Here is a 53,812-nt window from a genome sequence, read left to right on the forward strand (position 1 = left end):
GGAGATCCCGACGACGGATGACAGCGGTCGACCCTGTCTGCAAGCGTCGTGGAATGGTGGGCACGTCGTCCGGGGTGGGGTTCAGGCCTGGCATCCGGGTGGGGGCAATCGGATGCCGGTGCCGAATGTATTCTCCAGCATATACATGTCCATCCCCTCAATAAAACAACTATTGCATGGTGATCAAAGTCCTTTTTACATGCCAAGCTGGCGTAGTCGATCGATCACCGATTCGATGGACGTGGTAGTCCCAGCCAGGCTCGGATCGGGAGCTGGACAGCGTCGGTTCGCTTCGACTACCCGAACGGACCACGGTCGCCACCGAAGCCCGTTTCCATGACCTCACACTCGCCGTTCTGATTGATCAGGATGCGGCCCTGGTAGCCACAGTTGCCGTTGTTGTTGTACTGACATCGCGTACATCGACACTCGACGTCCTTCCGTGAGTTACCGGTTGACATATGGATCCATACGGCAGCCAGTTACTTGGAACCCTGCCTCACCTGGCCCTCCTGTCCGTCGACCAGCGACCCCGCTGCTGCGCTCGATTGGCTACTGGAGAGCGCGCTTGAGCACCCCGGAAGCGATCCAAACCTCAGCACTGCACCGATCGCGAGCAACCAACCGAGCGTCATCGGTCGCTTCACTGCCAATAAAACAGAAATTTTATATTCGCTGTCGACAGTTCCTGGCTGTATGGCCGACGCTCCGATCGTCCAGCTGTTGACGCTTTGGTTCGTCGCCGCGATTTTCCTGCAAACGGAGTCCGGTGGGTCCGGGCTGTTCGTCAGGATTATCGGGCTGTTTGCACTCTTGCTCGTGTATCTGCTCCCGTTCGTTATCCTGGCACTCGTCTTCGATAGTATCGACAACGAACGATAGCGTCACACGTACGCTGTCGCCAATTCGACTCGCTTGCAAACGGCGGTCGCATTACTACTCGCTGGCGTTGTCTCCCTCGACCAGCGCCTCCAGCAATTCGATGGCGAGTCCCTTGTCCAGTGGATCGTTCGCGTTCCCGCAGTGGGGTGACTGGACACACGCCGGACACCCGTCCTCACAGTCACAGTCCGCCACGAGTTCCCCCGTCGTCGCCGCCAGGTCACCGATCGATTCGTAGCCGGCTTCCGCGATCCCCACGCCCCCCGGATAGCCGTCGTAGATGAAGATCGTACTCCGATCGGTGTGGGGGTGATGGGGCGTCGACAGCCCGCCGATATCCCGACGATCACACAGAAAGGACAGCGGCATCGTCGCGATCATGGCGTGCTCGGCGGCGTGGATCCCGCCCGGAAAGTCGCCCGCTGCCCGCAGATCCGCCTCTAGCTCCGGTGGAAGCGCGTAGTACAGCGCCCGCGTTCGCAGGCTCGTCTCGGGAACGTCCAGGGATTCCCGGCTGATCGCCTCGCCCGAACGGGCGTCGTGGCGCTCGAAGCCGGTGATCTGCTTGTGCATAGTCACATCCGCAAACCGGACCGGAACGCTCTCTCGACCGGGGAAGGGCTTCTCCCGCAGGTCCGCCTCGACGGTGATCGTCTTCTCGTGGAGGACACGCGTGTATTGATCGGCGTAGGTACGGTCCAGCGTCGCCACGTCGTGATCCAGATCCAGATCCACCACCTCGTATTTCGTCCCCTGGTGGTGGTAGATCGCCCCCGGATGGGCGTCACGTAGGGCGTCGCCGAAGGGCAGCGACGCGATCACGTCGTTCGAGCCACGTTCGCGCAGTTTGATCTCCCGGTCGTCGGCGCTCCGCAGGCTGGTTTCGTGGGCTGGACTGCCGCCGCCGTCGTAGAGCCACCGCGTCCCGGCGTCGGTCGTCCGGCGCTCGAGATCGCCCCGTGATTCCAGATCGGCCACGACATCCGGGAACGTCTCGCCGAAGTGGCGATCGTCGCCCGGCGACAGCCAGTTCTCGCGGGCGGCCGAACGGACGTGATCCGGGAGGATCTGGTCGTTTGCGGGGTTGGTCAGGGCCTGCTCGGGCTCGCGGTCGAACAGCGCCTCGGGATGGCGGGCGACGTACTGGTCGAGTTGGTCCTCGCCGGTCACCAGCGCGACCAGGGCGGGATCCTCGCCCCGGCCCGCCCGCCCCGCCCGCTGGAAGGTTTCCATGCGCGTGCCCGGGTAGCCATCGAGAACGACGGCGTCCAGCCCGCCGACGTCCACCCCGAGTTCGAGTGCGCTTGTCGTCCAGACGCCCCGGATGGAGCCGTCGTGCAGGCCCGCCTCCAGTTCCCGGCGACGGTCGCTTGTCAGCGCGGCCTGATAGGCCCCGATCTTCGTCGCCAGCTCCCCCGCGCCACGCTCGCGGAGCTCCCGCTCGCTCTCGGTCGCGTAGCGCTCGGCCACCTGCCGGGAACCGGTGAAAACGGCCGTCTGGAGGCCGCGCTGAACCAGATCGGCGAACAGCCGCTTGGCCTCGACGTGGTGGGACCGACGCTGTCCGTGGCCCCCGCCACCCCGTTTCTCGGGCGGGTTCCAGACCACCCATTGCCGCGGGCCGGTCGCGCTGTCGTCCTTGGTGAGCAGCCGAAACGACGGTTCGGGTTGGTTGGTCACCGTCGCAGCGTGGCCGACCGGGTTGCCGATGGTGGCCGAACAGCAGACGTACTGCGGCGTCCCGGCGGACTGCGTCCGCCTCTCCGGCGAGCGTGGCTCGCCGCTATCAAATCGCTCGGCGAGCCGATTGAGTCGCCGGAGGACCAGCGAGACGTGACTCCCGAAGACACCGCGGTAGGCGTGGACCTCGTCGATCACGATCGTTTCCAGGCGCTGGAAGAACCACTCCCACAGCCTGTGGGCGTGGGGCATGATCCCGTAGTGGAGCATGTCCGGCGTCGTCAACAGGACCGTCGGCTGGCGCTCGCGGACGGTCTCCTTTTCGCCTTTCGAGAGCCGGCCGGTGTAGCGATCGACCGTCACCCGCGACCCGAAGCCCAGTCCATGAGCGAGATCCGAGAGCGTCTCGGCCTGGTCGTTGATGAGTGCGACCTGCGGCGCGATGTAGAGCGTCGTCCCCACGTGGTCCATCGCCCGCTCGAACGCGGGGACGGTGTAGGCGAGGCTCTTCCCGCTCGCGGTCGGGGTCGCCAGGACGACGTTCTCGCCGTCGCGGACGGCCTCGATCGCGTCGGCCTGGTGGCGGTAGAACCGGTCGACTCCCTGGTCTTCGAGCGCCGAGGCGAGGCGATCGGAAACGTCCAGGTCGCCGTCGGTCGCCTCGCGGTCGGGGAAGCGTCGCTCGTCGGCGATCTGTCCCTCGTAGTACGGGCGCTCGCGGAGCCAGGGGAGGACGTCGTCCACGCGCTCGCTTGTGGTTGCGTCGTCCTAACGGTTGTGCTCCGATGTTCTGCCTTCTCTCATCCCTGATGTGATGAAACGGCCGCTCACTCCAGAGACCAATAGATCAATCGTCGTCACTGCGGTAGGCGTCGCCACCGCGTTTTCGAATCCGCAAGACGTAGAGAGCTCCTTCGGCCTGGTCGGCACGACATCCGAGACGGAACGGACCGATCCGGAGCTTCTGGTTGGGTGCGCCGTGGAGCGGTTCGAGATATTCAGGCGGGTCCCGCCACTGGTCAGTGACGATCTCGTCGAGTTTGCTGACGATTCGGTCCCGTGCGTGCTCGTCGAGTCCGTCGAAATCACGTCGCGCCGTGTCGGTAAGTTCCCAGTCCCACTCACTCATCGTCGCGTGCTGTCCCGTCGAGTCCGTATTCGGCCTTCACCTCGTCGCTACTGTGGGTGCGTCCCTCGCGGATCTCCGCCTCGCTCGTGAGCATCGCCTTCAGATCTGCACGGTTGAATTCCGGATGCTTGAGCGCGTCACGGAGCACCGCCCGGATGAACTCGCTTCGGCTGTTGAACCCTTGATCTTCCCACGTCGTGTCGACATCCGCCAGAAACGATTCCGTCATCCGGATGTTTACCGTCGTCTTCTCGGGTGGGGACTCCGTTTTTGCCATATATTGTGTTGAATTTGTGTATGGATAAGCGTTACGTCAGTTGGGACGTTCCTGTCGCCATCGACGGAGACTGGGCCGACCAGTCACATCAGCATAAGCGGCTCTTTCACTCTTGTCCGAACTGCTATGTCTCGACGCGTACCGTCTCGCCTGTCTCGGCGGACTCGTAGATCGCCTCGATCGCCTGCATGTCGAGCATAGCGTGCTCGCCGTCGGGTTCGGGTTCGCGACCCGACAGCACGCAGTCGGCGAAGTAGGCGAACTCCTCCTCCAGCTGGTGGACGTCCGTCACGTCGATGGCGTGGCGCTCGCCGTCGAGCCTGACCTCCATGTCGCGGGGCTCACGCTCGAAGAATGCCGGGTCGATGATGACCTGGCCCTCCGTCCCGGTCACCCGGAGGAAGCTGTCGTGGTAGGCGTTGTGGTTGGCGGTGAAGACGACGGGCACCCCACCCTCGAACGTCGCCCGGACGGCGACGCGCTCCTCGACGTCGGCGAACGCCTCGTGGGTCGATCCTGTTTCCGCCGAGACCTTCTCCGGATCAGCGTCGAGCAGGAATCGCGTCGTGTTCAGCGGGTAGATCCCGATGTCCATCATCGCGCCGCCGCCCGCGAGGTCGGGGTCGAGTCGCCACTGCTCGCTCGCGTCACCCTCCAACTCGGCGACCATCCGCTGGGACATATTGGAGTGGACTTGCACAACGTCGCCGATCGCGCCCGCCTCGATGAATTCCTTCGAGCGGCGGACGACCGGATCGAGGTGCATCCGGTAGCCGACCATCAGCGAGACACCGGCTTCCCGAGTTGCTTCGACGAGTTCGGCGGCCCGGTCGACACTGGCTTCCATCGGTTTCTCACAGAGCACGTCCTTGCCGAACGCCGCCGCGGTTTCGACGTACTCCAGATGGGTCGCGTTCGGCGTACAGACGTAGACGGCGTCGTATTCGGACTCGGCGACGCCGTCGTGGAACTGCTCGGGCGACAGGTGGGTCAGGTCGTGCTCGTCGGCGAGTGCCCCGGCGCGTTCGGGATCGAGATCGACGACGACCGTCGCCTCGGTGTGGTCGGCTCGCTCGATGCCGGGCAGTGCCCACTCGCGGGTGAACCAGCCGGCCCCGATCAGCGCGAATCGGACCGTCCCAGCGCCGTCGTAGGTCTCCCAGTCGCGGCGCGCGAACTCGGAAACGTGATCCATGAGATCCATGGTCCCCATTCCGGTCGCCTTGAGCAATACTCTGTCGCCGGGTCTGCCTTGAGCCCCGTCTCTGTCTCACGTGTCGGCCAGTACGAAGTAGGAAGGTTGCCGGGTTGGGGGACCCGGCGAGCGCCAATTGATGACAGTAGACGATCGCACTCCTCCGGCTTCACCGCGGCGGACGATCCGCGGTGGGTCTTGAGCATCACACAGACGATCGAGCCGTGATCGTCCGGGCCGGTAACGGGGGGCAACGTCGCCGACCCGGTTCGAAGGTCGCGGGGCGTCTATGTAAAATCCGGATGACAGTCTCAGAGTCAGCAGCCGAGTCCGGCGTTTGATATGGACCGGTCGAATGATGGATGTAGCCACCCGGTTCGGCGACTCGACAGCATCGCTCATTTCCTCACTTCGCCGTCGATACGATCTTGATCACGTCGCCCTCATCGAGTTCGGTGTCGTCGCTGATCCGGCGTTTCTCGCGGGCGTCGACGGCGTGGAGATACCCCTCACCGATGTCCGAGTGGACTGCATAGGCCAGGTCTCGCGGTGTCGATCCATCGGGCAGGAGGTGTGCGTCGGGCAGGACGTTGCCCTGGCCGTCGGTCCAGTGGGTTTCGTCCTGGACCGGATAGGCCGTTAGTTGATCGAGCACTTCGTAGACGGCCGTGTCCAGCGCCTTCTGGACGCCCGTCCCGCCGTGGTCGTCCATCACGTCGCGGATCCGTTCGAGGCCGGCTTCCTGGTCGTCGCTGATATCGCCGGTGATCTCGAAGTCAGGATCACCGGGATCGTATTCGACGATGTCCGCTTCGACGGCCCGCCGGAGGGCGAGTTCGCCGTCGGCGGTGACCGGGATCGTCGCTTCGTTTCGCTCTTTGAGTGCCTGGATATTTTCGGGTGGGGCGACGTCGGCCTTGTTTGCGATGACGATGATGGGCTTGGTTCGCGCTCGGATGTCACTCGCCAGCGATTCGCGATGCTCGTCGGTCCAGGCGAGTGGATCCTCGGGATACTCCAGTTCGCGGAGCGTCCGGGCCACGTCGAGTTCCGTCGCGCCGACCCCCGTCAGAAACTCCGAGAGCGCCTCGTCGATGTCGAAATCGGGCGACCGGGAGCGACGCTCGACGGTCTCCCAGTTGCGCTCGATGATGCTGGCCAGCCACAGATCCATCTCCTCCTCGATGAAATCCAGATCCTCGACCGGGTCGTGCTCGCCGATCTCGACCGGTTCGCCCTCCTCGTCGGTCGCCCCGGAGGCGTCGACGACGTGGAGGATCGCGTCGGCGTCGGTCAGCTCGTCGAGGAACTGGTTGCCCAGCCCGCGTCCCTCGTGAGCACCAGGGACCAGGCCCGCGACGTCGAGCAGTTTGACGGGGACGTATCGCTTGCCGTCGTGACAGCGATCGTTACCACACCGCTCGTCGAGATCGAGACACGGACACTGTGTCCGGGCGTGACTCACGCCGCGGTTGGCGTCGATCGTCGTGAACGGGTAGTTGGCGACGTCCACGTCGGCCATCGTCGCTGCGGTGTAAAACGTCGACTTGCCGGCGTTTGGCTTGCCGGCAAGTGCGAGCGAGAGCATGTCACTGCCTACCCCGCTCGTCACTTTCCCACTTTCGGTCCCGGCTGGTCCGGGGCCGTCGCGATCGCCGCTCAGTGATCCATCCGGACGACGTTGATCAGCGAATACACCGGCACGCCCAGGACCGAGTCCTCGCCGTGTTTGTCGGTCAGGACGACGCCACCGACCGGATTGCCGCCCCGCTCGCGAACTTCCTCGATGGTCTCGGTCATCGTCTTGCCCGTGTCGATGTTGTCGTCGACGATGTAACAGTCCCGACCGCGGATCGTGGCGAAGTTCCGGGAGAACGACCCGCTCGTGTCGGCTTCGGTGTCGTCCCAGCGCTCCTTGCTCGGCGTGTAGACGCTGAGGTCGGTCTCGAGTTCCCGCGAGACGGTCGTCGCCAGTGGCCCGCCGGATTTGCCGATCCCGATCGTCAGGTCGACGTCTTCGCCCTCCTTATCGAGCAGATCGGCCATCGCTCGGCCGACGTAAGTCAGTCGCTGACTGTCGCGGCCGATCGCACTCCAGTCGATGTGGATGTCGTGGGGCTTCTCACGATCCGACTGGTCGCTGCCGGCGTCGGTCTGATCGACGAGCCAGCTTGCGGTCTCTCGGGAGACGTTGAGTTCGTCGGCGATTTCGCCCTTCGAGAGGCCGAGATCGGTCAACTTTGCCGCACTGTCGACGAGGTCGTCCAGTGACTTCATCGGTAGGGGGGTTCGGACCCGAGCACTTAAACGGTCCGGGACCAGCGGTGCTGGAACCGCCCGCGTCGTCAGGACGCCTCGGAATCGGCTCCGTCGCCCTCGTCACTATGTCGGTCTTTGATCGACTGGAGTTCGGCCTCGACGTCCACGTTCACGTCCCGGCTGTCGTCGTTCGCGGAGAGTGCTTCGAGCCGCTGGTCGAGTTGCTGACTCAGCGTCCGGACCTCCGAGAGGTTCTCCCGCGTCCGGTCGTCGAGATCGGAGCTGTCGACGGCCGCCTGGACGTCGTCGAGGGCATCGTCGAGGCGGTCGACGACCGATCGGCCGACAGCCGCAACGTCCTCGCTTGCGCTCGTCGACTGGCTCTCCGTCTCGGAATCGCCGACCATCCGGAGTGTTCGCTGTAAGAGCCGGAGTGCCCTGATGTTGGTTTCGAGCACCAGGATGGCCGCCGGGATCGTCACGTCCGTCGTGAACTGGAGCAGTCGGTCGAGACTACGACCACGCCCACGTTGTTCGGCCTTGAGATCGCGCTGGAGGGCGGATAGCGACGTCGTGAGCTCCCTGAGGAGCTGCGGGAGGTCCGCTCGATCGGGCTGGCTGGACATACCGCTCGGTTGGGCAGTGAGCCACATAAATGTGCGAGCCGCCGACCCCGGCTTCGCGCTGACCGGGGACGGCGAGCATGCGAGTGGGCCCCCGGGGGCGGGGCCGACACCTGGATCACTTCCGCACAACTATCACGACTGTTACCATTGTTCATTATATACGCGTGAATCGCTATTCCGTGGCGTCCGGCCCCCTCTTGGCGATGTCTTCCCACGTCACTCACTCACAGACAGCGATGATACAGGTAAATATTTCCCGTGTGATACCCAACTCTGAGAAGATACGATGGGCCAGTTAGATACGTTATTTGCGCCGGAACGGGTAGCTGTCGTCGGAGCGACCGAGAGTGAGGGCTCCGTCGGGCGCGCAGTCATGGAGAATCTCCTTGACGGCTATGAGGGGGACGTCGTGGCGGTCAATCCGAGCTCGGAGACGGTGTTCGGTCTCGACTGTCATGACAGTATCGCCGACGTCGGGGGCGTCGATCTGGCGATCGTCGTCGTGCCGCCACAGATCGTCAACGGGGTCCTCGAAGAGGCTGGCGAGGCCGGGGTCCGCGACGTTGCCGTGATCACTGCCGGGTTCGGGGAGGCCGGCAGCGAGGGGGCCGCCCGGGAACGGGACATGAAAGCGATCGCCGAGGACCACGATCTCAATCTCGTCGGTCCGAACTGTCTGGGCGTCCTCTCGACGCGCCGGAACATGAACGCGACGTTCAGCCCGAAATCGGCCATCGAGGGCAACATCTCCTTCATGAGCCAGTCGGGGGCGTTCATCACGGCCGTCCTCGACTGGGCGAGCGATCACAACGTCGGCTTCAACGACGTCGTCTCACTGGGTAACAAGGCCGTCCTCGACGAGGGGGACTTCATCGACTACTGGGGCGAGGACCCCGAGACGGACGTCATCCTCGGCTACCTCGAAGACATCGAGAACGGCCGGGATTTCATCGACACGGCACGCGAGGTCACCAAGGACACGCCGATCGTCGCCGTCAAATCCGGACGGACGGAAGCCGGCGCGTCGGCCGCGGCCTCTCACACCGGCGCGATCGCCGGCAGCGAACGGGCCTACGAGGCCGGTCTGGAGCAGGCGGGGGTACTCCGGGCGACCAGCGTCCAGGAACTGTTCGACTACGCGACGATCCTCGAAGATCAGCCGATGCCCGAGAACGACCAGATCGCGATCGTCACGAACGCCGGCGGCCCCGGCGTGATGTCGACTGACGCGATCGGTGACTCCGGGCTCGAGATGGCGACACTGACCGACGAAACCCTCGAGGCACTCGAAGCCGACATGCCGGACGGAGCCAACATCTACAATCCCGTCGACGTCCTCGGGGACGCACCCAGCGAGCGCTACGAGCAAGCGCTCGACGTGGTGTTGCAGGACCCCAACGTCGGCTCGGTGGTCGTCGTGGCCTGCCCCACGGCCGTGCTCTCCTTCGAGAAGCTGGCCGAAACGGTCACCGACAAGTTCGAGGAATACGGCGTTCCCATGGCAGCGAGTCTCATGGGCGGGGACTCGGCCCAGCAAGCCAACGAGATCCTCGGCGAGGCTGGCATCCCGTCGTACTTCGATCCCGCACGCGGCGTCAACGGTCTCGACGCGCTCCGGGAGTACGCCGAGATTCGCGAACACGAGTACGCCGAGCCCCGGGACTTCGACGTCGATCGCGAGCGCGCTCGCGAGATCCTCGAACGGACGAAGGAACGTGACACTAACAAGCTCGGGGTCGAGGCCATGGAACTGCTCGAAGCCTACGGGATCCCGACCCCGCAGGGAGCCATCGTCTCTGACAAGAACGCGGCGGTCGAAGCCGCCAAAGATATCCCGGGCAACGTCGTGATGAAGATCGTCAGTCCGGACATCCTCCACAAATCGGACATCGGTGGCGTCGAGGTCAGCGTCCCCGACGACGAGGTCGCTAGCACCTACGACGATCTGATCGCTCGTGCGCGCAACTACCAGCCCGACGCGACGATCCTCGGCGTTCAGGTCCAGGAGATGGCCGACCTCGACGCGGGGACCGAGACCATCGTCGGGATCAACCGCGACCCGCAGTTCGGACCGCTGGTGATGTTCGGGCTGGGAGGCATCTTCGTGGAAGTGCTCGAAGACGCCACCTTCCGGGTCGCCCCCGTCAGCGAACCCGAGGCCGAGGAGATGATCGACGAGATCGATTCCGCGCCGCTACTCCGTGGGGCGCGTGGTCGCGAGCCGGTGGACGAAGCCGGCGTCGTCGAGACGATCCAGCGCATCTCGAAGCTCGTTACTGACTTCCCAGCGATCCTCGAACTCGACATCAACCCGCTCGTCGCGACGCCGGATGGCGTCGTAGCCGTCGACATCCGGGCGACCGTCGACCAGGAGGAACTTTAAAACCATTACCCACCGGAGGACTACAAACATGAAACCCATACTCGTCACCTCGACCGAAGAAGCGACCGGCAAGACAGCAGTCACCCTCGCGATCGCGAAACTGGCCGATGCAGCCGGCTACAGCGTGGGATACATGAAGCCCAAGGGCACCCGTCTCCAGAGCGCGACGGGCAAGACCCGCGACGAGGATCCCATGCTCGCTCGCGAGCTCCTCGGGCTCGACTCGGAGATGCACGAACTCGAACCGATCGTCTACACCCCCACCTTCGTCCAGGAGGCCATCCAGGGCCGCGAGCAACCCGATGAACTCCGCGATCGCGTCCTCGAGAACTACGAGAAGATGGCCGGCGAACGCGACGCGATGGTCATCGAAGGGACCGACCGGCTCGTGACCGGCGGGATCGTCGATCTGACGGATGCGGACATCGCCGAGATGATCGACGCCAACGTCGTGTTGCTCTCTCGGTACGACGAACCGGAGGACGTCGACGACATCCTCGCGGCCGCCGAGACGCTCGGCGACTCCCTGGCCGGTGTGCTGTTCAACGCCGTCCCCGACGCGGTGTTCGACCAGTTGACGACCGACGTCGTTCCGTACCTCGAAAACCGCGGCATTTCGGTGCTCGGTGTCGTCCCGCGAGTCCAGGAACTCGCCGGACTCACTGTCGACGACCTGGCCGAACGGCTCGGTGCTGAAGTGCTGACAAGCGACGCCGGCACGGACCTCTTCGTCGAGCGCTTCACCGTCGGCGCGATGTCCGCCGAGAGCGCGCTCACGCAGTTCCGCCGCATGCAGAACGCGGTGATGATCACCAGCGGCGACCGCCCGGAGATCGTGACCGCCGCGCTCGACGCCTCGGGGATCAAGGCAATCATTCTCGGCGGTGGCTTCCGGCCCTCCAGCGCCATCATCGGCCGCGCCGAGGAGGAGGGCGTCCCGATCCTGTTGCTCCAGTCGGACACCCGCATGGTGATCGATCGGACCGAGGACCTGCTCCAGACCGGCCCGACCCGCAGTGCGGCGACCGTCGACCGGATGCAGACGCTCCTCGACGATCACGCCGACGTCGACTCGCTCATCGATAACGACGACTGATCGCGTGACGGCCGCCCATTTCACTGGCTGAAAACCGTCTCAAGGTTTATCCAGGTCTGGTTCGTAAACACGTTCGGAGCCATACGGCTCCGTAGTGTCACACGCGGGGATCACCCCCGTTTCCCTTTGGCGACTGGATCTCTGCACAGTCACGTCTCCGTGTCTCTCGGGGCCGCGCCGGCATCCCAGCGTTTAATACCGGACCTCCGGAACCCGCGTACATGCCGAACCACGCTCCATCCTCGGGACCGGCGGACCCACTCGATCTCCACGGCGTCATCCCGCCGACGATCACGGCGTTTCACGACGACGAGACCGTCAACGAGGCGGCGACGGCGGCCCACGCCGAATTCGTCGTCGAGCACGGTGCCCACGCGGTCTTCCCGCTGGGCACCAACGGCGAGTTTCCGCTGCTTTCGGCGACCGAACGAGAGCGAGTCGTCGAGGTCGTCGTCGACGCCGTCGGCGACGAGGTGCCCGTCATCGCCGGCGTCGGTGCGCCGGGCACCCGGGAGACGGTCCGGCACGCCGAACGCGCCGTTGCGGCCGGCGCGGACGGCCTCGTCGTCGTCACGCCCTTCTATTTCCCGCTTGCGGCCGAGGCGGCCGTCGATCACTATCAGCGAGTCGCCGACGCGGTCGATCGCCCGGTGTACGTCTATCACATCCCGCCGCTGACTGGCAATCACCTCTCGACCGATGCGATGGCCGACATCGCCGACATCGACGGCGTGGCTGGATTGAAGGATACCAGCGGCGACGTCCCGTGGCTCGGACAGGTGCTGGCGGACAACCCCGACCTGACAGTACTCGCGGGGCACAATGCACTCCTGTATGCTGGTCTCGAACTCGGGTGTTCCGGGGTCGTGAGCTCGGTCTCGAACGCGTTCCCGGGACTGGTCGTCGATCTCTACGAGGCGTTCGACGACGGTGACGCGGCCCGTGCCCAGGCGCTTCAGGAGACCGTCCGCGACGTCGTGAACGCGTTCGATCGGGGGCCGTACATGGCCGGCGTCAAGACGGCGCTGGCCGAGCGTGACGTCGGTTTCGACCCCGGGCCGCTCCGGGATCCCCTGCGGACGATGGACGATGGGGAAACCGCGGCGTTCCTCGAGGATCTGGCGTCGATCGGGTTGCTGTAGGGCGAGCGGCCCGGCGGTCGGCTGGCGTCCTGGGACCTCAGTCCCCGGACTCTATGGGAACTATTATGGATCCGTCGTGGGACCATACACGTCGAGATCACATGAGTCAGGTAACCGTCGAACGCGTTACGCACGACCGCTGGGACGACGCCATCGCCGTCGACAACGGCACGATCGAGTTGCTTGCGCCGACAACTATCGGCCCGCGGATCACCGAGTTCGGGTTCGTCGACGGCCCCAACGAGTTCCATCTCTTCGAGGAGGTCCGCGACGAGTGGCCGCTACTCGGCGGTCACCGCGTCTGGCACGCCCCCGAGGACCGCGAGCGAACCTACACCCCGGATCTGGAACCGGTCGCGGTCGATCTCCTCGACGATGGGGTCCGACTCGAAAAGTCGCCGGGCGAGGACAACGTCGCCAAGGCCATGACCGTCCGGATGGCCGAGACGGGCGCGTCCGTCGAGGTGACCCACGAACTCACCAACGCCGGCCAGTGGCCGGTCGAGTTCGCCCCCTGGGCACTGACCGTCATGAAGGGCAACGGAACGGCTGTCATTCCCTTCACCCCCCAGGCCGACCCCGAATCGCTGTTGCCCGATCGCTCGATCCAGCTGTGGCCCTACGCGACCCTGGCCGACGACCGTTTGTCCTTCGGCGAGGAGCACCTCTATCTCGAGCAGGACCCCGACGGCGATGGCGAGACCAAGATCGGGACCGCGGCCGGCGACGGCTGGCTCGCCTATCTCAACGACGGCCACGCCTTCCGGAAGGATTTCGCCCACGATCCCGACGCGACCTACCCCGATCTGGGCAGCGACACCGAGGTCTACACCGACGACTACGTGACGGAACTCGAATCCCTCGCGCCGATCCAGACTGTCGAACCCGGCGAGACCGTCACGCACGTCGAGACGTGGACGCTCGAAGACGGCGTCGAGGACCTCGACGCGACGGCGGCGATCGAACCCGATTCGGTCTGATCGCACGCTCCTTCATACTGCTCGGTAGAAAACTGACGGCTCGGTGTCGCGATGCTGGAGCTACGTCCCGGAACCCAGCGCCTCTTCCTCGCCGGTCGCGCCCTGGGCCTCCCAGATCTCGATCATCTTCGCGACGAAGGTCTCGGTCCGGAGCGGGTGGCCCTGGTTGCCCGCAGAATCGAGTGGTGCTTCGACGACCTCCTCGGTGAACTCGTCGTCGAAGTCCATGTCCGTCACGGTCTCGACGACGTCGAAGGAAAGCGTGTTGTCCTCCAGGCTGTTTTCGAGCCACGGGACCTTCGACTGGGCGTCGTCGTACTCGATCTCGTAGGTCTCCCCGCCGAAGAGGTCGAGCAGTGCGTCGAGTGTGCCGATCTCGACCCACTCGTCGTCCCACTCGATCAACAGCGTCTCATCTTCGAGTTTCGTGTCGTGACGTTCCATCGTAGATACTCCCTACAGTGACTGACCTGCCCGGGGAGTATATATGCCACGACTGCCCTCGTTTCCACGCTTCGACTGATCGAATCCATCCATTTTAAGCCCGCGTCACGCCCATCGAGGACCATGACTCCGCCGCGACTCATCGCATTCGGGGAATCACTCCTGCGACTGGCGACGCCCACCGCAGAGCCGATCGAGACCACCGACACGCTCGACGTTCACGTCGGCGGCGCGGAGGGCAACGTCGCCGTCGCTGCCCAGCGGCTGGGCCTCGACGCGACGTGGGTCTCGAAACTCCCCGCGACGCCCGTCGGCGAGAAAGTAACCACTGCCTACCGGACCCACGACGTCGACCCGGCCGTCGTCTGGGACGAGAGTGACGACGCCCGACTCGGGACCTACTACCTCGAAGCGGGCGCGGCCCCCCGCGGCTCGCAGGTCATCTACGACCGGGCCGGCTCGTCGATCACGACGGCGACGTTCGAAGAACTTCCCACGGCCCCCTTCACCGAGGCCGATGCCGTCCACGTCTCCGGAATCACGCCTGCACTCTCGGCGACGCTGGTCGAAACCACCAGCGAAATCCTCTCGACGGCCAAGGATTCCGGGGCGACGACGGTCTTCGACGTCAACTACCGGTCGAACCTCTGGGACCCAGAGTCGGCCCGGGAGACACTCACCGATCTCCTGCCCGACGTCGACGTGCTGTTCGTCGCTCACCGCGACGCCGAGACGGTACTGGATTACGACGGCGACGCCGAGACCGTCGCCGCCGACCTGCACGCCGACTACGACCTCGACCTCGTCGTCGTGACGACGGGTGAGGCGGGTGCACTCGCCTTCGACGGCGAACGGAGCGCGCACCAGCCGGTATTCGAGACCGAGACGGTCGACGCGATCGGGACCGGCGACGCCTTCGTCGGTGGGTTCCTCGCTGCCTGGCTGACCGACGAGTCGATCCCGGTCGCGCTCGAACAGGCGGCGGCGACCGCGGCGCTCAAGCGGACGATCGGCGGCGACGCCGCGACGATCCGGCCCGAGATGGTCGAATCGATCCTCGACGGTGACGTCGAGGAAATCTCGCGGTGAGCGAACCGCCCGTGGCAGTCGTTTTCTCAACGGAGCGGTGACGTCGAGCGGTCCGGGCGGGCATCGAGCGTCACCTCGACGGTTCGCTCGTCACCGTCCCGCAGGATCGCGACCTCGATGGTATCACCGGGCCGGGTTTCCAGCGCCAGATAGCTCGCCAGGTCCTCGAAGGTCTCCATCGGCGTCCCGTCGATGGCGCGGATAACGTCGCCACCCACGGGGACCTGGCGTCCACCGACGTACTCGATGCTACTGGGCTGGAGGACGCTGTCAGCCGGGCCACCACGAACGGTCTGGACGACCAGCAGGCCCTGTGGCTCCGCCAGGTCGTTCGCCTCTGCGAGCCGCGGCGTGACCACGTCGAGTGAGACGCCCATGTAGGCGTGCTCGTAGGTTCCCGACTCGATGAGTTCCGGGACCACGCGCTGCGTCAGCGCAGCCGAGATCCCGAAGGCGATGCTGTCGCCCTGCTTCGAATTCACGACGCCCACCACGGAACCGTCGAGATCCATCAGCGGGCCGCCGCTGTTGCCCGGGTTCACCGCCGCGTCGGTCTGGATCGCGTCCGGAATCTGATAGCCCGCCGGCGACGGGATCAGCCGGTCGGTGCCGCTGACGATCCCCGACGTGACCGACCCGTCGAGGTTGTACGGGTTCCCGATGACGACGACCTCCCGGCCGATCGTCGGCGGCTGGTCGCCGAACGGGAGCGGCGCTGCGGAATCGGGCACTGTCCCGGGTTCGATCACGGCGAGGTCGCTGTGTGGATCCGTCCCGACCACCGGGCCACTCGCCCACGTCCCGTCGTGGAAGCGGACCTGCGCCTCACTCGCCGTCCCGACGACGTGGGCGTTCGTGACGACGTGCCCCTCGTCGTACTGGAAGCCGGTTCCCTGGCCGGTCGTCGTCTGGACGGTCGTGACCGAGGGGATGGTCTCGCGGTACACCCGGGTGTAGGGACTCTCGGCTGTGTCCGTCTCGGGAGACTCTCCGGCTGCGGAGGGCGACGGCGACTCCCCTGGCGACGACTCGGGTGCCGACAGCGACGTCGAACACCCCGCGATCGCGGACGCGAGTGCCGTTCCGCCGAGCGCCAGAAACCGCCGCCGTGTAGATGTCTCTGGAGTCATCTCTGTTCACGTGTACGGTTCACTCGCTTGTGAATGTTCGGTCCACCCGAACGGTGGTATGTCGTTACGTGAGTCGCGTTCGGGAACAGCCAGAAAGCCCCGAGGCGGTCGGCTCGGTGCGCCGGCTGCGCGCTTCGCTCGGTCGCTCGCTCCCTCGCTGTCACCGGAAATCTCCGATTTCCGAGATCACGAGAGAGCTTCGCTCTCTCGAACGACAGTGCTTGCCCGTGCGCGCCGTCGCCGAGCGCGAGGCCGGCGAGCCGGCCTCGAATGGTCGCGGCGGTTGCACCGCCGCGCACGCCTCGCCCCTTTCAGTCCCACCCGAGACCGGTTGGCCAGCCGGCATGGGCGGGACTGAACGGGGGCTTTCTGGCTGTTGCAGGCGATCCCTGATACACGAAACACGATAACCCGAACGGGGGGTTGCTGTCGCTCGGGTTTGCTATCCGCGACCCCCGGGCGAAGCGCCACTCAGTCCGGGCTTGAAAAGGATTAACCGCCCGACTGTCGAAAATCCGCCATGCCGATCGATTACACGCAGCTCAGCGACCCGAACGCCGAGTACACGATGCGGGACCTCTCTTCGGAGACGATGGGCGTCACCGCCGACCGCGGCCCGCGAGATGTCGAGATCACCGACGTCCAGACGACGATGGTCGACGGCAACTACCCCTGGACGCTCGTGCGGGTCTACACCGACGCGGGCGTCGTCGGGACGGGCGAGGCCTACTGGGGCGCGGGCGTCCCCGAACTCGTCGAGCGCCTGAAGCCCTTCCTCGTCGGCGAGAACCCGCTCGATATCGATCGCCTCTACGAACACATGGTCCAGAAGACCTCCGGCGAGGGCTCGATCGCCGGTGTGTGGCTCCACGCCATCTCCGGTGTCGAGATCGCGCTGCACGACCTCGCCGGGAAGATCCTGGACGTCCCCGCCTATCAACTCCTCGGGGGGAAATACCGCGACGACGTCCGGGTCTACTGCGACCTCCACACTGAGGACGAGGCCGACCCGCAGGCCTGCGCCGACGAGGCCGAACGCGTCGTCGAGAATCTGGGCTACGACGCGATCAAGTTCGACCTCGACGTGCCGTCGGGTCACGAGAAGGACTCCGCGAACCGCCACCTCAGCGGCCCCGAGATCGAGCACAAGGCCGAGATCGTCCGCGCGACGACCGAACGCGTCGGCGCGGACGCCGAGGTCGCCTTCGACTGCCACTGGACGTACACCGGCGGCAGCGCCAAGCGACTCGCCGAAGAGATCGAGGACTATGACGTCTGGTGGCTGGAAGACCCTGTCCCGCCGGAGAACCACGACGTCCAGCGGGAGGTCACACAGTCCACGACGACGCCGATCGCCGTCGGCGAGAACGTCTACCGCAAGCATGGCCAACGCCGCCTACTGGAGGAGCAGGCCGTCGACATCATCGCACCTGACGTGCCGCGAGTGGGCGGGATGCGCGAGACCCGGAAGATCGCCGACCTGGCCGACACCTACTACATCCCCGTCGCGATGCACAACGTCGGCTCGCCGATCGCGACGATGGCCTCCGCACAGGTCGGCGCGGCGATTCCGAACGCACTCGCCGTCGAGTACCACTCCTACGAACTCGGCTGGTGGGCAGACCTGGTCGAGGAAGAGGGCCTCATCGAGGACGGCTCGATGGCGATCCCCGAGAAGCCCGGGCTTGGCCTGACGCTCGACCTCGACGCGGTCGAGGCGCACAAGGTCGAGGGCGAGACGGTGTTCGACGAGGCGTAGTCTCGGCGGGCTTGACAGGCGAACGAAGTGAGTCTGTCGGCGGTCGATCCGGCCTGACCGGATCGAACCGGCGAATCTCCGATTCGACTCGTTCGACGAAGAGAACCGCTTTCGAGGAACGGAGTCCATGAGAGTTCAGGAAGAGAATACTTCTGTAAGTGGTCGTATCCGAGAGAGCTAAATGCTTGCTCCTGTAAATATACTTTTACGAACTATGTCGAACGACGAAGCTTCGGCTGTCGTTCAGACACGACTCGAAGAGGGCGAATACGAACGGTTGCGACGGGTGGCAACAGAGAACGATCTATCCCTCCAAGACGCACTTCGGAAAGCCGTGAGGGAGTACGTGAACCGTCATGGAAAACACGATCCGGACGATCCGTTCTTCTCAAAACCCTCGAAAGATCCGACAGCCGACTCCTCGATCACCGCAAAGAAAGCTGACCAGTATCTTTACTGAGTAGATCGACCGCTTCAGTTGGCGACGGAGACGACTTCGATGTCGAACTCCAGGGTCTCGCCCGCGAGTTGCGGATTGAAGTCGACGCGGATGACCTCGTCCGTTACTTCGGTAATTTCGGCTAGATTGCCGTCCTGGGTCTGGAGGAACATTCCCTCCTCGGGCTGCTCGTCACCGAGTTGCTGGCTGAGTTCGGCCGGATCGAACGTCCGGACGCGCTCCTCGGACCACTCGCCGTAGCCTTTCTCCGGCGGGATTTTCACGGTCGGCGTATCGCCCGGCTCCATGCCGATGAGTGCGTCCTCGAGCCCGTCGATGACCTGCCCAGCGCCGACTTCGACCGTCAGCGGCGTGAACTCACGGTCCGGCTGCTCGTCGGCCAGTTCGGTCTCCTCGGCGACTGACTCTCGGGAGGTGTCGAAGACGGTGCCGTCCTCGAGTCGTCCTGTATACTCGATGCTGACTGAATCGCCTGTAGCTATCGTCATGGGTATGAAAGGAGCGACACGGGGATACGTCCTTGCATCGCGGCACGTGACGCTTTTGGGATAATCTGCTGTGTGGTTGGATTCGACGGAGGATTTCTGTGTTAGCGGCCTTGATTTCACTGCGTTCAGGACCACTATCGAGAATCGGTAGAAAGCCCTCACCCGCTCTCGGCCGCTGAGTGACATATTCTCGCTTCGCTCGCGGTTACACCGCTCGCAATCGAGGCTTTAACTTCGCTCAAGCCTCGCATCGCTCGAATAGAGGTCACTCAGCGACGCGCGACACGGGTTCGCCCTTTCGATCCACCAGGCGAATAGTGTGCGTAGATCAGCTATGTGACCGAATTCCTGGTGGATTGAAAGGGCGAGGGCAGCGTGGTGGCTTCGCCGCCACGTTATAAGGCGGTCGGTGTACACCGACCGCCCAGGTCGCGTGCGTCTCAGCGGCCCCTATCCGAGCGAAGCGAGGATATCCTGCTGAGCGTGCGCGAGCGGCCCGAGGGCTTTCTACTACTCCGAAGAGAGAAGCACTCTAACGTCAGAAATATTGCTTCCAAAAAAGACCGTGTTGACTGAAATTGAGGACGCGCTCACTCCACCACCCGATCAGCTATACCGAGTTGCGACCCAGTCGATGATCACGCCGTAGGCAACGCCGGCGGCGAAACTCGGGAGGTCGCGGAACTCGCTGGTGAAGGTGACCGCCGCGCTCACGACGAGTCCCAACAGCAAGCCCCTGACGTAGACGTTGTACTTCGAATCGACGACCTGGAGCCCGCCCGCCAGCCCGATCACGAGTCCCATCACGACGCGATTGTACCACATCGAGAACAGGAACAGTTCGTTGCCCGCGAAGCCGATCCGGAGGCCGACGCCGAAGATGCAGAAGATGCCGAGGAACGCGCCGGTGAGGATCCCGATGGCGAGTCGTCGTTTCATGGTGGATGCTGTGGTGGCTCGGGAATGAACATTGGGGTCACTTCGCAACAGCCGTCTCCAACTGGATTTTGTCTTCTGGCGGGAGAATCGACTGACTCAACGGGGTTGTGTTAACCAGAAAACACATATGATGTCCAATTGACGGGCGACGTATGGATTCGCGTTCGCGGCTGGGCCTGCTGATCGGTCTCGGTCTCCTGCTCAGCGGCGGTCTCGCCTATGGTGTGGGCATGTATCAGGAATCCAGTGCCTGTACGTCGGGCTATTGGATGACGGTGGATCAGATGGCCGCGGACGAACCGGTACATCCCCCTATCGAAGAAGTGTCCTTCGAGAACCTCTCGACTGCCGAGCAGGAGCACTTTCGGGAGGCACTCACAGGCAACAGGCAGAAACTTTGCAGTGGCTCCGACCGAATGGAGAACCTGACTGAGGATGTGATACGATACCAGGGTGGGCGCTACATGGCCGATCTGCTCGCGTTCGACGGTACTTCGTGGGGCTTCCCGCTGGTGTTGGTCGGCATGGTTGGTGTCCTTCTTGGCGGTGCGCTTTCCGTCCTCACTGGTGGCATGGTGATCCTTCGGAAAATATGGGATCGGCTTCTCATCACGTGATGCAGACTGTTATGACGAGATGTCCCGACTATGCTGGCGGTTCTCTACCCTGTGGAAATCGAACTGCCGAGCATTCCACGAGGCTTATTACCCTTCAACAATCAGAATTGTCTGGTACAATGAATAGACGGGAATTTCTCGCGACTGCTGGAGTACTCTCGGCACCGTCTGTTGCCGGCTGTTCCGGTGGCTCGTCGATGAACTCACCGACTGCGACGGGGGCGAATACCGATCCGTTCCCTTCGCACTCCGGGACGCACGCCATCACCTTCGAAGGCCAATACTGGTCGTGGGAATTTTCCGTCCCGAAGGAGTCCACCGTCCACATCACTGTCTCGGTCGAAAGCGGAATAGTCAATGTTCTTACCTTTGGCGCAGCGGACTTTCAGTCGCAGACGTCCACTGACGATCACGACGTCGTTGCCGCGAAGGCCATCGACCGGGCGTCAGCGGAGGAGATTTCCGACATCGAGATAGAGGCAACGCTCGATGCTGGTGCGTACGTGCTTGTCGTAGATGATGCGGGCCGGAGGGCTTACGGTGGGCTTCAGACGCGGCAAGAGATACACGTGGAGGTCACCACCGAGGCGGCCTCCGGCGAGTGAGTTTCCTCGCTGCGACTGGCGTGCTCAAATCTCGCTTCACGCACTACACAACATCAGGAGTCGCGACGCGATGAAACGCGTCGCTTGTGGATTTGAGTTGAAGAAGTGCGACGGCCGAGATTTGAACTCGATGGCGAGACGGTCGCTCACTTCGTTCGCGCTGCGACTCGCGTAGTTCAAATCTCTATTACCGCATTCACCCTCGCGCTGAAGCGAGCGACACGCAAAGCGGTCGCTCGCGGTTTTGCGCTCGGTAGAAGTGCGACGGCCGAGATTTGAACCAGATGGAGACGTTCCGGGCGTGCGCCTTCGCTTCGCTCAGGCGGTCCGGGCCTGCGACTCCCAGGGTTCAAATCTCTCATCCGCACCGCACAGCGTTCTGGATCGCGACGCGATGAAACGCGTCGCTTGAAAGTTAGAACGCTGAGAAGGTGCGACGGCCGAGATTTGAACTCGGGTTAGGACCGTGGCAGGGTCCTGTGATACCACTACACCACCGTCGCACGGTGCATTCCAAACTGGGGCCGGAGAGAAATATAAGGCTTCCGAATCACGTGGACGGGAGCGCCCCGTCGCGTCACCGACTCGCGTGGGGCGCGATCCCTTGCGAGAGCGTCTCACGACCGGTTGGAAGCGGCATCCTTTTACGATGCCGCCCGCGAGTAATCGGCACAGTCTAGTGGCGTGACGTGGAAGCGTCACGGCATGACGCTCAACGCACTCGTGCCGTCGTCGCTCTGCCGTGAGGCGGAGGACAAACGTGAGGCGACCCGGAAGATCGGCTACGTGGCCCGCGCGGCCACCGTCTTCCGGGTCGATCGACTCATCGTCTACCCCGACCCTGACGGGGCGGGAAGATGGGGCGACGGGTTCGTCGAAACCGTGCTGCGGTACGCCGCCACGCCCCCATACCTCCGAAAGGAGGCCTGGGAAAGGCGGGACGAACTGGGGTGTGTCGGCGTCCTGCCGCCGCTCCGCGTTGCGACCCAGACCGGCTCCGGATCGGACGATTCGGGGTCGTTAAGACAGGGAATCGTGACCGAGGTCGGATCTGATGGGCGCGTCCGGGTCAATTGCGGCATGCAACACCCGATCTCCCTCGCCGTTCCGGGCGACCGGACGATAAAGGAGGGGGAACGCGTCACCGTCAGGATCTCTTCGAGACGACCGGTTCGCGCGAAGATCGTCGATCAGCCCCCACCGGGCTATCAGGTCGACCGTGCGAACCTTGACGCTGCGCTCTCGCGGCCCGACGCCGGCGTACGGATCGCCGCGTCCCGACACGGCCAGTCGCTCACGACCGAGCGACTCGGGCGACTCGCCGGGACGATCGCGTCGGCTGGCGACATGACAGTCGCCTTTGGCGCGCCGGAGCGCGGCTTGCCGGCTATCCTCGGCGTCGAACCAGGTGCTGTCGACCCGTCCACTGTGGACGAGTTGGCGGCAGCCGTCGACGCGGCGGAACGGAATGACGAAACGGTCACCGGATCAGGATCGGACGGACCCCGATTCGACCTTTGGCTCAATACGGTTCCCAACCAGGGAAGCGAGGTCGTGCGAACAGAAGAAGCGATGTTCGCCACCCTCGGCCCCCTGACACTCACGGAGTGAGAATCCGATGCCACAACCAAGCAGACCACGCAAAGGCTCGCTGGGCTACGGTCCGCGTACGCGGGCGACCAGTGAGACGCCGCGGTTCAACAGTTGGCCCGACGACGAGGGCCAGCCGGGCGTACAGGGCTTTGCCGGCTACAAGGCCGGCATGAGCCACGTCGTTGTCATCAACGACGAGCCCAACTCACCGCGGGAGGGCATGGAGGAAACCGTGCCCGTCACTGTCGTCGAAACCCCGCCAATGCGGGCAGTGGCGCTGCGAGCCTACGAAGACACGCCGTACGGCCTGCGACCGCTCACGGAGGTCTGGACCGACGAGTTCCACGAGGACCTCGACCGGGCCATCGACCTCCCTGCAGAGCAGGACCGCGACGGCGCAGAGGCACAGATCAGAGACGCTCTCGATGCGGGTCGGCTCGGGGACGTGCGCCTCATTACGCACACCGTTCCCGGCGACCTGCCGAGCGTCCCGAAGAACAAACCCGACGTGATGGAGACACGCGTCGGCGGCGGTTCGCTTGCCGATCGCCTCGAGCACGGCCTCGAGCTCGTGGCCGACGGCGGCGAGTACGCCATGACCGACGTCTTCCGCGCCGGCGAGTACGCCGACGTGGCGGGCGTCACGAAGGGCAAGGGTACCCAGGGCCCCGTCAAGCGCTGGGGTGTCCAGAAGCGAAAGGGCAAACACGCCCGCCAGGGCTGGCGACGCCGGATCGGCAACCTGGGCCCGTGGAACCCATCGCGGGTTCGCTCGACGGTGCCCCAGCAGGGCCAGACTGGCTACCACCAGCGCACCGAACTCAACAAGCGTCTCATCGACTTCGGCGACGAGGACGACGTCACCCCCGACGGTGGCTTCGTCAACTACGGCGAAGTCGAGGGGAATTACGCGCTGATCAAGGGCTCGATTCCCGGGCCCGACAGCCGTCTGGTTCGCCTGCGCCCGGCCGTTCGGCCGAACGACCAGCCGCGCCTCGACCCCGAGGTACGGTACGTCTCCACTGAATCCAACCAGGGGTGAGATGAATGCAGGCAACACTACACGATCTGGACGGTGACGCCGCCGACGAGATCGAGCTGCCGGACGTCTTCGAGACGCCCTATCGGCCCGATCTCATCAAGAACGCGGTGCTTGCCGCCCAGGCCAACCGAAAGCAGGACCACGGCGCAGACGAGTACGCGGGCATGCGGACGCCCGCCGAATCCCAGGGCAGTGGTCGCGGCCAGGCCCACGTCCCTCAACAGGACGGACGCAGCCGACGTGTCCCTCAGACCGTCGGCGGGCGACGGGCACACCCGCCCAAGGCCGAGGCCGATCCCGCACCGGCACTCAACGACAAGGAGCGCAAACTCGCGACCCGGTCGGCGATCGCCGCGACGGCGGACGCCGAACTAGTCGACGCACGCGGGCACGCCTTCGACGACGAGACCGACCTGCCGCTGGTCGTCTCTGACGATTTCGAGGACCTGGTCAAGACCCAGGCGGTCGTCGATGTGCTCGAAGCGCTCGGCGTCGATGCCGACATCGAACGCGCGGACGACCGGACCGTCCGGGCCGGCCAGGGAACGACCCGTGGCCGGAAGTACCGGACGCCGAAGTCGGTCCTCTTTGTCACGAGCGAAGAGCCGTCGAAGGCGGCTCGCAACCTCGCGGGCGCGGACGTAACCACCGCCCGGGAAGTCAACGCCGAGGATCTCGCGCCGGGGACCGACGCCGGCCGACTCACCCTCTGGACAGAGAGTGCGATCGCGGAGGTGGCTGACCGATGACCGATCCGATCGACGTCATCGACCATCCTCACGTCACCGAGAAGGCGATGGACAAGATGGACTTCCAGAACAAGCTCCAGTTCATCGTCAAGATCGACGCGACGAAGGACGACATCCGCGAGGCCGTCGAACAGCAGTTCGACGTCACCGTCGACAACGTCAACGCACAGGTCACGATGAACGGCAACAAAAAGGCAGAGGTAACTCTCTCGGCTGACGACGACGCCGAGGAAGTCGCCTCCCGAATCGGGGTGTTCTGAGCATGGGACGACGGATTCAAGGTCAACGACGCGGTCGCGGGACGCCCACGTTCCGGGCACCATCCCACCGCTACAAGTCCGATCTCTCACACCGGAGCACCGAAGCGCGCGACGGCGACGTCATCTCGGGGACGGTCGTGGACATCGAACACGACCCTGCCCGGAGCGCACCCGTCGCCGCCGTCGAGTTCGAGGACGGCGATCAGCGACTCGTCCTCGCGCCCGAAGGCGTCGGCGTCGGCGACGAGATTCAGGTCGGCGTCACCGCGGCGATCGAGCCCGGGAACACGCTCCCGCTGGCCGAGATCCCCGAGGGCGTCCAGGTCTGTAACGTCGAGGCCAACCCCGGCGACGGCGGGAAGTTCGCCCGGGCGTCAGGCGTCTCGGCGCAGTTGATGGCCCACGACCGCAACGTGACGGTCGTCCAGTTGCCAAGCGGCGACGTCCGCCGACTCGACCCGGACTGCCGGGCGACGGTCGGTGTGGTCGCCGGCGGCGGCCGGACGGAGAAACCCTTCGTGAAGGCCGGCAACAAGTACCACAAGATGAAATCCCGTGGGACGAAGTACCCGCGGGTTCGCGGGGTCGCGATGAACGCGGTCGACCACCCGTTCGGTGGCGGTGGCCGCCAGCACCCCGGTCAGCCCAAGTCCATCTCGCGGAACGCGCCGCCGGGACGGAAGGTTGGCGACATTTCCTCGCGCCGGACTGGCCGAGGTGGTGACGAATGAGCTCACACGATTACCAGATCGGTCACGAGGGCGAGTTTACCTACCGTGGCCACACGCTCGAGGAGTTGCAGGACATGTCCGTCGAGGAAGTCGCGGAACTGCTGCCCGCACGAATGCGGCGAAGTATCAAACGCGGCCTGTCCTACGAGAAACGACAGTTGCTCGAAGAGGCCCGTGACGCCGGCGAGGAGGAGACGGCCAACGACCCGATCAGGACGCACCTGCGGGACATGCCGATCCTCCCCGAGTTCGTCGGGATCACGTTCGCGGTCCACAACGGCCAGAGCTTCGAGCGCGTGAAGGTCGAGCCCGAGATGCTCGGCCACTACCTGGGCGAGTTCCAGCTCACGCGCACGAGCGTCGAGCACGGACAGGCCGGGATCGGGGCGACCCGCTCCTCGAAGTTCGTGCCACTCAAGTAATCCATGGGAATCAGCTACTCAGTCGACGCGGATCCGGAGCGGACGGCGAAAGCCATGCTCCGGGAGCGTCAGATGAGCCACAAGCACAGCAAGGCCATCGCCCGGGAGATCAAGGGCATGATCGCCGAGGAGGCGGTCGCCTATCTCGAGGACGTCATCGAGGGCGACCGATCGGTCCCCTTCAAGTCCCACAACTCGGGCGTCGGCCATCGAAACGACATCGAGGGTTGGGACGCCGGCCGCTATCCGGAGAAGGCCAGCAAGGCCTTCATCGATCTGCTCGAGAACGCGATCGGCAACGCCGAATACGCGGGTATGGACGGCGAGTCCATGCAGATCGCCCACGTCGCCGCCCACAAGGTCGGCGAACAGCAGGGTCGCAAGCCCCGCGCGATGGGGCGAGCGAACCCGTGGAACACGCCGGAAGTCGATGTCGAACTCATTCTCGAAGAACTCCAGGAGGGTGATGCCTGATGGCGGACGAACTGCAGTTCATCCAGGACGGCATCCAGCGCACCCAGATCGACGAGTTCTTCGAGGACGAACTCGGTCGCGCGGGCTACGGCGGCATGGACGTCGCCAAGACGCCGATGGGGACCCAGATCGTCCTCAAGGCCGAAAAGCCCGGCATGGTGATCGGCAAGGGTGGGAAGAACATCCGGAAGATCACCACCACGCTCGAAGAGGAATTCGGGCTCGAAGATCCCCAGGTCGACGTTCAGGAAGTCGAGGAACCCGACCTCAACGCTCGGATCGTCGCCGACCGGTTGGCGAACGCCCTCGAACGCGGCTGGTACTTCCGGAAGGCCGGTCACACCACGATCGACCGGATCATGGAGTCCGGTGCGAAGGGTGCCGAGATCGTCCTCTCCGGCAAGGTCACGGGCGCACGCTCCCGCGTGGAGAAGTTCAACCGTGGCTACATCAAGCACAACGGCGAACCCGCCGAGGACATCGTCGATCACGGCCAGGGCGTCGCCGTCATGAAGCTCGGCACGATCGGGGTGGACGTCAAGATCATCCCGCCGAATGCCGAACTGCCCGACGACTTCGAGATCTACGAGGACGTCGAGGTCGAGGACTACGTCGAGGACGTCGAGGAAGGCTCCGTCGAGGAGCTGCTCGCCGGCGAGCCCGAGGAGGGCGACGCTGCCGAGGCAGCTGATGCGGACGCCGCCGACGCCGCGGACGACGCGGCCGAGGACGCCCCCGACGAGGAAGTCGTCGAGGAGGCCGCCGAGGCCGAGGAGTTCGACGACGTCGACGTCCCGGACGACGCGGGTGTCGAGGACGAACTCGACGAACTTGAGGAGTCCGTCGACGAGGAACTCGACGAGGAGACCGAGGAAGCGGCCGAGGAGCTTCTCGATGAGATGGATGACGAAGAAGCTGACGCGGACGACGGAGACGCGACGGCCGACGCTGACGCGGACGAGGAGGGTGAGGCCGAATGACCATCCTCCATCCCGAAGAGATCCGCGACATGACCGCCGCCGAACGCGAGAGCGAACTCGAGGATCTCCAGACGGAACTGCTGAACGCCCGTGCCGTCCAGGCGACGGGTGGTGCCCCGGAGAACCCCGGGCGGATCAAGGAGATCCGGAAGGCGATCGCGCGGATCAAGACGATCGAAGCCGAGGACGCGGCGAACGAATAACGATGCCACTCACCCCCGACACCCTCGCGCGGCACGAACTCATCGGGCTACCTGCCCGCGTGAGCGCCGCGACCAACGCGGACCTCGTCGGAATCGACGGGACGGTCGTCAACGAGACGGCCAAGACGCTGTCGATCGAGCGAGGGGGTCGGACGTGGCAGGTCCCGAAGGCGACGGCGACCGTCGAGTTCACGCTGTCGAGTGACGATCCGGCCGCCACGGACGGCGAGCTGGTCGTCACCGTCGACGGCAACCGACTCGTGGCCCCGCCGGCCAGACGGACCGAACGCAGAGGTGACTCAACATGGCGCTAGGACTGAACGTACAGCAACCGGACGTGACCTGTGATGACGAGAACTGCCCGTTCCACGGCACCCTTTCGGTGCGTGGGCAGACGCTCGAAGGCACAGTCGCGTCCACCGACATGCAGAAGACCGTCGTCGTCGAGCGAGAGTACGACGTAACCGTCCCGAAATACGACCGCCTCATGAAACGGCGGAGCCGGATTCCGGCCCATGCACCCCCGTGCATGGACGTCGAGGAAGGCGACACGGTCACGATCGCAGAGACCCGACCACTGTCGAAGACGAAATCCCACGCAGTGGTCGCGAAACACGGAGGTGCGGACTGATGGAAGCCCTCAACGCCGACGTCACCCAGGGCCTCGAGAAGGGCTCGCTGGTCACGTGTGCCGACAACTCCGGCGCACGTGAACTCAAGGTGATCAGCGTCGCCGGGTATTCCGGCACGAAGAACCGCCATCCGAAGGCGGGCCTGGGCGACAAGATCACCGTTTCGGTGACCAAGGGCACCCCGGAGATGCGACGGCAGGTGCTGGAGGCGGTCGTCGTCCGCCAGCGCAAGCCGATCCGTCGACCCGACGGCACGCGCGTGAAGTTCGAGGACAACGCGGCCGTCATCGTCGACGAGAACGAGGATCCCCGGGGCACCGAACTCCGCGGGCCGATCGCCCGCGAGGTGGCCGAACGCTTCGGCTCCATCGCCTCGGCAGCAACGATGATCGTCTAGACATGAGTGAACAACCAACCAAACAGCGCAATCAGACCGAACGCGCCCCGTTGCACGAGCGACACGACCAGGTGCACGCGACGCTGACCGAGGACCTCCGCGAGGAGTACGGACAGCGCCGCGTCCGGGTCAACGCGGGCGATACGGTCGAGGTTATGCGCGGGGACTTCGCCGGCGAGGAAGGCGAAGTGCTCGACGTGGATCTCCGGGACGCGACGATCAGCGTCGAGGATGTCACGCTCGAGACTGCCGACGGCGAGGAAGTGCCCCGGCGACTCGAGGCGAGCAACGTCCGCGTGATCGACCTCGACCTCTCTGATGACGTGCGCGAGCAACGACTCGAATCGGAGGATAGCGCATGAGTAACCACCAGAAACGACTCTCGGTACCGAACAGCTGGCCGATCGAGCGCAAGACCGAGACCTTCACCGTAAAGGCCGACGCCGGCCCCCACGGCGAGGCGGGCGTGCCCCTGCTGATCGTCCTTCGGGACGTGCTGGGGTACGTCGACAGCCGCAAGGAGGCCCGCTTCGCGCTCGATCAGGACCAGGTGCTGATCAACGGCGACCCCGAAAGCGACGAGACCCGCCCGGTGGGGATGTTCGACATCCTCGCCTTCACGGAGCGCGAGGAGTTCTACCGCGTGTTCCCCGGAGAGGGCGGTCGACTCGCGCTGACGCCGATCGACGAGGATTCGGCCCAGTCAAAGCTGGGGAAGATCGTCGGCAAACAGTTCGTCCCCGGCGGCGACCTGCAGCTCACGCTGCACGACGGCGAGACGCTGCTGGTCTCCGAGGACGCGCCCTACGAGGGCAACGACTCGGTCGTCGTCGAGAACGACAGCGAGGAGATCGTCGCCCACTTCGAGTACGAGGAGGGCGCACTCGTAACGGCCGTCGACGGTCAGCACGCCGGCGAGATCGGGACGATCGAGGAGATCCAGGTCACGCCCGGCAGCGCCGAGAACAACGTCCGCATCGACCGCGAGGACGGCTCGATCATCGAGACGATCGAGGAGTACGTCGTCGTTATCGACGAGAACTTCGTCGAGGACGATGAGGGCGTGGAAGCGGACGACGAGGCTGAGGCCGACGCCGACGACGCGGCCGACGCTGACGCAGACGACGAAGACGCGGAAGCCGACGAGGCTGATGCAGACGCCGAGGCCGAGGAAGCCGACGGAGACGACGACGAGGCTGACGGAGGTGACGACGAATGAGCTCCGAGAGTCGTGACGCTGACTTCCACGACATGCGCGAGCCGTCCGTCGAGAAGGTCGTCGTCCACATGGGAATCGGACAGGGTGGCCAGGAACTCGCTGACGCCGAGGAGATCCTCGAGGAGATCGTCGGCCAACAGCCGGTGCGGACGACCGCGAAGGCGACGGTCGGCGAGTTCGACATCCGCCAGGGCGACCCGGTCGGGACGAAGGTCACGCTTCGCGACGAAGCCGCCGAGGAGTTCATCGAGACGGCCCTGGCGTTCACCGACCTCGACGCCGCGCAGTTCGACGAGACCGGCAACTTCAGCTTCGGCGTCGAGGAACACACCGACTTCCCCAGCCAGGAGTACGACCCCACGATCGGGATCTACGGGTTGGACGTGACGGTGAACCTGACGCGGCCAGGCTATCGCGTGGCAAAGCGCGATAAGGCGTCCCGGCCGATCCCCTCGAACCATCGGCTCGACCCGCAGGACGCCATCGCGTTCGTCGAGTCGACATTCGACGTGGAGGTGAGCCAATGAGCGAGAGCGAGACAGACAACGACGCAGGTCGGGAGGCAACCGGCGAGCAAGCCGCAAAGCGGACCGGCGCGCTCGAAACCTGCCAGCGGTGCGGTCGCGAGCAGGGCCTGGTCGGCAAGTACGACATCTGGCTCTGCCGGCAGTGTTTCCGGGAGATCTCCCGCGACATGGGATTCAGGAAGTATCGATAACATGACGGGTAACGATCCACTCAGCGCCGCGCTCTCGGGGCTCGATAACGCCGAGAGCGTCGGACAGCTGACACACACAGTCGAGCCCGCCTCGAACGAGACCGGCAGCGTCCTCGAAGTACTGTACGATCGCGGCTACATCGACGGCTTCGAGCGCGTTGAAGACGGCAAGGCCGGACGGTTCGAGGTCGAATTGAGCGGTGCGATCAACGAATGTGGCTCGGTCAAGCCCCGCTATTCAGTGGGAGCCGACGAGTTCGAGCAGTGGGAGAAGCGATTCCTCCCCGCCCGTGACTACGGGACGCTCGTCGTCACGACCAGCCACGGCATCATGAGCCACTACGAGGCCCGCGAGGCGGGTGTCGGTGGCCAGGTGATCGCGTACGTCTACTGACAATGCCACGAACAGAACTACAGCTACCGGAAGACGCGAGCGCCGAGATGGACCATCTCGAGCTCACCGTCGAAGGACCCGAAGGCAGCGTCACGCGCCGGTTGTGGTATCCGGACATCACCGTCGAGGTGACCGACGACGCCGTCGTCATCGAGTCCGACGAGGGCGATGCGAAGACGATGTCGACGATCGGGACCTTCGAGAGCCACGTGCGGAACATGTTCCACGGCGTCACCGAGGGCTGGGAGTACGAGATGGAAGTCTTCTACTCTCACTTCCCGATGCAGGTGCGCGCCGAGGATAGCGAGATCGTCATCGAGAACTTCCTCGGCGAGCGAGCGCCGCGGACGACCCCGATCCACGGGGACACCGAGGTCGAGATCGACGAGGAACGGCTCACGTTGCGTGGCCCCAGTATCGAGGATGTCGGCCAGACGGCGGCCGACATCGAGCAGCTCACCCGTGTCCCGGGCAAGGACGTCCGGGTGTTCCAGGACGGCGTCTACATCACGGAAAAGCCGAATCGAGGTGAGGCCTGATGGCCGACGAGGAACCAACGGAACTGACTGATGTCAGCGGTATCGGCGAGGAGACGGCCGGAGCCCTGCGGGAGAGTGGCTTCGAGACGATCGACGACCTGCGTGAAGCCGACGAGGACGCCCTGACTGAGGTGACGGGCATCGGCAACGCGCTGGCCGCCCGTATCAAGGCTGACGTCGGCGACGTCGAGGTCGACGAGGACGCCGAGGCCGAAATCGAAGAGAGCGAGGAATCGACCGCTGATTCGGATGCTGACGCGTCCGACGACGCGGCCGACGAGGCCGATGCGGAGCCAGAGGAGGACGACGCCGCGGCCTACGACGACCTGACTGACATCAGCGGTGTCGGCGAAGGCACCGCCGAGAACCTTCGCGAGGCCGGCTTCGAGACGGTCGAAGACGTCGCTCGCGCCGAGCAGTCCGATCTGACCGAGGTCGAGGGCATCGGTAACGCACTCGCCGCCCGGATTCAGGCTGACGTCGGCGAACTCGATGTCTCGGAAGCCGAGACGGCCGAGGTCGAGGAAGTCGGTGGGGAAGCCGAAGCCGAAGAAGCAGCCGAGACGGAACTGCAGGCACGCGGTCACGCCGAGAAGACGCCCGAACTCTCCGACGAGGAAGCACGCTTGCTCGTCCAGCGTCGACGCGAGGGCAAACCGCAGTTCAATCGGCAGGACCACCACAAGAAAAAGCGCGTTTCGACGTCCTGGCGACGCCCGCGGGGCGGTCTCTCGAAGCAGCGCCGCGGCATCAAGGGCAAGGGCGACACCGTCGAGGCCGGATTTCGGACCCCGAACGCGATTCGCGGGCTCCACCCCTCCGGTTTCGAGGAAGTTCGCGTCCACAATCTCGATGACCTCGAGGGCGTGGATGGCGACAGTCAGGCAGTGCGGATCGCCTCGAAAGTCGGTGCGCGCAAACGCGAGCGCATCGAGGAACGAGCCGAGAGCGAGGGCATTCGTGTCCTCAACCCCACCTACGTCGAAGTCGAGGTGAACGATGACTGATCTGAGCGCACAGAAGCGACTTGCGGCCGACGTGCTCGATATCGGGAAGAACCGCGTCTGGTTCGATCCCGACGCCCAGGGCGAAATTGCTGACGCGATCACGCGCGAGGACGTTCGCGATTTGATCGATCAGGGTATCGTCCGAGAGCAGGAAACGCAGGGCAACTCCCGTAGCCAGGCCAGAGAGCGCCAGCAGAAACGCGCCTACGGCCACCAGAAGGGACACGGGTCCCGGAAGGGCTCGGCGGGTGCCCGACAGAACGAGAAGGACGACTGGGCCTCGCGCATCCGTGCACAGCGCGAACGCCTGCGTGAACTCCGCGGTGACGAGTTGTCGGCCTCGGAGTATCGCGAACTGTACGATCAGGCCAGCGGCGGCGAATTCGACGACGTCGGTGACCTGAATCGGTATATCGACGACCAATACGGTGATCAGTGAATGGCGACAGGACCACGATACAAGGTGCCGATGCGTCGGCGCCGCGAATCCCGGACGGACTACCATCAGCGGTTGCGCCTGCTGAAATCCGGCAAGCCCCGCCTCGTGGCGCGGCTCTCGAACAGCCAGGCCAGGGCGCAGCTGGTGACGACCGGGCCGAACGGCGACGAGACAGTTGCAGCCGCCGAGTCGAACGACCTCGCCGAGTACGGCTGGGAGGCACCGACGGGCAACCTGCCCGCCGCGTACCTCACCGGACTGCTCGCCGGGCGTCGTGCGATCGAGGACGGCTTCGAAGAGGCCGTGCTGGATATCGGACTCAACACGCCGACGCCAGGAAGTAAAGTATTCGCGATCCAGGAGGGCGCGATCGACGCGGGCCTGGAGATCCCCCACAACGACGACGTGCTCGCCGACTGGGAACGGACCAGTGGCGAACACATCGCCGAGTACGCCGAGGGCCTCGACGAGGACCTCTACAGCGGGGATTTCGACGCGACAGAACTGCCCGCACACTTCACCGAGTTGCGAGAGCAGTTACTCGAAGGTGACATCGAACTATGAGCGACGGATGGGAACCACGAACGCGGCTCGGCCGGCAGGTCGCCGACGGCGAGATCGACTCGATGGGCGACGCGCTGAACGCCGGGCTGCCACTGAAGGAACCGGAGATCGTCGACCAGCTCGTCCCCGGGCTCGAAGACGAAGTACTGGACATCAACATGGTCCAGCGCATGACCGACTCTGGCCGCCGGGTGAAGTTCCGGTGTGTCGTCGTCGTGGGCAACCGCGACGGCCTGGTCGGCTACGCCGAGGGGCGTGACGATCAGGTCGGCGGCGCGATCCAGAAGGCCATCGAGGTCGCCAAGCTCAACATGATCGACATCTCCCGCGGGTGTGGCTCGTGGGAGTGTGGCTGCGGGCGACCCCACACGGTCGCGCTCCGCACCACGGGCAAGGCCGGCAGCGTCGAGGTCGAACTCCAGCCCGCACCGCGCGGGCTCGGACTCGCCGGCGGAGAGACCGTCCGGCACGTCCTCGAACTCGCCGGGATCGAAGACATCTGGACGCGATCGAGCGGAAACACGCGCACGACCGTCAACTTCGCGAAGGCGACGTTCAACGCCCTGCGGAGCACGGCCGAGGCGCGGGTACCCGAGCGGGCATTCGAGGAGCGCGAGGTGATCGAGTGATGGAAGCACTCGTGCAACTTCGCGGCGAGGTCGACGTCAGCGGCGACGTCGTCGACACCCTGATGATGCTCAACCTCGGCCGCGTCAACCACGCGACGCTCGTCCCCGAGACGGACGCCTACCGGGGCATGATCACGAAGGTCCACGACGTGGTCGCCCACGGCGAACCGTCCGTGGAGACGGTCGAATTGCTCCTCGAAAGCCGGGCCGAGCCCGCCGAGGGCGGAGAAGACGTAGACGACGATTGGGTCGGCTGGAACACCAACTACGACGATATCTCGGGTCTTGCCGAGGCGCTCGTAGACGAGGAGACGACGCTGCAGGACGCCGGTCTCTCGCCGACGCTACGTCTGCATCCGCCCCGGAAAGGGCACGACGGCATCAAACACCCCGCCAAAGAGGGGGGCCAGCTCGGCGATCACTCGACTGCGGAGATCGACGCACTGCTGGAGGCGATGCGATAATGACTGACAAGAGCAAACGCCAGCGCGGTTCGCGCACGCACGGCGGTGGCACGCACAAGAACCGACGCGGTGCCGGTCACCGCGGCGGTCGCGGTGACGCCGGCCGTGACAAACACGAGATGCACAACCACCCGCCGATCGGCAAGAGCGGGTTCACGCGACCGGAGAAAGCTCAGGACGACGTCGCGACAGTCGAGGTCAAGACGCTCGACGAGGATGCGGCCTTGCTGGCTGCCGACGGGGTCGCCGAGCAGACCGACGGCGGCTACGAGATCGACGCCCGTGACGTCGTCGAGGACGGCCACGAGGTCGACGTCGTGAAGGTGCTCGGTGGCGGGCAGGTCCGCAACGAGTTGACCATCGTCGCCGACGCCTTCTCCGATGGGGCTCGCGAGAAGATCGAAGCCGCGGGCGGCACCACGGAGCTGAGCGACCGCGGCGAACAGCGACAGGATAAAGACGACGCCGACACCGACACAGCATAAGAATGAGCTGGAAGGATACCGCCGAACCACTACTCACGCGGATGCCGTCGGTCGCCCGCCCCGAGGGCCACGTCCCCTTCAAGCGCAAGCTGGGCTGGACCGCCGGCGTGCTGGTCCTGTTTTTCTTCCTGAGAAACATCAACGTCTATGGACTCGGCACCGGTGGCTCGAACGCGTTCGGTCGGTTCTCGTCGATCCTCGCGTCCCAGCAGGGATCGATCATGCAGCTGGGGATCGGACCGATCGTCACGGCGAGCATCGTCCTGCAGTTGCTCGGTGGGGCCGACCTGCTCGGGCTTGATACCCAGAACAACCCGCGGGATCAGATCCTCTATCAGGGCCTCCAGAAGGTGCTGGTGCTCGTGATGATCGTGCTGACGGGTTTTCCGATGGTGTTCGCCGCGGACTTCCTGCCGGCCGAATCCGTGATGGGCCTGCCCACTGGGGCGGTAAAGTGGCTCATGTTCGCCCAGATCTTCGTCGGCGGTGTCCTCATTCTCTACATGGACGAGGTAATCAGCAAGTGGGGCGTCGGTAGCGGGATCGGCCTGTTCATCGTCGCCGGCGTCAGTCAGAGTCTCGTCGGCGGCCTCATCAGCATCCCACAGATCGCCGGGAACTGGGGCTTCATCCCCTACTGGATCGGTGCTGTCTTCGGGATCGTCGACATTCCGTCACCGCTGACAGCTCGAGGGATGGGTCAACTGCTGTTCCATACGAGTGGACAGAACTACATCGGGCTCATTGCGATTCTCACGACGGTCTCGATCTTCGTGATCGTCGTCTACGCCGAGTCCGTTCGCGTCGAGATCCCACTCAGCCACGCTCGAGTGAAGGGTGCACGGGGTCGCTTCCCGGTGAAGCTCATCTACGCGAGCGTCCTGCCGATGATCCTCGTCCGGGCATTGCAGATGAACATCCAGTTCATGGGCCGACTGCTCAACTCCCAGCTTGGCGGGTTGCCTGCCTGGCTAGGAGCTTACAACGACAACGGGCAGGCGGTGAGCGGATTGTTTTACTACCTCGCACCGATCCAGAGTCCCCAGGAATGGGCGTGGTTCGTCTTCGGGGGGCAGATCACCCAGGACGTCTGGCAGATCATGATCCGGGTCGGTGTCGACTTGACGTTCATGATCATCGGCGGCGCGATCTTCGCCGTCTTCTGGGTCGAAACCACCGACATGGGGCCTGAAGCCACGGCCCAGCAGATCCAGAACTCCGGGATGCAGATCCCCGGGTTCCGCCAGAGTCCCGGCGTCCTCGAGAAGGTGCTCGGCCGCTACATCCCACAGGTGACGGTCATCGGCGGGGCCCTGGTCGGCCTACTCGCCGTCATGGCAAACATGCTGGGTACCGTTGGTGGCGTTACCGGGACGGGCCTGCTGCTGACGGTGAGTATCACCTACAAGCTCTACGAGGAGATCGCCGAGGAGCAACTCATGGAGATGCACCCCATGATGCGCCAGATGTTCGGATAATCTTCTCGGCAAACGATTTCTTTGCGGGACGGTTCCGTCTTCTCTCTCGGTTTGATGTCCTCAGCGTCACAGCTGGTCGGACAATCACTCGATCGATCCGCCGGCAGGCAAACCTCTTTTCCGATCCAGCGCTTAGGACGGATCATGTCGACCGGAATCCTGCTGTTGAACTTCGGCGAACCAGCGACGCCGGAACGCGAGGCTGTCGTCTCGTATCTCGAACGCATCTTCTTCAACAACCGCGAGATCGAGGGCGACACGACCGAGGCCGAGGCGCGCGAACGGTCCCGCGAACTCGCCGAGCGCCGGGCCGGCCCGCTGATCGAGGAGTACGAGGCCATCGGCGGGTCGCCGCTGAACAAACAGGCCCGCAAGCAGGCCCAAGCCCTGGAGGATCGACTCCGCGAGCGTGGTCGGGATGTCGAGACCTACATCGGGATGCAGTTCACCGAGCCGTTCATCGACGAGGCACTCGATGCGGCCATCGCCGACGGCCACGACCGGATCATCGGGCTCCCGATCTATCCGCTGTGTGGCCCCTCGACGACCGTCGACTCTCTCGAGGAACTCCGTGCGGCCGCCGACGAGCGCGACTTCGACGCGCTCCAGGAACTGTCGGGCTGGCATCGCCATCCCGACTATCCACGCCTGCGGGCCGACGCGATCCAGGCGTTCGCCGAGAAGCGGGGCGTCGACCTGAGTGATCCCGACACGGCCCTCGTGTTCTCGGCCCACGGCACGCCACAGCACTATCTCGAAGAGGGCAGCCGGTACGACATCTACGTCACCGAATACGTCGAGACCGTCGCGGGGCTGCTCGGGATCGACGAGTACGAACTCGGCTATCAGAACCACGAGAACCGGGGCATCCCGTGGACCGAACCCGAAATCGAAGAGGTCATCGAGACAGTCGACGCCGAGCGGGTCGTCGTCGAGCCGATCAGCTTCATGCACGAACAGAGCGAGACGCTCTCGGAACTCGACGTCGAACTCCACGAGGAAGCCGAGGAGGCGGGCCTGGAGTTCCACCGCGTGCCGATCCCCCACGACGACGAACGGTTCGTCGGCGTGCTGGAAGACCTCGTCGAGCCATTTATCGCCGATTTCGACCCCGCAGTCTACCAGTTCCGGCAGTGTGAGTGTCGGGACGAACCGGGGACGATGTGTCTGAACGCACCCATTGAGTGAACGCTGACAGGATCACCGCTCGATCGACTTGGCCGTTTCGACGAACGCCTCGACGCTCTCGATCGGTGTGTCCTGGTGGACGCCGTGACCGAGATTGAGAATGTGGCCCTGATCCCCGGCCGCTTCGATCACCTCACGCGTTCGCTCGCGGACGGTTTCCGGACCGGCGAAGAGGACGGACGGATCGAGGTTTCCCTGAACAGGACGATCTCCCAACTGTTCGCGGGCCGTGTCCATCTCGACCGTCCAGTCGAGACTGACCACATCCGCGCCCGTCGCCGCCAGCTGGTCGAGGCGGCCACCCATGTTCCGGACGAAGAGAATCGTCGGGACATCGATGTCTGTCAGTATCTCGCGGTGGAGCGGTTGGATGAACTCGCGATAGGCAGCCGGTGGCAACACGCCCGCATAGGTGTCGAACAGCTGGACGACGTCCGCACCGTGGTCGACCTGATACGACAGGAACTCCCGGACGGCATCGGCAACGATCGAGAGGAGGTCCGCGAAAGCCTCGGGGTGTCGGGCCTTGAACTGCCGGAGCGGATAGTGATTCCGGGTCGGCCGGCCGGCGACAGCGTAGGAGGCCAGGGTGAAGGGGCCGCCGGCAAAGCCGATGATTCCGGTTTCCTCGCCAACCTGGGTGTCGAGTCGATCGAGCAATTCGCCGACGTAATCGAGGGACTCCTGGATCGGGGCGTACGCCTGGGGGACGTCTCCCGGGTCAGCGATCGGGGATTCGACGACGGGGCCGGTTCCGGATTCGATGTGATAGTCGAATCCGAGTGGTTCGAGGATCGTGAGGATGTCCGAGAACATCACGACGCCGTCCGGGCGGTAGCGGTCCCAGGGCTGGAGTGTGATCTCGGCGGCGATCTCCGGCGTGGTGACGGCCTCGAGGAAGTCGTACTCCTCGCGAAGCTCGCGATACTCCGGGAGGTGCCGGCCGGCCTGGCGCATCAACCACACCGGCGGTCGCTCGGTGCGCTCGCCGCGGGCGGCCCGCACGAGTAACTCGCTCATCGACTTCCCTTTGATCGTGTATGTGGTTAAGCGATTCCTTCGTCTGTCGTGGCTCCCCTCCGTTACCTACAGACCCAGAAGTAATTTCGATTTGTGCAATAGAACCCCACAAAACCGGCAGCGCGTCCGAAAGAGCCCGGGGTATTATTTACCTGCATCGCGTACTATCGGGTCAAGACTGGATGAGTTGTCTCCTTACAGATCCAACGACGGTGCTTGCCGTCGGCGGATCCCCTGCGAATCTCGAGGCTGTTCGATCAGCGCTTGCTGATTCTGCTGCCGAGGACGTCATCGAGGTCGACGATATCAACGTCGGGTCGACCCTCGAAGCTCGTGACGATATCGGGTGTGTACTGGTTTTCGATGCCGATGCAACGTTCGTCGACGTATACGAGCATGTCAGAGCCGTCGACGAGAACGTGCCGGTCGTGGTGCAGACGGAACCCGATGAATCGACCGCCGTGGCGGTCAGCCAACGTTCGGCTTGTCGGTTGGTGCCGAGCGATGCCGGTGACGCTGTCCTTCGGAAGACTGTCGAGGACGCACTGTCGACCTACGAGCGGCGGCGAAACGAAGCGGCAGATAGCAGTATTCTCGAAACGTTGCTCGCTGAAGGGAAGATGTCGATGTTTGCCAAGGACGACCGCGGTCGGTACGTCCGCTTTGCTGACGTGCCCTACACGGCCAACCCCGCGGAAGTCAGGGGCAAGACTGATCCGGAGATATTCAACCAGCAGGAGATCTCCGAGGAGGCACTCGCTAACGATCTCCGTGTCGTCGAGACGGGCGAACCGATCCGTGACAATATCGAGCGCTTCAGCGGCGCGGGCGGAGACCACTGGTCGGAGGCGACGAAGATTCCCTGGCGTCGGAATGGGGAGGTCATCGGTGTGGTCGGGTATGCCAAAGACGTCTCCAAACGGATGCAGTACAAAAAGCGATTCGAGGAGGAGCGCCGTCGCTTCGACAAGTTCGCGAGTTACGTTTCACACGACCTTCGGACGCCGTTGCAGGTGATCGTCGGTGCCCTCGAGCGCGCTCGTGACGGGGACACTGACGCCCTCGATCGGATCGAGCGCGCGACTGACCGCGTCGGCGAGATCATCGAGGATCTGAGTTCCCTCTCGAAGGGAGATCAGGACGCCACTTCATTTTCCGAGGAGGTTCTCGACGCGCTCGATATCGGCGTCTCGACGACTGAACTCCCGTCGCTGGTCGAGAACGTCTGGCAACTCGACAGCACAGAGTCGGCGACGCTCGAAATCGATATGCCCGAGGAGACCGAGATCGTCGCCGAAACGGAGACGGTTCGCCCACTGATCGAGAACCTGCTGAAAAACGCCGTCGATCACGCCGGCCCTGACGTGACTGTCCGTGTCGGGACGATGGACCGTGGCTTTTTCGTGGCCGACGACGGTCCCGGAATCCCGCCGGAGGAGCGCGATCAGATCTTCGATGAAGGGTATACAACTGCTGAAGAGGGTAGTGGAACCGGCCTCACGATCGTCAGTGAAACCGTCTCACAGCAAGGGTGGGAAATGGACGTGACTGAAAGTGAAGCCGGCGGTGCTCGCTTCGAGATCACCGAGTGTCCCGTCGTCGAACCGTCGACCACTACGCCGGGCGATCCGATCTCCCTCTCGACAAACGAGGACATCGGTACCGTCTCCGTTCCCGGGGAAGCCAGCTACGACCCGGATACCGACGTCTGGACGGTTGTCGGCGACGGCCGGGACATCTGGCAGGATATCGATGAGTTCCACTTCGTCTACGCGACGACGTCAGAGCCCGTTCGTATCCAGGGACGTCTGAGCGAACTCGAGGGCGTCCACGAGTACAGTAAGGCCGGGCTGATGGTCCGGGACGGACTTGGCGACGACGACGCCCTTGCACTGATCGGTGCGACCCGGGACTACGGCAGTGAAGTGCTCTGGCGAACCCGGACTGGTGGCAATGCGGAGAGTACGCAGTACGAAGAGCCCTACGACGCGTTCCAGTGGTACCAACTCGTCGTCGACGAGCGTGGCGTGACGCTGTCGTTTTCGACGGACGGCGAGGAGTGGCAACCGCTCGAACAGTTACCGATCGAACTTCAGCCGCCATACCACGTTGGGCTTGCCGTCTGTAGCCACACAGACGATCTGACTGCCGAAGCCCGGTTCGAGAACGTGACCGTCAACGAACTCGAGAGCGAATAATTGGCGAGTGAGGAACCGTCGACTCGACGCCGAGAACGTCACTTAGTTAACCACCCGTTGCCAACCCGGCCACATGCGCAATCCGAAGATTTTGCTTCTGGGTCCACCAGGCGCAGGCAAGGGCACGCAGAGTTCGAATCTCGTCTCCGAGTTCGGCATCGAACACGTCACGACAGGCGACGCACTCCGATCGAACAAGGGGATGGATATCTCCGATCTCGGCCTGGAGTACGACACGCCCGGCGAGTACATGGACCGGGGCGAGCTCGTCCCCGACGAGGTCGTCACCGCTATCGTCGAGGAAGCGTTGACCAGCGCCGACGGGTTCGTGCTGGACGGGTATCCCCGCAACCTCGAGCAGGCCGAGGAACTCGAAACGATGACCGATCTGGACGTGATCGCCTCACTGTCGGTTGGCGAGGAGGAACTCGTCGATCGATTGACCGGCCGGCGGGTCTGTTCGGACTGTGGCGAGAACTACCACGTCGAGTTCGACCAGCCAGATGCAGACGGAGTCTGTGACGAGTGTGGTGGCGAATTGATCCAGCGTGAGGACGACCAGGAGGAGGCAGTCCGGAACCGCCTGGACGTCTTCGCCGAGAACACCGAACCCGTCATCGAGTACTACAGCGACCGCGAGGCGTTCGTCGAGATCGACGGCGAACAGTCCCTCGATGCTGTCTGGGCCGATCTCAAAGACGCCGTCGAAGACGAACTACAAAGTTGATTTATCCCCAGTCACAAGAGGCTCTATAATGCCACGGACAGGCGAGAAGATAGATCGGCTCGTGGCCGAGGACGCCAGCATGGAGACGGCGATCCAGACGGTGCTCCAAACGGCCGAAGAGCAGGGAACCGTCGCGTGGGGTGACGTCAGCGACGAGTTGAGTAGTGGCCAGTGGGGTCGCCTCATCGAGACCGGACTGCTCGTCGACGCCGACGGCGACGGGTTCGTCATCGACGATCCCGACGGCGTTCACGACGCGCTCGAGGAGGCTGATCCCGACGCCGAAGATGACGACGACGGCTGGTCGACCTGGGACAAACTCGCCGGTGTCGGTGTCATCGCGCTGTTTCTGGGCTACTCGATGACGTCAGTTCGGAACGTCGTCGGCGAGACGCTTGATCTCATCCTCGGCCCGCTGGAAGCATTGTTGCCGTTTTATGTCGTCATCCTTGTGCTGGCGACGCTCACCGGACTGTGGTCGACGCTCTTGCAGGACAATCTCATGGACATGAGCGGGATGAGCCAGCACCAGGAGAAGATGGAAGAGCTCAAAGAGCGGCGGAAGGCTGCCAAAGAGCGTGACGATCAGGAGGAACTCGATCGCATCCAGCAAGAACAGATGGAGATGATGGGCGACCAGCTTGGGGCGTTCACCAAGCAGTTCCGCCCGATGGTCTGGATCATGCTGCTGACGATCCCGGTCTTCCTGTGGATGTACTGGCGGGTCCCGAACCTGGCGAGCGGCGAGTTCGTCATCATCATGCCGTTCTTCGGCGAGATCTCGCGGTGGGGTGCCGGAACGCTCGGCCCGTGGCCGGCCTGGTTGTTCTGGTATTTCATCTGCTCGCTCAGCTTCACCCAGATCATCCGCAAGGCGCTGAACGTCCAGACGACGCCGACGTGACTGCCGGGCCGTTTTTCGGTGCCGTCCGCGGACCGCGCCGCCCACGAGACGCAACCTCTTTTAGCGTCAGCACCTCACGTCAGGTATGTTGATCACCGTCTCCGGACCGGCCGGGAGCGGCAAGAGCACGCTTGCGGCGAGCCTCGCTGACGCACTGGATTACGATCACGTCAGCGGCGGCGACATCTTTCGCTCGCTCGCCGACGAACGCGGGATGACGCCCCTGGAGCTCAACAAGCAGGCCGAGGAGGACGACGAGATCGACCGTGATCTCGACCGACGACTCCGTGACGTCGCCCGCGACCGGGACGACCTCGTCCTCGAATCCCGACTGGCGGGCTGGATGGCCGGCGATCACGCCGATCTCAAGCTCTGGCTCGACGCCCCGCTTTCCGTCCGGGCCGAACGGATTTCCCAACGGGAGAACAAGCCCGTCGAACAGGCCCGCACCGAGACCAGGGAACGTGCCGAGAGCGAAGCCCATCGCTATCGGGAGTATTACGACATCGACATCGAGGACCTCTCGATCTACGACCTGGCGATCAACACCGCCCGCTGGAGCCCCCAGGGCATGTTGAGCGTCGTCCTCCACGCTGTCGAGTCCTACGACCAGAACGGCGACGAGGGCAAAGCCCCCATCCAGGGCGTCGAGTACGACTTCTAACATGGCACTCCGTGGGCCCCCCGAGGACCGATCGCCGGCCGAACTCCTCTCATTCGGCGTCTTGAATCTCGACAAACCGCCGGGCCCCTCGGCCCACCAGGTCGCCGCCTGGGTGCGTGACCTCGCGACCGTCGAACGGGCGGCCCATGCCGGGACGCTTGACCCAAAAGTCACCGGCTGTCTCCCCATGCTGCTGGGCGACGCCACCCGGATGGCCCAGGTCTTCGACGACAGCGACAAGGAGTACGTCGCCGTCCTCGAGCTCCACGAACGCCTGGCTGACCCCTCCACCCTGGAGGCCGTCGCCGACGAGTTCGAGGGCGAGATCTACCAGAAGCCGCCGAAGAAGAGCGCCGTCGTCCGCCGGCTGCGCTCCCGGGAGATCCACCGCCTGGACGTTCTCGAAGCCGAGGATCGCCGCGCGCTGCTCTCGATCCGGTGTGAGAGTGGGACCTACATCCGCAAGCTCTGTCACGACATGGGGCTGGCGCTCGGTACCGGCGCGCACATGGGCGACCTCCGCCGAGCGGCGACCGATCCCTTCGACGATGCTGATCTGGTCACGATGCACGACTTCGTCGACGCCCTGGCGTGGTGGCGCGAGGACGACGACCCCGACCCGCTACGGGAGGTGGTCCAGCCCGCCGAACGCGCGCTGGTCGACCTCCCGTCGGTCACGATTGCCCCGAGCGCGGCGGAATCCGTGGCGGAGGGCGCACCCATCTACGCGCCGGGCGTCATCGACGCCGACGACGACCTCGATCCCGCCGCCGAACCGCTCGTCGCCTGCTACATTCCCAACGGCGCAGCGGTGTGTCTGGGGACCCTCGCGGGGGACCCGGACGCCGACGAGGGGACCGTTGTCGAACTGGAACGCGTGTTGGTCTAGGCCCACGACGAAACGAAGGCCTTAACTCCGGCTCAGTCATTCTTCGAATCACGGGACCGTAGGGTAGCGGTATCCTCGGCGCATGGGGTGCGTCGGACCCGAGTTCGAATCTCGGCGGCCCCACTACAACCACCTTTTTACTGCGGAGGGGTGCCTGTCGGCACCCTCCTTGCAAAAAGCTGGACCAAAAACATCTGCTCGCGAGCCTTCGGCTCGCTCGCAGTGAAACGCGCTCGCTTCGCTCGCGCGTATGCTCGACGTTGCCCGAAGAAACGTCGTATCGGTGTCTGATCGACTACCTCGGTGCGTATGCCGTCTAGGACATACCGAGTGGGTCGATCGGTTCACAACCGCGCAACCTCGAAGCTATCGAGGACGCTGCTCAGGATGGTGACGAGTTGCCCGTGATCGATCGAGAAGATGACCCGCAGATCATCGATGTGTGGTCCCGAGAGCGAGCGGGCCGACGGCGCGCAACGCCGGAGGCAGTACCTGAAAGCCGTGCGCAGTGATATCCCAGGCAGCCGACGAGCGACGGAAACAGCACGAAAGCCCGGCCGCCCGCGCAGGCTCATGGACAAGGGAGGAACGAAGGGAGACACTGATCCAGTCGGCGCACAGCCCACTACCGACGACCAGCACTCACCCTCGAGCCCCCTCCAAACACCGATCCACTCCCTCGCTCAATCGCCAGTCAGCATCTCCAGGGCGGTGTGGATGTGGTACTCCACGGTTTCGTCCTCGGTCGCGTTGAGTGCGTTCCGGAGGTGATCCTCGACGGTGACGGCCGATTGCTTGCCCGCTGGCGTGATCGACTTTCCACGCTCGCTATCCATACGCGTGGGTAGGGGACGAACCCAATATAGCGTTTCCCTCGAAGTGCTTCGCCGTTTATGAAGGGGTGGCTGCATCGTGGGCGATCTCCTCACCACACCACGACCATCGACCCAGGCGTCGTCCTCGTGACATATCCAGCAACATTTTCCGAAATCGATTTCCACCACGAGAGAGACGGGTCGAAACGATGGGAGCTGACGACGATGCCGAGGAGTCGGCGTACACGTTCCAGTGTGCGAAATGCGGATGGGAAACGACTGGCGATCGCCGCCCGGTCGCCTGTGAGGTCTGTGGCGGTCGCATGCTGGCGAACCCCTCCGAACGAACGCGGTAGCGATTCCCAGTCAACGTCCGCCATGGGACGAACGGTGGCCGATTCCTTCGGCCAGCCCACTATTGAAGCGAACCCGTTCAGCACAACGGCTATTTTGTTCGAGACCGCTCGATGATGTATCACCAATGGGTGTCTTCGACTGGCTCGGGCGGGTAACCGGCGGGATCGTCACGCGGTCCCCACAGCAGCGGATGTCACGGGCACTCGTCAAAACCCTCCTGTATCGGACGCTGATGGTGATGATCACCAGTAGCGTTGCATTTCTGTTCACGGGCAATACGAGCGACGCACTCAGTATCGGCCTCGTCGCGAACGTCATCAAGACCGGGACCTACTACGGGTACGAACGGCTCTGGGATCGGGTCACGTGGGGCCTGACCCCGGACGAGGCGTCATAGTCGGTTGACACGATCGTGAGTGGTCTTTTTGTTGGCTGCGCCGAAACATCTGGAGGTAATGCAGACGAGACAGGTCGCAACCGTCCTCGTGGTCGGCGGTGCGGGTCTGGTCAGCTTCGCGGTGGTTCACTTTCTCATCCACGAGATCAATACCGTCCCGACGGCCCACATCGTGACCAACCTCGTCGTCGCCGGCGGCGCGGGCGTCGGACTGGTGTACGTCGGGTACTGGCTGTCCGAGCAGTCGTTTTCGCCGTCCCGCAATCGGCGCATCCTCGCCTGGACTGCCCTCGGTGCCGTGAGCTTGCTTATGGTGTTCGTCGTCGCCCAACCCCTCGTACAGGACGCGGTCACGTTCGAAGAGTTCCTGCACATCGTTCAGGTCTCGATCGGCATGGGCTCGCTGTTCGGCGCGACGATCGGGGCCTTCGAAGCCCGTGCACTCACCCGTGCCGAGGAGGCGACACGGGCCGAATCGCGACTGGCGTCCATGGAGGACGAACGCGATCGCTGGAACGAACTCACTACTGTCCTGCGGCACTACGTCAACAATTCGGTGACAGTCATCAACTTCGCACTCGACGAGCTACAGCGCAGCGTGAACGAGGGGGCTGTCAGGCGGGACGCTGACGGTGTACGCGATGACATCGACACGATCGAGGACCGCGTCAAGACCATCGAAACCGTTGCCGAACACGTCGATCAACTCGGCCCGGCGAACGGGACTGCAGGGATCTCACCGGTCGCTGACCTGTGTGCCGTGATCGAACGCGCCAGCCAGACGACGGCGTTAGATGTGGGCGTCTCCGTCGCCACGTTCGAGGAAGGGCCGGACGTGCTGGCAGGCGACTCGATCGAGAAGGATGTTGCCCTGCTTCTGGAAGCCCTCGCCAGCGTCACCGAGGGTGACGGCCGGATCGATTGCGAATGTGAGCGAAAGAACGGCCACCTCGTCGTTCGGTTTACGGCCACGCCGGCTACCCTTCCGCCGGACGTCGAGGCGGCGCTGTTCGAACCAGTCACGCGTCACAGTGGACTGAAACTCTATCTCGCCGAGCGATCCATCGACGCCTACGCCGACCTTCGACTGGTCAGCACCGACGACCGGACCGTCACGTTCGCGGTCGATTTCGAGTCCGTACCGGAGTGACTCTGTCGCGGTGGCTCACCCGCCGAGCGAGTCTGGCTACCGAACCGTCGTGACGGGGACGGGCGACCGGCGGAACACTTTCTGGGCGACATTGCCCACGAACAGTTGCTCGGCCAGCGATCCGCCGTGGCTGCCGATGACAACCGCATCGAAGCTCTCGGCTCGTGAGACGATCACTTTCGCCGGACTCCCCCAGCCGACCTGGGTCTCGATCTCGGCGTCGTATTCGGCGGCGATCTCGCGGGCACGATCGAGCAGGGCTTCGGCGAGCTCTTCGGCCGTCTTCTGGATGTCGTCTTCCAGCGCGAGCCGGACTGCCTGACCCATCATCGGCGAGGGCTCGCCGACGACGTGTAAGACTGTCACCTCGGCGTCGGGATACGCTTCGAGTGCGTATCTGAGGGCCTTCTCGCTCATCTCGGAATCGTCCATCGGAACCAGAACGCGGGAAATCATACGCTCAATACGGTCGACAGCGTCATAAAACTATGACGTCGGTCCACTCGCCAATCTCCGCTCGCCGTTCCAGAACATATACACTGCTTACGCGGGAACAGTTCCATATGGTTTCTCTCCTCTTGTTCGTCGGATTGGCGGCGGCCGGGTTCGTCGGGTTCAACATCGGTGGCTCTTCGACCGGCGTGGCCTGGGGCCCCTCGGTCGGCGCGAACGTCGTCAGCAAGACAGGCGCGGCGGCACTGATGACCGGCTTCGTCTTCCTCGGCGGCTGGACGGTGGGTCGGAAAGTCATCAAGACACTGGGCGGCGATATCGTCCCGGAGGCCGCGTTCTCGATCGAAGCCAGCATCGTTGTCCTCACGTTCATCGGCCTCGGGATGCTCGTGGCGAATCTCTACGGCGTGCCCGTTTCGACGTCGATGACGGCGGTCGGCGCGATCGCCGGTCTCGGCCTCGCGACCCAAACGCTCAACTGGGCCGTCCTGGGCGAGATCGCCGTCTGGTGGCTCATCGCCCCCGTCGTCGGCTTCTGGCTCGGCTCGATCGTCGGCCGGTACATCTACCCGTACCTCGACCAGTATTTCGCCCTTGAGCAGTCCGAAGGACCGCTCGTCACCGTCGAGCGATCCGGCCTCGTTCCGATGCCGCGACTCGGGCCGGGAACCACGACACGTGAGTTCGTGAGTACGATCGTCGTCCTTCTCATTGCGTGTTACATGGCATTCAGTGCCGGCGCGTCGAACGTGGCCAACGCCGTCGCGCCGCTGGTCGGCGGTGGCCTGCTCGAGCCGGGTCCGGCCGTCATTCTCGGAACGGCCACGATCGGGCTCGGGTCGTTCACTATCGCCCGGCGGACGATGGAGTCCGTCGGCAACGGGATCACCGACCTCCCCCTGCTGGCGGCGATGGTCGTGATGGTGATCGGCGCGACGATCACGACCATCGCCTCGGCGATGGGGATCCCGATCAGCCTGGCGCTGTCGACGGTCATGACGATCGTCGGCCTCGGGTGGGGGCGGGCGACGCGCCCGGCGACGGCGACTGAACTCGCCCGCGGGGATATCGACACGACGCCATCCGTCGACGCCCTCGCGGCCGAGACCGACGAGGAGGTACCGGCCATCGGTGAGGAATCCGGAGAGAAACTTCAGGAGACCGGCGACTTGTTCGACCCGTCGGTCGTCGTCCGGTTCGTCGCCTTCTGGATCATCGGCCCGACGGTCGCGACGGCCATGTCCTACGCCACGTTCGTCGTCCTGCCGATCGCCGGGACGGTCTGACTCGGCGCTCCTGCCGTTTCACGATGCGAGTACCGCGTCTCACGCTCCCCAAATCAGCGACGGAGGAACCCGACGATCGCTTCACAGTGCCCTAACAATGTCGTCTCGCAGGGTGCGCTTTCGAAGCCGACCCAGCGGGGAAAACTGTTCGATCGCGCTCAGGCGTGTTCGTCGTAGATTCGGTCGAGACCCAGTACCAGTGCCGTCCCGAGGACGGTGAACGCGCCGACCGCGGCGGCCATCCAGAGCCAGTGGGTCCAGCCAAGCGGTGTCACGCTGAAGAACGTGTTCACGGGCGTATACAGCACGCCCAGATGCAGGACGATCGAACTCCCGAGTGCCCCGACCAGCCACTTGTTCGAGAACAGTGACAGGCCGTAGGGCCACCGCAGGATCTGGGCCTGGATGATCTCGCCGATGACGATGAAGGTGAACAACAGGGTCTGTGCGACGATAATATCGCCACTCTCCGAGAGCCCGTGGAAGAACAGCGGCAGGCCGATCGCCGCGTAGATGAGACCGAAAGTCAGGATCAACACCAGGCTGTGGCGGTTGATCACCGGCTCGTCAGCGCCCCGTGGCGGTCGATCCATGATCCCGTCGGTCTTGGGATCGACGCCCAGCGCCAGCGCCGGGAGGCCGTCCGTCACGAGGTTGATCCACAGCAACATCACTGGCGTCAGGATCAATGCCTCGGACCCGCTGGAGAACTGATCGGGGAAGAGTGCGCTCCCGATTAACACGCCGAAGAACACCGCCAGGACTTCGCCGGCGTTCGCAGAGAGCAAGAAGTTGACGAACTTCCGGATGTTGTCGAAGACGCCCCGCCCCTCGGCGACGGCGTCTCTGATCGACGCGAAGTTGTCGTCGAGCAACACCATGTCGCTGGACTGCTGAGCGACGTCCGTCCCGCGTTCGCCCATCGAGACGCCGACGTCGGCCCGCTTCAGGGCGGGCGCGTCGTTGACGCCGTCGCCGGTCATCGCGACGTTGTGACCGTGGGAAAGCACTGCTTCGAGCACACGGACCTTCTGGTCGGGGGCCATCCGCGCGAAGATCTCGACGTCCTCGACGGCCTCGGCGAGTTCCGCGTCGGACAGTTGCTCGACTTCCGCGCCCGTCATCGCCCCCTCGGGATCGAACCCGATCTCCTTGCCGATCGCGATCGCGGTTTCGCGGTTGTCGCCGGTTGCCATGACCACGTCGATCCCGGCGCTCCGGCAGTCTTCGACGGCCGCCGGGACCTCCTCGCGGGCAGGGTCGATCATCCCCTGGAGGCCCAGAAACACCATGCCGTCCTCGATCTCGTCGTCCTCGGCTTCGGCGTCCACATTTGACTTCTCGGCGAACCCGAGCACGCGCAGGGCGTCACTCGCGAAGGACTGGTTGCGATCGAGAATCGCCTGGCGGCGCTCGTCGGTGAGTTCGACGATTTCGCCGCCCTCACGGATCCGGTCGCACCGTTCGAGCACGACTGCCGGCGCGCCTTTCATGTAGGCCGTCCCGTCGCCGGTGACGACGGTCATCCGTTTGCGCGCCGAGGAGAACGGCACCTCCCGGACATGCTCGATGTCGGGGTCGATGCCGGCCTTCTCCGCCGAGACTTTGAGTGCGACCTCGGTCGGATCGCCAAAGAAGGCATCGTCCTCGTCCGGTGGCGCGCGTTCGGCGTTGTTACAGATGGTCCCACATCGCAGGATCGGTTCGAGCGGATCGGGTTCGACTTCCTCGTCGTCGTGCTCGAACTCGCCGGTCGGGGTCGTCCCCGTTCCGGTGACGTCGTATTCCCGGCCGTTCGTGAAGATCCGCCGGACGGTCATCTCGTCCTCTGTCAGCGTGCCGGTCTTGTCCGTCAGGATGACGTCGACCGACCCGAGGCTCTCGACGACCGGCAGTCGACGCACGAGGGCGTTTTTCGTGAGCAACCGCCGGGACCCGAGCGCGAGCGTCAGCGTCACGACCGCCGGCAACCCTTCCGGCACGGCGGCGACGGCGAGCGTGATCGCGACAAGCAACGTCGAGATCGGGCCGGCGCTGGTGAACAGCAACTGGATGATCCCGACGAAGACGATGATCGCCATGATTCCGGCCCCGATGGTGCGGCCGAGCTGGTCGACTTCCTCCTGGAACGGCGTCTGGGTGTCTTCGGTTTCGCTGAGCTGCTCGGCGATGGCCCCCACCTCGGTGTCCATCCCCGTCTCGGTTACGACCGCCTGCCCCCGGCCACGGACGGCCGAGGTGTTCATGTACACCATGTCGGTGCGCTCGGCGATCGGGGCGTCCTCGGCGACGGGCTCGGTGTCTTTCGTGACCTGTGCGCTCTCGCCGGTCAGTGCGGACTCGTCGGTTTCCAGACTGGATGACTCGATGAGTCGCGCGTCGGCGGGGATCGCGTCCCCACCTTCGACGACGATCACGTCACCCGGCACGACTTCCGCGGAGTCGACGATATGGCGTTCGCCCTCCCTGATGACGGTCGCGTCAGGTGTCGAGAGATCCTTCAGCGCCTCGATGGACTTCTCGGCCTGGTAGTCCTGGACGAACCCGAAGATCCCGTTGGCCAGCAGGATGAGCGCGATCAGCGCCGCGTCGACGTACTCTGGCGAGTGATCGGGCAGCAAGCCAACGCCCAGCGAGATCAGCATCGCAAAGATCAGCAGGTAAATCAGGACGTCACGGAACTGATCGATAAAGATGGCGAGCGGCGAGATCTCGTCGTCGTCGCGGATCTCGTTGGGGCCGTACTTCTCACGCCGGCGACTGACTTCGTCCTCGCTGAGTCCCTCCGTTCCCGAGTCAAGGGCATCGAGGACTGACTCGACGGAGCGACTGTGCCAGCCTGTCTCGGGTTCCTCCTCGCTCATCGTCCCTCCCAAGACCGGGCCGCCGGGCGGTTCGTGACGGCGGCCGGTCTACGTTTGCCTGCCGACGCATCGAGCGTCGACTGCACAATGGCACGTCTCGATTCACGGTTCGTCGGTGGACCCGTCTCGTACATGCGACAATCGTCCACATCAATGACGCTCGGGGTAATAAAACACACAATTCACCCGAGACTGCCCGATTCGACGGTTAGGACTCCGCTCTCCCGGGATGACCGTCGCAGGCGCGATATCGGCGATTCCTGTGCGAGCGCACCCCAACGCCGAGAATTCGCCGGATATAGCGACATCTTGCCGGCAGTTCCTCGGGAGCCCAGACCGAGGCGGGTCACTCCCCGGCGGTGTCGACGACGGCCGCGTCTTCAGCCACCCGTTTGACACTCTCGATCCCGCGTTTAGCACCCTGTTTGGCGGCGTATCCTTCGGCACTGTCCGCGATGATTTCGCCGTTCGATGCGACGAGTCGCCACCGCCACTCGTCGGCGCGATCAAGGAACAACTCGAAGCGTGCGTTGGCTGGCATGGTCAGAGAAGCCTACACAGCCAACGGCCAAGAGAGTGGGGGCTCATCTCGGGTCCCGCGATCGATGTCGGGTGATCGGTGGCGCACGTTTTCAAAACCCCAATCGATGATCATCGCAGTTTTCAGCGGCCTACAACAGGGCGCACCCTCAAGTAGCCTGATACCTTGTCTTTTCGTATGGGATCCGGCTATACCGGCGCAGTCGCCCAACGAGCCAGTGAAGGGCGAACGCCGGGCGGCTGGATTGACCGGTTCCGACGGAACCATGCCGAAAGCGCGAACACAACGGAAACAGGTGATACCATATGTGTCTAGGAATCCCGGGAGAGATAATCGAAATAGATGGCAACGAAGCGCGCGCCGAGTTCTGGGACGTCGAGAAGACCGTCCGGATCGACGTCGTCGACGAGGCGGTCGAGGTGGGTGATCACATCCTCAATCATGCCGGCTTCGCTATCCGGAAGATCCCGGATGATGAAGTCGAAGAGACCATGGAGATCTACGAGTCGTTCCTCGAGGGCGACGAGGACGAGGCCTTAGAGGAGATCGGGGCCGGCGAGGGCGAACAACTTGGGATCGAGGGCCGATAGATGGCGACGAACGCCGAAAGCGGGGACGACGAACTCCAGTTTCGCGACCCCGAAAAGGCCGAACAGCTGACCGACGAACTCGAGGCGCTGATGGACGAGATCGGCGAGCCGGTCAACGTGATGCACGTCTGTGGCTCCCACGAGCAGGCCATCGCGAAGTTCGGCCTGCGCTCGATCCTGCCGGACGACCTCACGGTCCGGATGGGGCCGGGGTGTCCGGTCTGCGTGACCAACATGCCCGAGGTGGACGAGGCCGTCGCGCTGGCCGAGGAGGGGAAGATCGTTGCCACCTACGGTGACATGTTCCGCGTGCCCGGGACCGAGAAGAGCCTCGCCGACGCCAGAGACGAGGGCGCGGACGTTCGTGTGGTCTACAGCGCCAGCGAGGCCGCCGAGATCGCCGAGGAAGAACCCGATCGGGAGGTCATCTTCTTCGCGACGGGCTTCGAGACGACCGCCGCACCCACGGCGGCCGTGCTCACCTCGGACCCGCCAGAGAACTTCTCCGTCCTCTCGGCCCACAAGTACGTCCCGCCGGCGATGGAGGTCGTCGCGGAGATGCCGGACACCGACGTCGACGGCTTCCTCGCGGCGGGTCACGCCGCAACGATAACGGGCTACGGCCTGTTCGAGGACTTCGTCGAGGAGTACGACACCCCGGCCGTGGTCGGCGGCTTCGAGCCGATCGACGTGCTGTACGCCCTCGCGCGCCTGCTGGAGTTCATCCGCGACGACGAGGCCGGCCTGGAGAACGCCTATCCCCGGTGTGTCTCACGGGAGGGCAACGTTCCGGCCAAGGAACAGCTGTGGGAGGTCTTCGACACCACGAGCGGCGAGTGGCGCGGGATCGCCGAGATCCCCGACGCGAACCTGGTCCTCTCCGAGGACTACGCCCACTTCGACGCCCGGGAGCGCTTCGACATCGACGTGGATCCGGGCGCGGCCGACCCGCTCACCGAGGACTGCATCTGCGGTGACATCATGGCCGGCCAGGCCGACCCTGACGAGTGCGAGCTCTTTGGCGAGGAGTGTACGCCCCAGGACCCCGTGGGGGCCTGCATGGTCTCCAGTGAGGGGACCTGCAAGATCTGGCTCGAATACGGCGGCCAGCCGGATCTCTGAGGTGATCGAATGACGAATACAGAGAACGTCGGCGAGGACGACGCAGTC

General features: G+C 64.3%; 65 protein-coding genes, 2 tRNA genes and 1 pseudogene (1 of these 68 only partly in view). 50 read left to right on the plus strand and 18 right to left on the minus strand.

What is annotated here, in order from left to right:
• Positions 1-296: 296 nt before the first annotated feature.
• The gene (locus tag HUTA_RS15645; protein WP_015790005.1) at positions 297-461 is read right to left on the minus strand and encodes a hypothetical protein; all 165 of its coding nucleotides are present in this window, start codon (positions 459-461) and stop codon (positions 297-299) included.
• 235 nt (positions 462-696) lie between these two features.
• On the opposite strand from HUTA_RS15645, the gene HUTA_RS11105 reads away from it, so the two are divergent.
• Positions 697-882 carry a hypothetical protein gene (locus HUTA_RS11105; protein WP_015790006.1) on the plus strand — a complete coding sequence of 62 codons (186 nt, stop codon included), beginning with the start codon at positions 697-699 and terminating at the stop codon, positions 880-882.
• A gap of 54 nt (positions 883-936) precedes the next feature.
• Here the strand turns inward: HUTA_RS11105 and HUTA_RS11110 are convergent, their stop codons facing one another.
• The 7 genes from HUTA_RS11110 to HUTA_RS11140 all read right to left on the minus strand — a co-directional run bounded on the left by HUTA_RS11110 (position 937) and on the right by HUTA_RS11140 (position 8,048).
• Positions 937-3,306, minus strand: coding sequence for a DEAD/DEAH box helicase (locus HUTA_RS11110; RefSeq protein WP_015790007.1), 2,370 nt, complete (start codon positions 3,304-3,306; stop codon positions 937-939).
• A gap of 103 nt (positions 3,307-3,409) precedes the next feature.
• Entirely contained in the window at positions 3,410-3,691 is a 282-nt protein-coding gene (locus HUTA_RS11115; protein ID WP_015790008.1) for a type II toxin-antitoxin system RelE family toxin, read from the minus strand.
• Complete coding sequence (locus HUTA_RS11120) at positions 3,684-3,968, minus strand: ribbon-helix-helix domain-containing protein (RefSeq protein ID WP_015790009.1); 285 nt, start codon at positions 3,966-3,968, stop codon at positions 3,684-3,686. Before HUTA_RS11120 ends, HUTA_RS11115 begins: the two co-directional genes overlap by 8 nt.
• 124 nt (positions 3,969-4,092) lie before the next feature.
• Positions 4,093-5,172 carry a D-xylose 1-dehydrogenase Gfo6 gene (gfo6, locus tag HUTA_RS11125; RefSeq protein ID WP_049941327.1) on the minus strand — a complete coding sequence of 360 codons (1,080 nt, stop codon included), beginning with the start codon at positions 5,170-5,172 and terminating at the stop codon, positions 4,093-4,095.
• A 397-nt stretch (positions 5,173-5,569) separates the two neighbouring features.
• Entirely contained in the window at positions 5,570-6,751 is a 1,182-nt protein-coding gene (locus tag HUTA_RS11130) for a redox-regulated ATPase YchF (RefSeq protein ID WP_015790011.1), read from the minus strand.
• A 71-nt stretch (positions 6,752-6,822) separates the two neighbouring features.
• Positions 6,823-7,440 (minus strand): transcriptional regulator GfcR, encoded by a 618-nt coding sequence (gene gfcR, locus HUTA_RS11135; RefSeq protein ID WP_015790012.1) that lies wholly within the window; start codon positions 7,438-7,440, stop codon positions 6,823-6,825.
• 68 nt (positions 7,441-7,508) lie between these two features.
• Entirely contained in the window at positions 7,509-8,048 is a 540-nt protein-coding gene (locus HUTA_RS11140; protein ID WP_143920370.1) for a DUF7547 family protein, read from the minus strand.
• A gap of 286 nt (positions 8,049-8,334) precedes the next feature.
• On the opposite strand from HUTA_RS11140, the gene HUTA_RS11145 reads away from it, so the two are divergent.
• From HUTA_RS11145 to HUTA_RS11160, 4 genes are all read left to right on the plus strand, one after another.
• Positions 8,335-10,431 (plus strand): acetate--CoA ligase family protein, encoded by a 2,097-nt coding sequence (locus HUTA_RS11145; protein ID WP_015790014.1) that lies wholly within the window; start codon positions 8,335-8,337, stop codon positions 10,429-10,431.
• Between the two features lie 28 nt (positions 10,432-10,459).
• On the plus strand, positions 10,460-11,527 hold the full coding sequence (locus HUTA_RS11150; protein ID WP_015790015.1) for a phosphotransacetylase family protein: 1,068 nt from the start codon (positions 10,460-10,462) through the stop codon (positions 11,525-11,527).
• Between the two features lie 221 nt (positions 11,528-11,748).
• Entirely contained in the window at positions 11,749-12,669 is a 921-nt protein-coding gene (locus HUTA_RS11155) for a dihydrodipicolinate synthase family protein (RefSeq protein WP_015790016.1), read from the plus strand.
• A 101-nt stretch (positions 12,670-12,770) separates the two neighbouring features.
• Entirely contained in the window at positions 12,771-13,649 is an 879-nt protein-coding gene (locus HUTA_RS11160) for a hypothetical protein (RefSeq protein WP_015790017.1), read from the plus strand.
• Between the two features lie 60 nt (positions 13,650-13,709).
• Here the strand turns inward: HUTA_RS11160 and HUTA_RS11165 are convergent, their stop codons facing one another.
• A complete protein-coding gene (locus tag HUTA_RS11165) occupies positions 13,710-14,093 on the minus strand; it encodes a hypothetical protein (RefSeq protein ID WP_015790018.1) in 384 nt (127 codons plus the stop codon).
• 123 nt (positions 14,094-14,216) lie between these two features.
• Here HUTA_RS11165 and kdgK1 point away from each other — a divergent pair, with 123 nt between their 5' ends.
• Positions 14,217-15,182 carry a bifunctional 2-dehydro-3-deoxygluconokinase/2-dehydro-3-deoxygalactonokinase gene (gene kdgK1, locus HUTA_RS11170; protein WP_015790019.1) on the plus strand — a complete coding sequence of 322 codons (966 nt, stop codon included), beginning with the start codon at positions 14,217-14,219 and terminating at the stop codon, positions 15,180-15,182.
• Between the two features lie 26 nt (positions 15,183-15,208).
• Here the strand turns inward: kdgK1 and HUTA_RS11175 are convergent, their stop codons facing one another.
• Positions 15,209-16,312 carry a S1C family serine protease gene (locus HUTA_RS11175; protein ID WP_015790020.1) on the minus strand — a complete coding sequence of 368 codons (1,104 nt, stop codon included), beginning with the start codon at positions 16,310-16,312 and terminating at the stop codon, positions 15,209-15,211.
• A gap of 520 nt (positions 16,313-16,832) precedes the next feature.
• Between HUTA_RS11175 and HUTA_RS11180 the strand changes: the two genes are divergently transcribed.
• Together HUTA_RS11180 and HUTA_RS11185 are read left to right on the plus strand one after the other, a co-directional pair.
• Positions 16,833-18,071, plus strand: a complete 1,239-nt coding sequence (locus tag HUTA_RS11180) for a mandelate racemase/muconate lactonizing enzyme family protein (protein ID WP_015790021.1) — start codon at positions 16,833-16,835, stop codon at positions 18,069-18,071.
• Between the two features lie 181 nt (positions 18,072-18,252).
• On the plus strand, positions 18,253-18,531 hold the full coding sequence (locus HUTA_RS11185) for a hypothetical protein (protein WP_245529100.1): 279 nt from the start codon (positions 18,253-18,255) through the stop codon (positions 18,529-18,531).
• Between the two features lie 14 nt (positions 18,532-18,545).
• Here the strand turns inward: HUTA_RS11185 and HUTA_RS11190 are convergent, their stop codons facing one another.
• Together HUTA_RS11190 and HUTA_RS11195 are read right to left on the minus strand one after the other, a co-directional pair.
• Entirely contained in the window at positions 18,546-19,019 is a 474-nt protein-coding gene (locus HUTA_RS11190) for an FKBP-type peptidyl-prolyl cis-trans isomerase (protein ID WP_015790022.1), read from the minus strand.
• Between the two features lie 606 nt (positions 19,020-19,625).
• Entirely contained in the window at positions 19,626-19,958 is a 333-nt protein-coding gene (locus HUTA_RS11195; RefSeq protein ID WP_015790023.1) for a hypothetical protein, read from the minus strand.
• 152 nt (positions 19,959-20,110) lie between these two features.
• On the opposite strand from HUTA_RS11195, the gene HUTA_RS11200 reads away from it, so the two are divergent.
• Both HUTA_RS11200 and HUTA_RS11205 read left to right on the plus strand, forming a co-directional pair.
• Positions 20,111-20,575: a hypothetical protein gene (locus HUTA_RS11200; RefSeq protein ID WP_015790024.1), complete on the plus strand. Its 465-nt coding sequence runs from the start codon at positions 20,111-20,113 to the stop codon at positions 20,573-20,575.
• Positions 20,576-20,772: 197 nt separating this feature from the next.
• Complete coding sequence (locus tag HUTA_RS11205) at positions 20,773-21,180, plus strand: hypothetical protein (RefSeq protein ID WP_015790025.1); 408 nt, start codon at positions 20,773-20,775, stop codon at positions 21,178-21,180.
• A gap of 432 nt (positions 21,181-21,612) precedes the next feature.
• Here the strand turns inward: HUTA_RS11205 and HUTA_RS11210 are convergent.
• Positions 21,613-21,683, minus strand: a tRNA-Gly gene (locus HUTA_RS11210).
• Between the two features lie 202 nt (positions 21,684-21,885).
• On the opposite strand from HUTA_RS11210, the gene HUTA_RS11215 reads away from it, so the two are divergent.
• The 27 genes and pseudogenes from HUTA_RS11215 (at position 21,886) to hemH (ending at position 37,787) form a co-directional block, all read left to right on the plus strand.
• Positions 21,886-22,791, plus strand: a complete 906-nt coding sequence (locus HUTA_RS11215; RefSeq protein ID WP_015790026.1) for a putative RNA uridine N3 methyltransferase — start codon at positions 21,886-21,888, stop codon at positions 22,789-22,791.
• Between the two features lie 7 nt (positions 22,792-22,798).
• Complete coding sequence (locus HUTA_RS11220) at positions 22,799-23,815, plus strand: 50S ribosomal protein L3 (RefSeq protein ID WP_015790027.1); 1,017 nt, start codon at positions 22,799-22,801, stop codon at positions 23,813-23,815.
• Between the two features lie 5 nt (positions 23,816-23,820).
• Positions 23,821-24,564, plus strand: coding sequence for a 50S ribosomal protein L4 (gene rpl4p / locus HUTA_RS11225; protein ID WP_015790028.1), 744 nt, complete (start codon positions 23,821-23,823; stop codon positions 24,562-24,564).
• Entirely contained in the window at positions 24,561-24,824 is a 264-nt protein-coding gene (locus tag HUTA_RS11230; RefSeq protein WP_015790029.1) for a 50S ribosomal protein L23, read from the plus strand. The genes rpl4p and HUTA_RS11230 overlap by 4 nt, the downstream gene beginning before the upstream one ends.
• A gap of 2 nt (positions 24,825-24,826) precedes the next feature.
• Entirely contained in the window at positions 24,827-25,555 is a 729-nt protein-coding gene (locus HUTA_RS11235; protein WP_015790030.1) for a 50S ribosomal protein L2, read from the plus strand.
• The gene (locus HUTA_RS11240) at positions 25,552-25,977 is read left to right on the plus strand and encodes a 30S ribosomal protein S19 (RefSeq protein WP_015790031.1); all 426 of its coding nucleotides are present in this window, start codon (positions 25,552-25,554) and stop codon (positions 25,975-25,977) included. Before HUTA_RS11235 ends, HUTA_RS11240 begins: the two co-directional genes overlap by 4 nt.
• Positions 25,978-25,980: 3 nt before the next feature.
• Positions 25,981-26,451 (plus strand): 50S ribosomal protein L22, encoded by a 471-nt coding sequence (locus tag HUTA_RS11245; RefSeq protein WP_015790032.1) that lies wholly within the window; start codon positions 25,981-25,983, stop codon positions 26,449-26,451.
• Positions 26,451-27,431, plus strand: a complete 981-nt coding sequence (locus HUTA_RS11250) for a 30S ribosomal protein S3 (protein WP_015790033.1) — start codon at positions 26,451-26,453, stop codon at positions 27,429-27,431. Before HUTA_RS11245 ends, HUTA_RS11250 begins: the two co-directional genes overlap by 1 nt.
• The gene (rpmC, locus tag HUTA_RS11255) at positions 27,428-27,634 is read left to right on the plus strand and encodes a 50S ribosomal protein L29 (protein ID WP_015790034.1); all 207 of its coding nucleotides are present in this window, start codon (positions 27,428-27,430) and stop codon (positions 27,632-27,634) included. The genes HUTA_RS11250 and rpmC overlap by 4 nt, the downstream gene beginning before the upstream one ends.
• Positions 27,635-27,636: 2 nt before the next feature.
• Entirely contained in the window at positions 27,637-27,948 is a 312-nt protein-coding gene (locus tag HUTA_RS11260) for a ribonuclease P protein component 1 (protein ID WP_015790035.1), read from the plus strand.
• The gene (locus HUTA_RS11265) at positions 27,939-28,265 is read left to right on the plus strand and encodes a 30S ribosomal protein S17 (protein ID WP_015790036.1); all 327 of its coding nucleotides are present in this window, start codon (positions 27,939-27,941) and stop codon (positions 28,263-28,265) included. Before HUTA_RS11260 ends, HUTA_RS11265 begins: the two co-directional genes overlap by 10 nt.
• On the plus strand, positions 28,265-28,663 hold the full coding sequence (locus HUTA_RS11270; RefSeq protein ID WP_008526511.1) for a 50S ribosomal protein L14: 399 nt from the start codon (positions 28,265-28,267) through the stop codon (positions 28,661-28,663). Before HUTA_RS11265 ends, HUTA_RS11270 begins: the two co-directional genes overlap by 1 nt.
• A gap of 2 nt (positions 28,664-28,665) precedes the next feature.
• A complete protein-coding gene (gene rplX, locus HUTA_RS11275) occupies positions 28,666-29,025 on the plus strand; it encodes a 50S ribosomal protein L24 (RefSeq protein WP_015790037.1) in 360 nt (119 codons plus the stop codon).
• Positions 29,022-29,882: a 30S ribosomal protein S4e gene (locus tag HUTA_RS11280; RefSeq protein ID WP_015790038.1), complete on the plus strand. Its 861-nt coding sequence runs from the start codon at positions 29,022-29,024 to the stop codon at positions 29,880-29,882. Before rplX ends, HUTA_RS11280 begins: the two co-directional genes overlap by 4 nt.
• Positions 29,879-30,409, plus strand: a complete 531-nt coding sequence (locus tag HUTA_RS11285; RefSeq protein WP_015790039.1) for a 50S ribosomal protein L5 — start codon at positions 29,879-29,881, stop codon at positions 30,407-30,409. The genes HUTA_RS11280 and HUTA_RS11285 overlap by 4 nt, the downstream gene beginning before the upstream one ends.
• Complete coding sequence (locus HUTA_RS11290; RefSeq protein WP_015790040.1) at positions 30,406-30,600, plus strand: 30S ribosomal protein S14; 195 nt, start codon at positions 30,406-30,408, stop codon at positions 30,598-30,600. Before HUTA_RS11285 ends, HUTA_RS11290 begins: the two co-directional genes overlap by 4 nt.
• A gap of 1 nt (position 30,601) precedes the next feature.
• On the plus strand, positions 30,602-30,994 hold the full coding sequence (locus tag HUTA_RS11295; protein ID WP_015790041.1) for a 30S ribosomal protein S8: 393 nt from the start codon (positions 30,602-30,604) through the stop codon (positions 30,992-30,994).
• A gap of 2 nt (positions 30,995-30,996) precedes the next feature.
• Positions 30,997-31,533 (plus strand): 50S ribosomal protein L6, encoded by a 537-nt coding sequence (locus tag HUTA_RS11300; RefSeq protein ID WP_015790042.1) that lies wholly within the window; start codon positions 30,997-30,999, stop codon positions 31,531-31,533.
• Positions 31,533-31,694 (plus strand): annotated as a pseudogene (locus tag HUTA_RS16170) (helix-hairpin-helix domain-containing protein); the annotation flags it as partial. The gene HUTA_RS11300 and the pseudogene HUTA_RS16170, both read left to right, overlap by 1 nt.
• A 165-nt stretch (positions 31,695-31,859) precedes the next feature.
• Complete coding sequence (locus HUTA_RS11305) at positions 31,860-32,540, plus strand: 50S ribosomal protein L32e (RefSeq protein ID WP_342626759.1); 681 nt, start codon at positions 31,860-31,862, stop codon at positions 32,538-32,540.
• Positions 32,533-32,979: a 50S ribosomal protein L19e gene (locus HUTA_RS11310; RefSeq protein WP_015790044.1), complete on the plus strand. Its 447-nt coding sequence runs from the start codon at positions 32,533-32,535 to the stop codon at positions 32,977-32,979. Before HUTA_RS11305 ends, HUTA_RS11310 begins: the two co-directional genes overlap by 8 nt.
• Positions 32,980-33,543 (plus strand): 50S ribosomal protein L18, encoded by a 564-nt coding sequence (locus HUTA_RS11315; protein WP_015790045.1) that lies wholly within the window; start codon positions 32,980-32,982, stop codon positions 33,541-33,543.
• A complete protein-coding gene (locus tag HUTA_RS11320) occupies positions 33,540-34,172 on the plus strand; it encodes a 30S ribosomal protein S5 (RefSeq protein ID WP_015790046.1) in 633 nt (210 codons plus the stop codon). The genes HUTA_RS11315 and HUTA_RS11320 overlap by 4 nt, the downstream gene beginning before the upstream one ends.
• Positions 34,172-34,636 (plus strand): 50S ribosomal protein L30, encoded by a 465-nt coding sequence (locus HUTA_RS11325; RefSeq protein ID WP_015790047.1) that lies wholly within the window; start codon positions 34,172-34,174, stop codon positions 34,634-34,636. Before HUTA_RS11320 ends, HUTA_RS11325 begins: the two co-directional genes overlap by 1 nt.
• Positions 34,636-35,121 (plus strand): uL15m family ribosomal protein, encoded by a 486-nt coding sequence (locus HUTA_RS11330; RefSeq protein ID WP_015790048.1) that lies wholly within the window; start codon positions 34,636-34,638, stop codon positions 35,119-35,121. Before HUTA_RS11325 ends, HUTA_RS11330 begins: the two co-directional genes overlap by 1 nt.
• Positions 35,122-35,123: 2 nt before the next feature.
• Complete coding sequence (gene secY, locus HUTA_RS11335; protein ID WP_015790049.1) at positions 35,124-36,599, plus strand: preprotein translocase subunit SecY; 1,476 nt, start codon at positions 35,124-35,126, stop codon at positions 36,597-36,599.
• Between the two features lie 144 nt (positions 36,600-36,743).
• Complete coding sequence (hemH, locus tag HUTA_RS11340; RefSeq protein ID WP_015790050.1) at positions 36,744-37,787, plus strand: ferrochelatase; 1,044 nt, start codon at positions 36,744-36,746, stop codon at positions 37,785-37,787.
• Between the two features lie 12 nt (positions 37,788-37,799).
• Here hemH and hemE read toward each other — a convergent pair whose 3' ends face one another.
• Positions 37,800-38,807, minus strand: a complete 1,008-nt coding sequence (hemE, locus tag HUTA_RS11345; protein WP_015790051.1) for a uroporphyrinogen decarboxylase — start codon at positions 38,805-38,807, stop codon at positions 37,800-37,802.
• A gap of 182 nt (positions 38,808-38,989) precedes the next feature.
• Between hemE and HUTA_RS11350 the strand changes: the two genes are divergently transcribed.
• The 6 genes from HUTA_RS11350 (at position 38,990) to HUTA_RS11375 (ending at position 44,312) form a co-directional block, all read left to right on the plus strand.
• A complete protein-coding gene (locus HUTA_RS11350; protein ID WP_015790052.1) occupies positions 38,990-41,005 on the plus strand; it encodes an ATP-binding protein in 2,016 nt (671 codons plus the stop codon).
• A gap of 73 nt (positions 41,006-41,078) precedes the next feature.
• Positions 41,079-41,732: an adenylate kinase gene (locus tag HUTA_RS11355; protein ID WP_015790053.1), complete on the plus strand. Its 654-nt coding sequence runs from the start codon at positions 41,079-41,081 to the stop codon at positions 41,730-41,732.
• A gap of 28 nt (positions 41,733-41,760) precedes the next feature.
• Entirely contained in the window at positions 41,761-42,636 is an 876-nt protein-coding gene (locus HUTA_RS11360) for a DUF106 domain-containing protein (RefSeq protein WP_015790054.1), read from the plus strand.
• Positions 42,637-42,721: 85 nt separating this feature from the next.
• Positions 42,722-43,300 carry a (d)CMP kinase gene (gene cmk, locus HUTA_RS11365; RefSeq protein WP_015790055.1) on the plus strand — a complete coding sequence of 193 codons (579 nt, stop codon included), beginning with the start codon at positions 42,722-42,724 and terminating at the stop codon, positions 43,298-43,300.
• A gap of 1 nt (position 43,301) precedes the next feature.
• The gene (locus HUTA_RS11370) at positions 43,302-44,189 is read left to right on the plus strand and encodes an RNA-guided pseudouridylation complex pseudouridine synthase subunit Cbf5 (RefSeq protein ID WP_015790056.1); all 888 of its coding nucleotides are present in this window, start codon (positions 43,302-43,304) and stop codon (positions 44,187-44,189) included.
• A gap of 52 nt (positions 44,190-44,241) precedes the next feature.
• Positions 44,242-44,312, plus strand: a tRNA-Pro gene (locus HUTA_RS11375).
• Between the two features lie 560 nt (positions 44,313-44,872).
• Here the strand turns inward: HUTA_RS11375 and HUTA_RS15650 are convergent.
• Complete coding sequence (locus HUTA_RS15650; RefSeq protein ID WP_015790057.1) at positions 44,873-45,025, minus strand: hypothetical protein; 153 nt, start codon at positions 45,023-45,025, stop codon at positions 44,873-44,875.
• 188 nt (positions 45,026-45,213) lie between these two features.
• Here HUTA_RS15650 and HUTA_RS15655 point away from each other — a divergent pair, with 188 nt between their 5' ends.
• From HUTA_RS15655 to HUTA_RS11385, 3 genes are all read left to right on the plus strand, one after another.
• A complete protein-coding gene (locus HUTA_RS15655; RefSeq protein WP_015790058.1) occupies positions 45,214-45,360 on the plus strand; it encodes a hypothetical protein in 147 nt (48 codons plus the stop codon).
• A 125-nt stretch (positions 45,361-45,485) separates the two neighbouring features.
• Positions 45,486-45,758, plus strand: a complete 273-nt coding sequence (locus tag HUTA_RS11380; RefSeq protein WP_015790059.1) for a DUF2061 domain-containing protein — start codon at positions 45,486-45,488, stop codon at positions 45,756-45,758.
• A gap of 58 nt (positions 45,759-45,816) precedes the next feature.
• Positions 45,817-46,908 (plus strand): hypothetical protein, encoded by a 1,092-nt coding sequence (locus tag HUTA_RS11385; protein WP_015790060.1) that lies wholly within the window; start codon positions 45,817-45,819, stop codon positions 46,906-46,908.
• Positions 46,909-46,944: 36 nt separating this feature from the next.
• Here HUTA_RS11385 and HUTA_RS11390 read toward each other — a convergent pair whose 3' ends face one another.
• Complete coding sequence (locus HUTA_RS11390; protein ID WP_015790061.1) at positions 46,945-47,364, minus strand: universal stress protein; 420 nt, start codon at positions 47,362-47,364, stop codon at positions 46,945-46,947.
• 107 nt (positions 47,365-47,471) lie between these two features.
• Here HUTA_RS11390 and HUTA_RS11395 point away from each other — a divergent pair, with 107 nt between their 5' ends.
• The gene (locus HUTA_RS11395) at positions 47,472-48,647 is read left to right on the plus strand and encodes an inorganic phosphate transporter (RefSeq protein ID WP_015790062.1); all 1,176 of its coding nucleotides are present in this window, start codon (positions 47,472-47,474) and stop codon (positions 48,645-48,647) included.
• Between the two features lie 158 nt (positions 48,648-48,805).
• Here the strand turns inward: HUTA_RS11395 and HUTA_RS11400 are convergent, their stop codons facing one another.
• On the minus strand, positions 48,806-51,511 hold the full coding sequence (locus tag HUTA_RS11400; protein ID WP_015790063.1) for a cation-translocating P-type ATPase: 2,706 nt from the start codon (positions 51,509-51,511) through the stop codon (positions 48,806-48,808).
• A gap of 346 nt (positions 51,512-51,857) precedes the next feature.
• Complete coding sequence (locus HUTA_RS11405; RefSeq protein WP_015790064.1) at positions 51,858-52,052, minus strand: HVO_2922 family protein; 195 nt, start codon at positions 52,050-52,052, stop codon at positions 51,858-51,860.
• Positions 52,053-52,357: 305 nt separating this feature from the next.
• Here HUTA_RS11405 and HUTA_RS11410 point away from each other — a divergent pair, with 305 nt between their 5' ends.
• The 3 genes in view from HUTA_RS11410 to hypE are tightly spaced (at most 9 nt apart) and all read left to right on the plus strand, a layout consistent with a single transcriptional unit that may run on beyond the window.
• Complete coding sequence (locus tag HUTA_RS11410; RefSeq protein ID WP_015790065.1) at positions 52,358-52,642, plus strand: HypC/HybG/HupF family hydrogenase formation chaperone; 285 nt, start codon at positions 52,358-52,360, stop codon at positions 52,640-52,642.
• Complete coding sequence (gene hypD, locus HUTA_RS11415; RefSeq protein WP_015790066.1) at positions 52,643-53,764, plus strand: hydrogenase formation protein HypD; 1,122 nt, start codon at positions 52,643-52,645, stop codon at positions 53,762-53,764.
• Between the two features lie 9 nt (positions 53,765-53,773).
• Positions 53,774-53,812: the 5' end (the start) of a hydrogenase expression/formation protein HypE gene (gene hypE, locus HUTA_RS11420; protein ID WP_015790067.1), read on the plus strand. 1,059 nt of this gene lie beyond the right edge of the window; 39 of the gene's 1,098 nt are visible here — the first part of the coding sequence; its start codon is at positions 53,774-53,776; the stop codon falls past the right edge of the window.

The sequence above is a fragment of the Halorhabdus utahensis DSM 12940 genome (genome assembly GCF_000023945.1).
Classification (GTDB): Archaea; Halobacteriota; Halobacteria; order Halobacteriales; family Haloarculaceae; genus Halorhabdus; species Halorhabdus utahensis.

Bases quoted from the DNA above. Each gene is read 5' to 3' on its own strand.
- HUTA_RS11115 (WP_015790008.1), bottom strand. From the start codon at position 3,691: ATGAGTGAGTGGGACTGGGAACTTACCGACACGGCGCGACGTGATTTC.
- HUTA_RS11270 (WP_008526511.1), top strand. From the start codon at position 28,265: ATGGAAGCCCTCAACGCCGACGTCACCCAGGGCCTCGAGAAGGGCTCG.
- HUTA_RS11290 (WP_015790040.1), top strand. From the start codon at position 30,406: ATGAGCGAGAGCGAGACAGACAACGACGCAGGTCGGGAGGCAACCGGC.
- HUTA_RS11325 (WP_015790047.1), top strand. From the start codon at position 34,172: ATGGAAGCACTCGTGCAACTTCGCGGCGAGGTCGACGTCAGCGGCGAC.
- hemH (WP_015790050.1), top strand. From the start codon at position 36,744: ATGTCGACCGGAATCCTGCTGTTGAACTTCGGCGAACCAGCGACGCCG.
- hemE (WP_015790051.1), bottom strand. From the start codon at position 38,807: ATGAGCGAGTTACTCGTGCGGGCCGCCCGCGGCGAGCGCACCGAGCGA.
- HUTA_RS15655 (WP_015790058.1), top strand. From the start codon at position 45,214: ATGGGAGCTGACGACGATGCCGAGGAGTCGGCGTACACGTTCCAGTGT.
- HUTA_RS11295 (WP_015790041.1), top strand. From the start codon at position 30,602: ATGACGGGTAACGATCCACTCAGCGCCGCGCTCTCGGGGCTCGATAAC.
- HUTA_RS11400 (WP_015790063.1), bottom strand. From the start codon at position 51,511: ATGAGCGAGGAGGAACCCGAGACAGGCTGGCACAGTCGCTCCGTCGAG.
- cmk (WP_015790055.1), top strand. From the start codon at position 42,722: ATGTTGATCACCGTCTCCGGACCGGCCGGGAGCGGCAAGAGCACGCTT.
- HUTA_RS11385 (WP_015790060.1), top strand. From the start codon at position 45,817: ATGCAGACGAGACAGGTCGCAACCGTCCTCGTGGTCGGCGGTGCGGGT.
- HUTA_RS11205 (WP_015790025.1), top strand. From the start codon at position 20,773: ATGAACTCACCGACTGCGACGGGGGCGAATACCGATCCGTTCCCTTCG.
- HUTA_RS11280 (WP_015790038.1), top strand. From the start codon at position 29,022: ATGAGTAACCACCAGAAACGACTCTCGGTACCGAACAGCTGGCCGATC.
- HUTA_RS11190 (WP_015790022.1), bottom strand. From the start codon at position 19,019: ATGACGATAGCTACAGGCGATTCAGTCAGCATCGAGTATACAGGACGA.
- HUTA_RS11320 (WP_015790046.1), top strand. From the start codon at position 33,540: ATGAGCGACGGATGGGAACCACGAACGCGGCTCGGCCGGCAGGTCGCC.
- gfo6 (WP_049941327.1), bottom strand. From the start codon at position 5,172: ATGGATCTCATGGATCACGTTTCCGAGTTCGCGCGCCGCGACTGGGAG.
- HUTA_RS11120 (WP_015790009.1), bottom strand. From the start codon at position 3,968: ATGGCAAAAACGGAGTCCCCACCCGAGAAGACGACGGTAAACATCCGG.
- HUTA_RS11200 (WP_015790024.1), top strand. From the start codon at position 20,111: ATGGATTCGCGTTCGCGGCTGGGCCTGCTGATCGGTCTCGGTCTCCTG.
- HUTA_RS11160 (WP_015790017.1), top strand. From the start codon at position 12,771: ATGAGTCAGGTAACCGTCGAACGCGTTACGCACGACCGCTGGGACGAC.
- HUTA_RS11265 (WP_015790036.1), top strand. From the start codon at position 27,939: ATGGCGCTAGGACTGAACGTACAGCAACCGGACGTGACCTGTGATGAC.
- HUTA_RS11380 (WP_015790059.1), top strand. From the start codon at position 45,486: ATGGGTGTCTTCGACTGGCTCGGGCGGGTAACCGGCGGGATCGTCACG.
- HUTA_RS11150 (WP_015790015.1), top strand. From the start codon at position 10,460: ATGAAACCCATACTCGTCACCTCGACCGAAGAAGCGACCGGCAAGACA.
- HUTA_RS11360 (WP_015790054.1), top strand. From the start codon at position 41,761: ATGCCACGGACAGGCGAGAAGATAGATCGGCTCGTGGCCGAGGACGCC.
- HUTA_RS11245 (WP_015790032.1), top strand. From the start codon at position 25,981: ATGGGAATCAGCTACTCAGTCGACGCGGATCCGGAGCGGACGGCGAAA.
- HUTA_RS11165 (WP_015790018.1), bottom strand. From the start codon at position 14,093: ATGGAACGTCACGACACGAAACTCGAAGATGAGACGCTGTTGATCGAG.
- HUTA_RS11240 (WP_015790031.1), top strand. From the start codon at position 25,552: ATGAGCTCACACGATTACCAGATCGGTCACGAGGGCGAGTTTACCTAC.
- HUTA_RS11390 (WP_015790061.1), bottom strand. From the start codon at position 47,364: ATGATTTCCCGCGTTCTGGTTCCGATGGACGATTCCGAGATGAGCGAG.
- HUTA_RS11185 (WP_245529100.1), top strand. From the start codon at position 18,253: ATGCTTGCTCCTGTAAATATACTTTTACGAACTATGTCGAACGACGAA.
- secY (WP_015790049.1), top strand. From the start codon at position 35,124: ATGAGCTGGAAGGATACCGCCGAACCACTACTCACGCGGATGCCGTCG.
- HUTA_RS11405 (WP_015790064.1), bottom strand. From the start codon at position 52,052: ATGCCAGCCAACGCACGCTTCGAGTTGTTCCTTGATCGCGCCGACGAG.
- rpmC (WP_015790034.1), top strand. From the start codon at position 27,428: ATGACCATCCTCCATCCCGAAGAGATCCGCGACATGACCGCCGCCGAA.
- HUTA_RS11350 (WP_015790052.1), top strand. From the start codon at position 38,990: ATGAGTTGTCTCCTTACAGATCCAACGACGGTGCTTGCCGTCGGCGGA.
- HUTA_RS11130 (WP_015790011.1), bottom strand. From the start codon at position 6,751: ATGCTCTCGCTCGCACTTGCCGGCAAGCCAAACGCCGGCAAGTCGACG.
- HUTA_RS11370 (WP_015790056.1), top strand. From the start codon at position 43,302: ATGGCACTCCGTGGGCCCCCCGAGGACCGATCGCCGGCCGAACTCCTC.
- HUTA_RS11330 (WP_015790048.1), top strand. From the start codon at position 34,636: ATGACTGACAAGAGCAAACGCCAGCGCGGTTCGCGCACGCACGGCGGT.
- HUTA_RS15650 (WP_015790057.1), bottom strand. From the start codon at position 45,025: ATGGATAGCGAGCGTGGAAAGTCGATCACGCCAGCGGGCAAGCAATCG.
- HUTA_RS11230 (WP_015790029.1), top strand. From the start codon at position 24,561: ATGACCGATCCGATCGACGTCATCGACCATCCTCACGTCACCGAGAAG.
- HUTA_RS15645 (WP_015790005.1), bottom strand. From the start codon at position 461: ATGTCAACCGGTAACTCACGGAAGGACGTCGAGTGTCGATGTACGCGA.
- HUTA_RS11315 (WP_015790045.1), top strand. From the start codon at position 32,980: ATGGCGACAGGACCACGATACAAGGTGCCGATGCGTCGGCGCCGCGAA.
- HUTA_RS11145 (WP_015790014.1), top strand. From the start codon at position 8,335: ATGGGCCAGTTAGATACGTTATTTGCGCCGGAACGGGTAGCTGTCGTC.
- HUTA_RS11195 (WP_015790023.1), bottom strand. From the start codon at position 19,958: ATGAAACGACGACTCGCCATCGGGATCCTCACCGGCGCGTTCCTCGGC.
- rplX (WP_015790037.1), top strand. From the start codon at position 28,666: ATGAGTGAACAACCAACCAAACAGCGCAATCAGACCGAACGCGCCCCG.
- HUTA_RS11260 (WP_015790035.1), top strand. From the start codon at position 27,637: ATGCCACTCACCCCCGACACCCTCGCGCGGCACGAACTCATCGGGCTA.
- HUTA_RS11410 (WP_015790065.1), top strand. From the start codon at position 52,358: ATGTGTCTAGGAATCCCGGGAGAGATAATCGAAATAGATGGCAACGAA.
- rpl4p (WP_015790028.1), top strand. From the start codon at position 23,821: ATGCAGGCAACACTACACGATCTGGACGGTGACGCCGCCGACGAGATC.
- gfcR (WP_015790012.1), bottom strand. From the start codon at position 7,440: ATGAAGTCACTGGACGACCTCGTCGACAGTGCGGCAAAGTTGACCGAT.
- HUTA_RS11180 (WP_015790021.1), top strand. From the start codon at position 16,833: ATGCCGATCGATTACACGCAGCTCAGCGACCCGAACGCCGAGTACACG.
- HUTA_RS11250 (WP_015790033.1), top strand. From the start codon at position 26,451: ATGGCGGACGAACTGCAGTTCATCCAGGACGGCATCCAGCGCACCCAG.
- HUTA_RS11300 (WP_015790042.1), top strand. From the start codon at position 30,997: ATGCCACGAACAGAACTACAGCTACCGGAAGACGCGAGCGCCGAGATG.
- HUTA_RS11355 (WP_015790053.1), top strand. From the start codon at position 41,079: ATGCGCAATCCGAAGATTTTGCTTCTGGGTCCACCAGGCGCAGGCAAG.
- hypD (WP_015790066.1), top strand. From the start codon at position 52,643: ATGGCGACGAACGCCGAAAGCGGGGACGACGAACTCCAGTTTCGCGAC.
- HUTA_RS11220 (WP_015790027.1), top strand. From the start codon at position 22,799: ATGCCACAACCAAGCAGACCACGCAAAGGCTCGCTGGGCTACGGTCCG.
- HUTA_RS11155 (WP_015790016.1), top strand. From the start codon at position 11,749: ATGCCGAACCACGCTCCATCCTCGGGACCGGCGGACCCACTCGATCTC.
- HUTA_RS11395 (WP_015790062.1), top strand. From the start codon at position 47,472: ATGGTTTCTCTCCTCTTGTTCGTCGGATTGGCGGCGGCCGGGTTCGTC.
- HUTA_RS11105 (WP_015790006.1), top strand. From the start codon at position 697: ATGGCCGACGCTCCGATCGTCCAGCTGTTGACGCTTTGGTTCGTCGCC.
- HUTA_RS11175 (WP_015790020.1), bottom strand. From the start codon at position 16,312: ATGACTCCAGAGACATCTACACGGCGGCGGTTTCTGGCGCTCGGCGGA.
- HUTA_RS11310 (WP_015790044.1), top strand. From the start codon at position 32,533: ATGACTGATCTGAGCGCACAGAAGCGACTTGCGGCCGACGTGCTCGAT.
- HUTA_RS11140 (WP_143920370.1), bottom strand. From the start codon at position 8,048: ATGTCCAGCCAGCCCGATCGAGCGGACCTCCCGCAGCTCCTCAGGGAG.
- HUTA_RS11285 (WP_015790039.1), top strand. From the start codon at position 29,879: ATGAGCTCCGAGAGTCGTGACGCTGACTTCCACGACATGCGCGAGCCG.
- HUTA_RS11215 (WP_015790026.1), top strand. From the start codon at position 21,886: ATGACGCTCAACGCACTCGTGCCGTCGTCGCTCTGCCGTGAGGCGGAG.
- HUTA_RS11235 (WP_015790030.1), top strand. From the start codon at position 24,827: ATGGGACGACGGATTCAAGGTCAACGACGCGGTCGCGGGACGCCCACG.
- kdgK1 (WP_015790019.1), top strand. From the start codon at position 14,217: ATGACTCCGCCGCGACTCATCGCATTCGGGGAATCACTCCTGCGACTG.